Genomic DNA, 56,226 nt, shown 5'->3' on the forward strand with positions numbered 1-56,226 from the left:
CCGTCTACGCGCCCGCGAAATGTCAGAATACCGCGGGTCTTGGTGCGAATGACGAGATGCTGATTATCGATGGTGCCTTCCAGTCCTCCTGACTGATTCGGTCCTTTGAAATGACCGGTAATCACATTCCCCTTTTGCCGGAGCTCAAGGAACTTCGAAGAGGTCGACCCATTCGGGTCGTTGCAGTATAGAGTCCACTTGCCCGCGACGCTGGCGGGCTGCTTTTGCGCCGGTGGTTGCTGGGCACTGGCGAGATTGACGGCGAATATCGCCAATGCAAAACAAAAGACGAAGATACTCAAGCCAGATTTCTTCATAGTTCCTCCGGGGCAAATGCGGTGGCACAGCAAAATTACAGGAATTCCCGAACTCTTTCATCCTAAAAAGCAACGAAGACGATGGCGGGGTAGAATTCTCATCGAGTTCCAACAGATTTGCAGATTGAATGATCCATCGAAAGGTCGTGCGCGCCTATGTCGAATTCATCAACTGGAACTCCCTTTCGCCGAACCCTCACCCGACGAACCCTCCTCCAGAATCTGGCTGGCACCGCCGCACTGGCAGCCGTGCCTATTCCCAAAATCTTTGCTCAACGGCAGTACGGTGGTTCGACTGGGCAGCAGCGAGGCGAGATGGGACGGCTCGCCGGACAATTTCGCCGCCAGTTCCGCGTCCCTGCAACCTCCATCGCTATTTCCCGTAATGGCCAGTTCGCCTATGACGAAACCGTCGGTATGGCCGACCCTCAGCACGTACTCCAGGCCCAGCAAAGCTCTCTCTTTCGCATCGCCTCGGCCACCAAGCCAATCACGTCCGTCACTATCTTTTCTCTCATCGAACAGGGCAAGCTCAACCTCACCGACAAAGTCTTCGGACCTTCCGGCATTCTCGACATCAAGTACGGCAAGCCTCCTTACAAGCCGTACATCACCGACATCACCGTCGACCACCTGCTCACCCACACCTCCGGTGGCTGGCCCAACGACAACACCGACCCCATGATGCATAACGACGGCTGGGACCACATCAAACTCATCACCGAGACCATCGCCAACGTTCCGCTCACCTACCCGCCCGGCACCCACTGGGCCTACTCCAACTTCGGCTACTGCATCCTCGGTCGCGTCATCGAGCAGGTTACCGGCCAGCCCTACGAAGGCTACGTTCAGACCAACATTCTCGCGCCCTGCGGCATCACCACCATGCAGATCGCCAAAAATAGTGAACGCGAGCGCGCTCCGAACGAGGTCGTCTACGTCGGCCAGTACTCCGAAGACCCCTATAAGCTCAACGTTACGCGGATGGACTCGCACGGCGGCTGGATCGCCTCTTCCACAGATCTGGTCCAGTTCCTCAACCACGTCGCCGGAGCGCCCGGCATTCCGGCGCTGCTCAAGCCTGCCACCATCAAAATGATGACGACGCCCGCCCCTGCCTATCCGCCGGGCGACGCCCGCTATGCCCGGGGTTGGATGGTCCGCAACAATGGCGCGGGAAACTGGTGGCACAACGGCAGTCTTCCTGGAACCACCTCCATCATGGTCCGCACCCCGACCGGCTTCTGCTGGGCCGCTCTATGTAACACCCGCAGCCAGCCCTCCGATGAAATCGACACGGCTATCGACCAGATGATGTGGAACATGGTGCGTACCGTTCCCTCTTGGAATGCCTGACGAACCGATCCTCCAAGTCTATGTTTCGACACGCGTGCTTACGGGTTCCGTTTCTGATATGAAAACACGAAGTAGACTTCGTCCGGATCACGCAGGTACTGATCTTGTTGGGATAACGTTGCTTCCATATGCGCCCGCGTTGAAGAACATCATCATCTCCGTCCTGATCATGGGCTGTATTTTAGGGCGTGCTGGCGCCGCACCCCAGACAAAGGCCAAAGAGAGCCTCCCGGTTAAAGGGTCCTCATCGAACGACATCCCAGACGGAGCTCTTGATCTCTCCGATCTGTGGCCATCGCCTCTTCAATCGGCCGTTGAAACAGACACTCTCGCTCTTGAGCCCGCGTCGAGTATCACCGGCGGCAATGGTGGCGCCAGCACGCCTTCTTTCACCGGCGATCCCAGCTTTGATGGCGACACCTTCGAGGTCAACGGCCAGGAGGACATCGTCATTCCGTACTTTCAGATGGCAGATCAGATGCGCCTGGACTTCGAGGACGGTCATCAGTTGCAAGGGCCAGCAGAACAACCCACAAAAGCGGCTATCAGGAAGCTTTCCGCACCGAAGGCAGCAGGGAAGGGTGCCCCGACAAATCTGAAATTCGCCCGATTCCACGGAATAGCCTTCTGGAATGGCGGGAACTCGATCTTCAACGCCAGCCCGTTTGTTCTGGCAGGAGATCCGATTGCAAATCCCGCGTATGACAGCAACAACTATGGATTGACCATGGGCCTCGCACCTTTTGTGCCAGGCCATACCAAACCGAGCCGACGCGATTTCATCATGGTGAGCTATGCGGGTCAATCGTCTTCCACAGTAGTGAACAACTATGGCCTGGTTCCGACGGATCTTGAACGCACCGGTAACTTTTCGCAACTCACTTCCTCGGATGGATCGTTGATTCCGATCTACCCTCCGCGGAGCATTACGCCTTACCCCAACAACACTATCAATACGGCTCTCAATCCAGCAGCAGTTGCATTACTCGGGTACCTGCCGCGACCTAATCTGACTGGCACCGGTCTGAACTATCGGCTTCTGACGACGAAGGGCAACCGCGGCAACGCGGTCGGCGCGAGTTATACCCATAACTTTGGCCCGGTCACCGCAACCGGCGAACACGAGGACGGCGGACCGACGCAACAGTTCAAGGTGACCTTCAACTTCGGAGACACGACCAGCGATATTGTTGCGCTTTTTCCCTCTCTCTCAGGCAAGCAAAGAGTGCAGGGCTACTCCCTGAACCTGGGATATACCTTTGGCAGACGCAACTGGCTTGCAACCCTGAACTTCACCTCGAATCGCAACAACGCACAGGTGCGGAATCTGTTCACGGGCGGCCAGGATGTTGCAACGAGCGTCGGCGTTTACAACGATCCATTCCACAATCCGATCAATACGGATCCCCTGAACTATGGTCTGCCAAGCTTGATCTGGAATGGCTTCAGCAGCTTCGTCGAAACGCAGCCCAACTTTCAACTCACACAAACAACCGGCATCTCAGGGGCTGCTGACTGGGTACATGGCGCTCATATCGTTCGTGTTGGAGGAAGTCTTAATAGGATGGAGTTCAATCTCTTTGGTGGAACCGATGCAACGGGAGCCATGGTATTTACAGGTGGCTACACCCAGATTCAGGGCTCATCGACCAATAATCCCGTTTCTACTACCGGATCGTCGTTCGCGGACTTTCTAATCGGACTTCCTCAGCAAACGCGGATCGAGTCGCCGTACCAGAAGGCATATACGCGGCAGACTAACTGGGCGACCTATGTCCGCGACGATTGGAAAATTCTGCCTAATCTCACGCTGCTTGCCGGACTTCGTTATGACTACTATTCGCCTTTTGTCGAGCTGCATAAGCGGCTTTCAACCCTTGACTACAACGCAGACTTCTCCGACATTGCCCCGGTCCAGCCCGGAGACGTAGGACCGATATCCGGCAGGAGCTATCCACGCAGCCTGATCCGGGCCGACCGCAATAACTTTGCACCTCACATCGGTATTGCATGGCAGGCAAAGAAGACGACGGCGATCCGCTCGGGATACAGCATCTACTACACTGTGGCGCAGTACGGAACATTCATCCAAAAACTCGCCTACCAGCCGCCCTTTGCGCATGTCGAAGTGAATGGCAACATTCCGCATGTCTTCACGTTCTTTACCCTGGATGCCCCGTTTGGCAACTCCGCCGACTTCGGCAACTACGCGATCAATCAGAACTACAAATTGCCTTATGTTCAAGTGTGGTATCTGGATGTCCAGCAGACACTACCGCTGGGACTAATCCTCGATGCCGGATATGCGGGAGCAAAGGGAACTAAACTGGATATTCTGAGAGCGCCGGGCCCCATTAATATCCTGCCTTTTGCCAGCGCGTATTTTGACTACGAAGATTCGATCGGGTTCTCGAATTTCAACTCGCTCGTTGCACGTATCCGCCGCGAGATGAGCAACGGGCTTGCTCTCTCTGCGACCTATGCTTATTCGCACTCAATCGACAATGCATCGTCGACCAATGCAGGGCTTCCGGTGGTCGCACAGAATCCGGACGATCTGAAGGCTGAGGAGAGTAACTCCAGCTTCGACATTCGCCACCAGGTCACAGGTAGCTTCCTGTATCAATTGCCATTCGGTCCGCAGAGGGCCTGGCTCAGTGAGCCAAGTTTCGCTTCGCATCTTGTCTCCGGTATTTCAGTAGCGGGATTTTTTACGCTAGCGACTGGAACTCCTCTAACTCCATATGTGGCGGCCTCCGTTGCCGAGGTCGAGCGAGGCACACATGGTTCGGTCCGTCCCGATCGCGTTCCCGGTACGTCGATTCGTACGGACGGAGGCCGTCTCGATCACTGGTTCAATACCAATGCATTCTCTCCAACGTTTGCTCCGGGCCAACTCTACGGCACGGCGTCCCGCTTCTCAATTCCGGGCCCAGGTCTGCAAAACGTCGATCTTTCAATTTCAAAGAGCGTTCTATTAGGCGAAACCAAGACCATGCTGTTACGTGCGAGCGCAAGTAACGCGCTGAATATCGTTCAGTACTCGGATGTTGACACACAGATCGGCTCTGGAACCTTTGGCTATGTTACCGGTGCGCAGCCTATGCGGCAGTTCACTTTTTTGGCGAAGTTCACCTTTTGAATGAACGGGATTATCGATCTGCAACGCCGATGAAAATATTGCGATCAGTCAAGTCTGACGAGATCGTCCAGGCTGTAGCTTCGAGAATTATTTGTAGTAGTGTTTCAGAATTATTTGTCGTATTCGGCTTTAGCCGGGGCCGATGACGAGGCAGTCGCGGACGGCTTCAACGACTGCCGTCGAGATGACATGAAGGTCATTCACGCTGAGAACTCGCTCGATCTGCATCATCGTGATCGTCTCCTTTCTCGTAGCCGACAATGCTCGGCACTCAACACAAGGAAGGGTGATCGGACAATATTTCCATCCGCGACCCTCTGTGCGAAGCTCGATTCTCTCGGCATTGGCGATGGGCTGACTTCTTCTTCCCCAGAATCCCCGCATTTTCTCCTGATCGCTCAGACCCGACTCAGTTAGGAGCGATCGGACAGCTTGAATGAATTGGCTGTGGCTGAAGACGCAGACCCGGGCCCCGGGTGGGTGTATGCGAGAAGTTGCAAAGCAGCATCTGCTCATTTCAGCAACAAGGAGAAGCCTTCGGCTCCCTCTCCGTCGCAGTACGTGGGCCTCGTGCGAATATTGCTCTAGAAGACATCCGTTCGGCGCTCAGGGTGCCATCCAACGGTCCGGTTGTAGCTAGGTAAACTCTCGAATCGGCCAAATCTCGGCCGGCACCTTGGCAAAGCGTTCAATGGTTGGCGCGGCGGTTTGCCGGGTGCGGAGATAGGGCGAGGTCACAATCAAACCGGGCACCTCGGTCCATCTAGCAGCCACTTCTCTTGCCTGCTCCCATCCCAGTTCCGTCAACTCCAGGAGCGCAAGGTCATCGCATGGGCTACCAGCGTTTCCAGTGGTCTGTCCGTGTCGAATAAGTTTTCGAACGGCAGGGTTGTCTTCGACGATTAGGATATTCAATTCTTCCCTAAAAGCGGTACTGGGCAAGCCGGTCTTTACGACCGGCTCGCCGCTAAGCGGATGGTAGCCGGTGTTACTGTTGACTCTGGGCCTGGCTGGAGCTTTCCAGCATCAGGAGGCCCATTCCGTTGCCATCGACTTCAATTGCCAGCACCCGGTTCGCATCGATCGGATAGTAGCCGAATGCCCCCGGCTGCTCGAAGCTGTTCGAGTTGAGCCCAGTCAGATGCAACAGACCGGTGGAGGTATCCTCCAGACCAGTAAGAGGCGTGCTGGCATACGTGTCAAAGGGCGTGGTGAGCCTCTGCAGGTTCGGATCCTGAGACGTATAGTCCGTATACCCGTTGAAGGTACCGTTGCTGATCGTAACTGGCCCCGCCGCGCCATAAGGCTGGATGTATTGCTGCCCGTTCAGGAATCCCTGAACAGCCACCGCGTACGTCCCCTCGTAGTCAGAGAGGCCATTCTGCGCATAAGCAAGCCCGCTGGTCTGTTCTAGGTTGTCGGAGCCCATGATCATCGCATTGCCGTTTCCATCCAGGTACAGGACGAAGGACAAGGCAATGTTCGACAGATTGGAGGGAACGACATTTGTGATGACGACGCGGCCGGAAGGACTGACCTGATAGGACGCATTACTGAAGCTGTTGCCGGTGTTATTGTCCAGATCGTTGAAGGCCAACATACCCGAGGCGGTTCCGTTCGATGCAAAGATGAACGCTCCTCCCATGATCAGGGGTCCATTCGTATCCTGGCCGATGCTGCCGTGGATATAAGTCTGGCCGGATACGCTCTGAGCATTGAACGTTCCGGTTTTTGTTCCCTGAGCGAGCGCTGTTCCGCCCATGTCGGCGTTGAGTCCGTCTCCCACGCTTTCGATCAACTGAATCGTGCTGCCGTTGATGTATCCGCTGAATGCAATGCTGGGTACCTGTCCGGATGCAGACGGCGTGAGGGCGATAGTGACGCGGCCAAAGGAATCCGGAGCGCTGATGGAGCCGGAAGAGAAGCTCTGTCCCAGCAGGGTGGTCCCGCCTCCGTCATTCAGGTCGAAGACGCTGTTCGAGATTGAGAGCTGAGTGCCGGAGAAGTTAAGCACGCCTCCGATTGCCAACTGATTATTATCATTGGTGTCGATCCCGTTTACGGAAAAGGCATAGCCGCCCGAGGGCGCCGCTGCCGAGGTCTGCAGATCGATGGACCCGGTCGCCGCTCCGAAAGAGTCGAACTCCGAGACCAGCAGCCTTGTGCCGGAGACGCGGCTGGCTCGCAGCGTTTCAACGCCGTTCACACCAATCTGGTTGTTTGCAGTCCCGAGAACAATCTGGATGTTCTCTCCAGTAGACGAAATGTTGCTGCTGGAAGGAACCAATGTGTCCGTTGACCCCAGGTTGGCATCGGAAAAGTCCTGCTCTCCGGCGCTGATTTCGCCCTTGGTGACGGTGAAAGCTCCGCTAAGGAAGTACGACTGATTATTGTCCTGCCCCGAAAGATGGAACACGTATGTCCCATCGGAGAGGATCGTGGGAGGCGCGGCGGTAATGGTAATTGTCGCTGAGGCGGACTTCGTGGTGTCGGTAACCGAGGTTGCGGTCACTGTGACCGTCGCCGGTGATGGAACCGCCGCCGGGGCAGTGTAGGTAGCAGGCGAATTGCTCGAAGTGCTGGTTGGGCTGATGCTACCGCACTGAGAGCTGCCACAGGTCACGCTCCATGTGACGCCGGCGTTTTTGGAGTCATTCGTGACAACGGCGGTCAGACTCGTGTTGGTACTGACGACCATTGAAGATGGTAGCTGCGAGGCAAACGATACCGAAACGCCCGTGGACGCGGAGGTGACGGAAATAGTAGCTGAGACTGACTTGGTCGTGTCCGTGACGGAAGCCGCTTTAATGGTCACTGTCGCGGGCGAAGGCACAGCCGAGGGAGCAGTATAGGTGGCGGTTGCACCGCTGCCTGTGGATGACGGGCTGATCGTACCGCATGAGGACCCTCCGCAGGTCACGCTCCACGTGAGGCCGTTGCCAGCGCTGTCATTGCTGACGATAGCGACAAGCCCGACGCTCGCGCCCGTATTCAACGAGGCTGGCGGAGGGTTGAGAAATGTCACGGAAATGGGTCCGTTTGGAGGGTTTGGGCCGGAACTGCCGCTTGAACATGCGACAACCATCAGGGCAACGGCAGAAGCCAATATGAGACCGATAAATTTGCGGAGCGTCATCGCTTTCCTCCATCCTGCAAAGTCTGTGTATAGGCGCGCACCGTGGTGCGCGAGTGAACGAGAAAACCATGAGCATTTCGAATTGTGATCGGCTGGCCGTCCATAATGAGCTGTTTTGCGAACAAAACATTCTGCCCTTTCAGGTTCTGAAATCTTCCCTCTACCTGGATCGAGCGTCCTGGGAGGACCACCTGTTGCAGGGCTTGCGACTGGTAAGGCCCAAACAGAACCTCAACCGATCCTTGCGGCATCGCCATCACCGCGCAAAAGCCGCTTCGACAGGTGGCGGACCCGGTAGTTTCGACTGCCAGGACGGTGCCGGTAACCGTAGTCGCAGGCATCTTTGAAGCCGTTGCATCCCAGCCGATATATCCGGGGGACGTCCTCTGGGATATATCGTTAGTTTGGGCTTGAACGCTGTCGCACGCTATCGCGCAGAGTAAGACTGCGAAAAGCGCCAGAATCAATATCTTTTTCATCTCTCACTTCCTTTCGGCGGGTGCCGTATTCCTTTGGCTTTGTCTGAATTGTGGAGCGTTATGTGCCTTTGCTCTTCCTCTGCGAACCGGGTGCGTTTACCGGCGGTGTCCTCCGCCTCCACCACCGCGGTGAGCCGACATATGCTGCGGATGGTGCTGTACGTTGTTGTGATGTTCCGCTCTGGACGCATGTGACTGCGCTCTTCGATCTTGCTGCCGAGGATGGAAATTGTCCTGGTGCTTATCGCGCTCGACTCCGCCGTTGCCGCCGACCATGCCGTGACTTCCATCCTGCTCTGGGCGTGCGGCCGGGTCGTTGGCGTGGTTGCTGGCCAATTCCTGGTGCTGTACGCTGCCGTTGCCGCCGATGAGTCCGTGATTGCCGTTATTGCCGCCGTTCGGCTGGCCTTTGGGATTGGCGCCGGAGGCGTCATGGTGAAAGTGGCCATTGGGTCCGTAGTAGCCGTTGGGGTGGTAGTCCCCGTTGGGGCCGTAGCGGGTATCGGCTCCGGGGCGATAACCATTCTGCGCAGCGCGGTTGTAGATAGTGGTGTGTCTATTAATGTAAGTGGTGTGGTTGTAGATAACAGTTCCACCACCGCCCCAGTTCATATTCCATGCATGCCATCCAAAGCCTCCACCCCATCCCCCGCCGATCGCCACAGCTCCTACGGAAACTCCGCTTCCGAAGTAGAGACCTACTGAGGCGATGGGCATGGGCGCAGGAACATAAAGGGGAACGGTCAATTGCATTCCATAGACCACCGCAGGATCATACTGTGGCACGTAGACAACCTGCGGATTGGCGGGCTGGATCACGATTGTGGAAGGGCTTTGCTGTACGACGCTGATCTGTGAGTTAGATTGCAGAGTTCCGGCAGCCTGAGCCTTGGCTCGCATGACTTGTACAGCCGCCATCACGTCGGCCTGCTGGTTGGTGAAAGCCTGGCCGAGGGAGGATGTCCAGGAGAGATTACGCGCCAGGTTTTCGAGCACAGAAGGAAATTGCGTGAGGGACTTTACGCTCGGCTCCCACGATTGCTCGTCGACTGCCTGGGAGAGTGCGGTTCCGGTGAGATTGCGGTTCTGCGCCAGCCAGTTGGTCGCTTCGGTGATCTGGTCAAGATCACTGGCGGCGGCGAAGACCTGCGCGACCAGCGCGTCAGGATAGAGAGCGATGGGCGCGACAAGAGCATTCAACTGTTCTGAAGTAAGTAGCGCGGGCGCAGGGCTTGCTGGCGCAGCTGCGTTCTGGACCGCCGGAGCAGGAGCGGCAGATACGGTGACTGCCTCTTCGGGCTGGGGGCTCAGAATCGGCTGAGGGGAGACCGATGAGGATGGAGCCTGCTGCGGGTACAGCGGAGGATTGCGCTGCGCCTGCCATGGCGCGTGCCGGCCGTGCACTCCATAGGTGCCGGTCATATTGTCTCCGAACACCTGTCCATGAAAGTTGAAGACATTTCTGGTAACCGTGCTGAAGCGGATGTGATGGCCGTTGACCTCTCCCTGAATCGGCCCTGCCTGGCTGATACCCTCGTAATAGCCGGTGAGCATGTTTCCATCCTGCGCGATCTGGGCGTGTACGACGTTCACCTGGCCGGAAGCGACGCCGGTGGAATAGATGGTCCAATTGCCTGAAACATTATCGGGCAGGTTCTGGCCGAGAGTCGGTCTGCACGGGACCAGTAGCAGCGCGACAGTCAGAGGCAATATTGCGGTAAGTTTTCTCATGACATTCTCCAATTCATTCGCGGCCGTTTCCCGGTCGCCGTTGCCTCATAGCAATGCACCTGCCGTGCCAAAGCTAAATCGCTGATTCTTATTGAGTTCTGGAAGTATGAGGCTCACGGTTCGCCGGGAATTCACGAAGATTCGCAAAGGGTCGCGTGCCAGAGGGCAAGCCGAAGGCGGATGGATTGAGGTAAAATCGCGCGAATATCGAGCGACTCTCGGGAAGTGAATGGCAAAAAGAGGTCCGGGGCGCTGCCTAAGGACGGAGTGCGCGATGCCAACCGGCGCCGAGGAATACAAACACAAGGAAGCCACGCTGACGACCCGCGAACGCGAGTTCCACCAGATTGTGGACTCGGTGCCATTGCACATCGTTCTTCTGGATCCGGATTTCCAGCAGTCCTATGGAAACACTGCGTCGCGATCGTATTTCGGGCTGAAGAACAGGCTGAGTCCTGAGAAGTTTGTGCAAACCACGACGCATCCCGAAGATTGTGAGAAATACCTAGCGTGGGCGGTCGAACGCAACCAGCAAAGAGATGGTGGCGAGATTGAGGTGCGCCTTCGCAGGCACGATGGAGAGTATCGCTGGTTTCTTCATCAGCTTTCGCCGATTGCGGACGACGAGGGCGCGATCGTGCGCTGGTGCCTGACCCGCGTGGACATTGACGAACGAAAGAGGCAGGAAGACCGCGCCATGATGGAGACTCTGTCGCTGCGAGAGGAAATCGACAAGATTTCGATGTTTGAAGAGATCGTGGGAACTTCCGTGCCTCTCCAGGCGGTGCTGGCGCGGATTGCGAAGGTAGCCCCGACAGACTCGACGGTCTTGATTACCGGCGAAACGGGCACGGGCAAGGAGCTGATTGCGCGGGCCATCCATAAACGATCGCGTCGTTCGAAACGCGCCTTTGTGGCGGTCAATTGCGCGGCAGTGCCGAAAGACCTGATCGCTTCTGAACTTTTTGGACATGAGAAAGGAGCGTTTACCGGGGCGCTGCAGCGGCACATGGGCCGGTTTGAGCTTGCGGACGGCGGGACTATTTTTCTGGATGAGATTGGCGAGCTTCCGGCGGAGACGCAGGTGGCGCTGCTGCGGGTGCTCCAGGAGAGGGAGTTTACACGCGTGGGGGGCACGCAGTCCATTGCCGCGGATGTGCGGGTCATTGCGGCGACGCATCGCGATTTGCCGAAGGCCATTGAGGCGGGAAGTTTTCGCAGCGACCTCTATTACAGGATCCATGTTTTTCCCATCGCGGTTCCCTCGCTACGCGAGCGGAAAGAAGATCTGCGACTGCTCGTGCAATATTTTATTGATCGATTTTCAAACAAAATGGGAAAGACGTTTCGTCGCATCGACCCGAAGAGCCTGGACCGGCTCTCTTCCTATCCATGGCCTGGAAATATCAGAGAGCTGCAGAACGTTATTGAACGGTCGGTGATTGTGTGCGACGCGGACATTTTTTCTTTGGATGAAAGCTGGCTGATCCATGCTAGCACCATTCAGAAGCCGCTTTCGGTGGAGATGCTGAATCAGGAAAAGGAATTGATCGAGGCGGCGCTTGCGCAAAGCAGGGGCCGGGTTTCAGGCGCTTCAGGTGCCGCGGTGATGCTGAAGATGCCGCCCTCCACGCTGGATTCGAAGATTAGAGTCCTGAAAATCGACAAGAGAAGCTTCCAGTTGTAAGGTTCATTTTCTGATGCGGCATTTCTCCATCGTTTTCACGAAAGTTCGGAAATCCACCGCGAAAGTTCTTTGCCTTTCCCGCGCATCTCGTTCTTGGATCTGATCTTAGTTTTGGCCATGCTCTTGCATTGTTCCTGCTGTGTGATTCATTGACAGGAGCAATATGTGGAGATTGGCAAAGGCGGACGGCGAAGGGCGGATCATTCTGATTCTTTCAGGCCGCATTGGTACGGAGCAACTGGCTGAGTTGCGACGAACTGTCGAAATGGAGGCAGCGCGGCAAGAAGTTGCGCTGGATATTGAAAACCTGCGGCTCGTAGACAGGGAAGTGGTCGCGTATCTTGCGCAGTGCGAAATGAGCGGCGTACGCATCCAGAACTGTCCGATGTATATCCGGGAGTGGATCGCCAGCAGCGGGAGAGAATCTTTACCAACTACCTGGGATGATACGTGCCGGGATCAGTGACGTATCCCTTTGAAACGAAAATGGAGACATTATGTACTTTGCCGTTGTCGTCTTGTTGCTGCTGGTTTTTCCGGTGGCATCTGTGAGCATAGAGAATATCCATTCTGGCCATACCCTCAGCATGATGTTGCTGACCGGGCGCTGGCTTGTCTTCTGGGCGGTTGGAGTTCGGTTGTTCATTGCTGGAATGCGGCAGGTGATTCAACCTCAATTTACAGCCGAGAAGATATTCGGCCTTCATGGGACCGCTTCGTTTCCAATCATCCGGGAATTGGGGTTTGCAAACCTGTCTATGGGTCTTGTAGGAATCTGGAGCCTATTCCAAATAGGTTGGCTTATTCCTGCGGCAATCGTTGGAGGTCTATATTACGGGCTCGCCGGGTTAGGCCATATTCCCCGGAAAAGCAAGAATGCGAAAGAGTACACGGCGATGGTCTCCGATTGCTTCGTCTTTCTGGTTCTTCTTTCATTCGTCATAAACAGGTTGTTTTAAGAGCATTTTCACCGGATCATCGTGAACGGTAGTCTATATCTTGGCAAATTATGTGGCGTAGATATTTGCAAGTTATTTGGCGTGGGGGTGGCTTTGGAGATCATCCCTGACCGATCACCAAACTGTTACGCGCTGCCTCGACGACTTCAGTCGAGACAGTGTGAAGTTGGTTTACGTCGAGTACGCGTTCGATTGGGGTGAGGATTCGGATCAGGAGGCGGAAGCAATGCCAATCATCCAGCCATTAACTGCACGCCCAACACTCTCACCGCAATTGCCCCAAGCGGCTTCTTGTTCAGCACCGCAAGTCTCTTACGACACGCTGGGTTCGCACAGAGCCGCGGCGCAGGGGGACCATCGACAGCAACAGAGATGAATTGTGGATCTGTTGCGATATCGAGACCAGACGCTGGTTCGTCATCGACCTGCTCATCGAGGGTGGTGACGTGCGTGATGCGTACATTGCGGTCGATCGACTTGATGGCCTGCTGGCGAGGCGGAGCTGGCGCCGAGTCGCCTGAGTAACGGGCTTCGAAGTCGCCGAAGGTCCATGGGCGCTGGACGCAGGAGAGATAGTTAATGTTCCTGGTCTGCTCCTTGCGGTGTAGCTTTGCGAATTATTTGGCGTAATCCTTTGCGCGCTATCTGGCACACTTCCGCCCCACAATCGATTTTGTGAGATGACCCATCGGGCCTGCGGATGGTGTCCCAAGCTATAGATCGGCTGTCAGACTTGCAAGTTGCGCCAATGATGGAACTTAACGCTTGTTCTATCTCCGATTAGTGTTCACCGGGAACGTAGAGGCGTCTAGAGGGTCAACCTCGTACCCCAAATAACTTGCACAGATTTACGCCAAATAATTAGCAAAACGACAGCCTGAGATGTCCTTATGCAAGCATCTTTTTGCACATTTCATACTGCTTCTTGACCTCTTCTACGGGCTCGGAAGTACCGGCGTACTCGTACTCGACAAAGGCTGGAACGTTGTAATGCTTTCGCTGCAGAAGTTTTAGAACGGCTTTGATGGGCGTGTCGCCCTGGCCCCACGGAACGTTGTTGCCGGTCTCTTCGTTGACGCCCGGCTTGTTGCGCTGGCGATCCTTGATGTGAAGGTTGGAGATTCGCGCGTGGTGCTTTTCAATGAAAGCGACAGGATCTCCACCGGACGCGGCGTAGTGTCCAATGTCGAGATTGGCGCCCACGATAGGCGAGAGCGCGAACGCCCGTTCGAAGCTGGCTTCGTTGGAAAACTCCTCCGGGTCCCACGTCTTGCTGTGCCCATGCACCGCGAGCATGATTCCATGTTTCTCCGCTGCCGGGACGAAACGTTTGAGAACGCTGAGCCGCGGAGCCATATTGACGGCCTTCACCCGAAGCGCCTTCGCCCCGAGGAACAATCGGTCGACCTCCAGATCGGTGATGTCTTCGACAAATGCCTCGGAGAGGATCGGGTTGAAGGCATGGATGTTGATGCCGGCTGCATCAAACTTGGCGCGGTATCGTTCAAAGTAGGACATCGGAACGGTCTCCCAGAAATGCGTCTGGCGTGCGCGCGCGGTCTTGAGGTCTTCGTCAATTTTGCGAGCGAAGACCCAAGCCCAAGGATTGCGCATGCTTCCGCCCTTGCCGGGTGCGCAGCCGAGGAGAGGTTTCGGGCAAAGAGCCGGATCGGGCCGGGCTCCGCTGTAAATGCCCGGGGTCACAGGGCCGCCGAAGAGTTCGCAGTCATAGATGCCGCAGGCGAGCAGGTCGCGAATAATCTCCTCGGCATGTCCAGCGCCATCGTTAGGAATCTCATGGAAGCTGTAAGTCTGCACACCGAGTTGCACGCCTTTGAAAAACGATTTGTTGTGCTGGGTCGGCTGTGCCGCGGTCCATAGAGTTTGCGTGAGCACAGGAAGCGCGGCGGCTGCAAGCTTAGTGAAGGATCGACGGGACTGATTCATGAATATCTCCCTTAAGGGTGAAGATGAGCTAGCGAGTTACACATGCTAGTGCACTAATCTTGGAGTTGCTCGTGCGAGCCATCATAATCCCTGGATGAAATCAAGCCGTTGATCGGCATCATAGTTCCCGGCTGTGAATCACCGGGCTGAACGCTAAAACGAGCGAGCAGTACTTTCGGCCTCCGGCGCCGACGCGGGTGTGGCTAGGCTCACATGAAATAATTGCTCAAGTCATGCAGGACTTATTGCAAGATTGCCGGGGTCGACGACATCACCATAGGCCGCCGCCACGGCCGCCTTCGCTTTTGTATCGACGAGGTGAAAGAGGAGTAGAGCGGTCCTATGTCATTAGGGGACAGACCGCCAGGAGTGCTCTCTCTAAACTACTTCCCATGGAGGTGCCATGGAAGATGAATTTAAAGTGGTAGAGGTTACCCGTCTTAGCGACACGATCCTTGTCACGTTCGCCGACGGGAAGGTCGCCGTACTCGAAAACGCTAAAGTTCGCTCTCTGGCTGTTGATCCAGAGAAGATAATCTCACTATCAAACGAAGACTGAATAAGCCAGCTCGGAAATTTCGCAGCTTACAAATGGGGGGCGTTCCCGGCGAGCACCTTTGCTCTCGAGCATATGCACTACACTCCGAATCCTTCGTCGGACTCGGCGTAATTGGCCAAATGGTCGCGGACCACTCGGTAGCACTCGCAAGCAAGCGCTTCGAGTCCCGCTAGATCGATAAGGTGAATCTTGCCTCGGCTGTACTGGATGAGTTTCCGCTCTTGGAAATGCCCAGCCGTAATCGACACGCTGGATCTCGCGACCCCGAGCATATCAGCCATGTACTCATGCGAAAGAGCGAGGACGTGATTACCGTTCCGATCGGCGCAGAGCAGGAGCCATCTTGCCAGGCGCTGCTCGATGGAGTGACGGGCATTGCAACCGGCTGTCTGGGCCGATTGAATGAACTGAGCCTGAAGATAACGCAAGGTGAGGTCATGAAATCTCTCAGCTCGCTTGAATTCGTTGGTCGCAAGGGCAGTTTGAGAGGAGTAGCCATGCCCGGCCACTTGCATATAGACGCGATTGAGACTGCGCTTAGTTCCCATCATGGAGGACGCGCCTAGAACAGACTCCGATCCAGCCAAGGCAACTTCGACCTGAAATCCATCCTTGAACGTCGTCGTCATCGAGGCAATGCCCTCCTCAATGAAAAACAGATGATCGATGTGGTTGCCGGGGTACTCGATCTCGCGGCCAGCGGGTAGCTCGACGGGACGAAGGTCGAGGCGCTCAATAATAGCGGGCTCTAGCCTTCGCAAAACTTCGTTTTTGTAGAGAATTCTATCCACTATGAATCCGATCCCCGAACAGCGAGAAATATACGCGACCCGAGGCATAAGCAGGAAATCACGCGAAAACTGCCTGACGATTGAATCCACAGCTAGGATCGCGGTTTAGGCTGGAAGAGAAATCTTGAAGATGGTGCCGCTTCTGCCGGGGCGCACACTGCTGCGTATGCGTATCGTGCCTCGATGGTGTTCAATGATCTTTTTGGAGAGGGCCAGGCCGAGCCCGTTGCCCCGCTCTTGCTTGGTGGTGAAAAACGGTTGGAAGATCTGATCGACATGTTCCGGTGGGATGCCATGGCCATTGTCGGCGATGACGAAGTGAACTTTATCCGAGCTCCGTCTTAGCCGAAGACATAGCGTACCGTTCACTGGCAACGCATCCAAAGCGTTGACGATTAAGTTGGAAATAACTTGGAGCATCTCGCTGGTGTACACCTGGGCGACTACATTCTCGGACAGATTCTTAACAAGATGCACCTTCTTAGCCTCGATCGCCCGCTGATGAACGCGAAGAGCGGCTTCCGCAAGACCAACAAGATCAATCGGCCTGGGAGTTTGAGACGACCTCGCAAAGCCGAGAGTCTGGCTGGTGATCTGGGTCAGAGTAGTCATTTGCTCTTCCGCCAGACGCATGTATTTCTGGACCTTTTCGATATCGTCAGCTTCATTCAATGTGAGATAGGTCAGGTGTCCCAAGGCTTCGAGAGGGTTTTTGATCTCATGCATCAGCTCTAAAGCGAGTTGACCTGCAACTGCTCGTTCCTCGGATCGGCGCAATGCTTCGATTGCCGTCGCCAACTTTGCTTCAAGGCCCGAATCGGAGATGCCATCCATTAGATCAAATCTCTCCCATATCTGAAGCTCTGGAGAGAACGTTCATTTCGGACGTTTGAGCTGGAGGAGGCTCCTCCGCGGACCAGGTAGCAAACAAACCTACCAGATATGATGCAAAAAAAAGCGCTTATGTCATTCATTGACAGACGAAGGCGTTTGAGGATCACGTTATGGCGTTATTCAGCGCCCTAAGCTAGCTTCTGGGAAAACGCCGAAACGCCTGCCAGCGTTTGAGCTGCGGCGATAAGCACTTTAGGGGTTGCGAAGGAGCTGAGGAGGGTGTCGCGCGGGTCCAGCTGGGACTCAAAAATGTCTTCAACCAGGACAAGATTCCTCATCTCCGGTCGAAGCGCATGTGCTGTTGCCAACGCGCTCCCCTGATCCTCCGCAGCAAGCGTGTGGCACAGGATGAAAAGGTCTATGTGCTGCGCGACCATGGTTTGATACACCTCAGTTGGTTTCGCAGTGGTACTGACCTCGAATCCTGCTGTCTCCAACACCCAGCGTCGGGTTTCAAGCAATCTCTCATCACGTCCGTAAATCAGAATGGATGTGGACAACGGTTCTCCTCGTCTAGCAAATCCTTCGATTAAGTAATAGCTGATCCTCTACGCAGCCTTCCGCCTCATATCGGACATAAAGTCAAGGAACCGGAAAAGCTTTCACAGCACAAGTTGCCTAAACCGTAAATTGCCAATACAAACCAATAACCATAGGGGAAGGCGACGTTGCCGTCCGTCCGTCATAAGACATTGCTATGTAGTGCGTCGGACACAGGAATATTAAATAAACGTGTAGCTTTGAGCTATCCGGCGGTTCATTTGTTGTCGGTTTCTGATCAGAGACGTGATGCGCCGTTCACCCGGCCACCTTTGCGGACTGAAAGCAAAGGAAGATCATGCCCCCTCAGTCTGCCAATCTCTTCATAAACTCGCTATCCTCCAACAGTCGCGAATCTCTCCTGAAGCGCTGTGTAGAAGTCGATCTTCCGCTCAGGAAATCCTTGTATGAAGCCGAGACAACACCGAATTACGCTTACTTCATAACTTCTGGCATAGCATCGGTGGTCACGGCAATGCAAGACGGTGGAACGGCGGAGGTAGGACTCATCGGGCGAGAGGGAATCGTTGGAAGCTTCCACCTCCTCGGTCCCGCGAAGGTTTCGACGACTTGCTTTATTCAACTGACTGCGACCGCCCTGAGAATGCCATTTACAGATCTGCTGCAGTCTTTTAGATCAAATGAAGAAATCAGAGATCGTATATTGGAATTTGTGCAGGAGCAAGCCGTGAGTCTTAGTCAGCTTGCCGGATGCCATCGGCTTCACGAGGCGGAAGAACGGCTCTCCCGTTGGCTCTTGATGGCTCAGGATCGAACTCAATCGGACATTCTCGAATTTACGCAGGAATTCCTCGCGATGATGCTTGGAGCAAAACGCACCACTGTCACCGTTGTCGCTGGCGCTCTCCAGAGGAGGGGACTCATCGAGTATCAGCGGGGCCGGGTACGGATCATAAACCGCGAGAACCTTGAGGCGGCAGCCTGCGATTGCTACAAAATTACAAAGAATCTCTACGCGAACCTCTACCAGACTCCCAAAAATGCCTGGTAACAATAACCAATCATCGGGCGATTAATTAGGTTCGTGACTATGAGAGCGATGCGCAATCCACTAAACCTTGAGAAAATGCGTGATCTGATCAGATCTTCGAGAGCCAAGTACTTAGCTGTCACGGCTCCGGTTTGCCCCTTCGGAGCTGGAGTGGAATTTAACATTTGGCCCGAAGGCTGTCCGCGCTAAGAATTGAAACGCGCCGCGTCTCGCCAGCAACCGTTGCTAATGGCTCTTCTTGGTTTTCGATTTAGGTGCCCGCTCTGGCAGTTCTAGACCCTTACTAGACTGCTCCCACTCCTTCACATCAACACCCTGCTTCTGTAGCTTGTCCTTGTTTGCTTCAAAGTAACGACGCTGCGCTTCGCTTTTGAATGGCATAGAAACTCCTCCTATCAGTGCTTGCCCAGGGCTTTCCGAACATCCGCGGCCATCACACCATGTTTGGCCACCAGTTCCCTCAGCCGATCGGAGCTAACGCCCAGTTCCTTCGTCCAATAGGCGACTTCGTAGTCCTCATTGACATTGATACGGGCGCGATCAGCAGGTCCACGATTCGATTTGTCATCTGACATGTGCAAGTCTCCCTGCGCTCATTTGAGCGTCAAAGGATGAGAGCACACAAAGACGGGTTAGGGTTGTCATTGGCACCTAAGGCGGATCATGGCAAAAGCATCGAAATCGGTGGGTTTCATAGAGACGATGGATTGTTTGGCGGTTCCAGCGGTCCCTGAAGGCCCGGAGTGGACTTATGAAATCAAGCTGGACGGCTTTCGTGTCGAAGCCGTTAAGGAGGATGGAAAAGTAATTCTTTACTCTCGACGCGGGAATATCCTGAACGCGAAATTTCCGTACATTGCCACCGCTCTGAAAGAGCTGCCAGCTGACACAATTCTCGATGGGGAACTGGTAGCTCTCGATGGGAAGGGACGTTCCGTCTTCAATCTGTTGCAGAACTTTCGTTCCGCCGAAGCCCAGATCCACTATTACGCCTTCGACATCCTTACGTTGAAAGGCAAAGATCTGACTCAACTTCCGCTTGCGGAGCGGCGACAAATTCTCAGCAAAACTATCGCGGTGAACGATCATGTGAGCCTGTCTGCCGTTTCGCCCGGCCCCGCGCCCGATATTCTCAGCTTTGTAATGACACATGGTCTTGAGGGTGTTGTCGCAAAACGGGCCGATAGTGTTTATGAGCCAGGGAAACGTACAGGTTTATGGAGCAAGCATCGCATCAACCTCGGTCAGGAGTTTGTGATCGGCGGATATACACCGGGCACTCACGGCATCGACGCCTTAATCATTGGCTTTTATCGCGGTAAAGACCTCATCTATGTCGCTCGCGTTCGTGCCGGTTTCGTTCCAGCGACTCGTCGCGAGACTTTCGCAAAAATCAAACATCTCAAGACATCGACCTGTCCCTTTGCCAACCTGCCCGAGACAACCGCGGGAAGATGGGGGCAAGGTCTAACGGCGGCGAAGATGAAGGATTGTGTCTGGCTACATCCAGAGGCCGTTGCAAGAGTTGATTTCCTTGAATGGACGGGAGCGGACCATTTGCGGCACACCAAATTCGTCGCCCTTCGCGATGACAAAGATCCCCGGAAGGTCGTTAAGGAGACCTAATTATGCGCCTGAACCGAGAAAAACTCCTCAATCTTTGGGACCTTGAAGACATGCCCGCGTGCGATGCGGGTATGCAACTGGTACAAGCCTTTCTCTTGAGCTGCGGCGAAGCTGTAGACCGATTTGGAGAAGAGGGACCGGAGGATCGCCTAGCTCAGATCACGGCGAGCTACATGGCACTGGTTGATCACGGAAACATATGTGATGACTGCAATGAAGCCGAAGTCCCCGCGCCTGTTGAAGCGACCGAAAGAGCAGAAGAGGACAAGCTTCAACCGGTAGACGAGTCGTCCGACGATTACAAGCAGGGGTTTCGGGCGGGTGAAAACCTTGAACCGTTAGATGATTCAAAATCTGCGGTGTGGCAGCGCGGATGGGCCGACGCCGAGGAGTGAGATTCAACAGGAGTTGGAAAGATAAGAGATATCAATTGCCTGCGCCCTCCCTTGCATCTAAACCAGTATGGCTAATCCTATCGATCCAACACGTAAGGTCTGCAGCTTCTGAAGAAGAAACAATCGAACCGACGCGCAGATCATCCCAGAACGGCACCTCGTTGGCGTGATATTCAAGAGCTAAAAAGTTTGGGGTGGCAGCGCAGAAAAACTCGAAGAAATTGGTCAAATCTGTGAAGGCTCCAGGAGCCCGGCTGTTGCTATAAAGAAGTCACGGAGGAAGTCATCGAAATAGCAAGCTGGAACGTTAACTCCATTCGCGCTCGTGCCGAACAGGTCAAGACATGGCTCGAAGCGAAAAAGCCAGATGTCCTTCTGCTTCAGGAGCTGAAAGGAACAGAGTTTCCCTCGGAATTTTTCAGAGAGCTGGGGTACGATTCTGCGTCTGTGACGCAGAAGACCTATAACGGAGTCGCAATCCTCTCCCGCACTCCGATAGAGATTGTCAGCACTACATTGCTTGGCGACGAGGCGGACAGCCACGCACGCTTCCTCGAGGCCGTGATCGAGAATATCCGTATCGTGAACATCTACCTGCCGAATGGAAACCCGATCGGTACAGCAAAATTCAACTACAAACTTTCCTGGATGGACCGTCTTGAACAGCAAATGAAGCTATGGCTCAAAAGCGACGTGCCGACCGTCATTGGCGGCGACTTCAATGTCATTCCGGAGGACATTGATTGTCATAAACCGGCGTCATGGATTCGCGATGCGCTCTTTCAACCTGAGTCGCGCGCTCGCTATCGGAAGATGCTCGAACTTGGTTACACCGACGCATTCCGGTCCCTCCATCCGGGGCAAGGCGGCTTGTTCACGTTTTGGGACTACTTCCGGCAAGCGTTCGAGCACAACCGCGGCATCCGAATCGATCACTTCCTGCTCACTCCCAGCCTGGTCAAGCGACTCGAAAGCTGTGAAATCGACAAAGGTCCTCGGATGTTGGAGAAACCATCTGACCATACTCCGATCGTGCTGCGGTTGAGGTAGCCGAGTTGTTTCCTGCCAATCTCACGCGATAAGCGATCTCAAAGTGTCCAAGAGCGGCACTTGCTCAGCTCGGATGAACCTCCGGCCACGGTCCAACGAAAACCATTCTCCGCGATCCACTTCAGGGATCTCCATGCGCTTTCCCGAACGTGGCGGCCACTCAATCTCACAGGTGTTGCTGATGAGCTCTGTGGGATCGCTGTGGCCTTCAAAGGCCCAAGCGAGAACCAGCTTGCCGCTCTTTTGCCGGATCGAACCTAACTCAAGATAGGGTTCAGAAGCTTTGAATCCGGTCTCTTCCCGAAATTCGCGGATGGCCGCAGCGAGCGCTCCTCGTTGCCCTCGAATTCACCCTTGGGAATTGTCCAGAAGCCTTCGTTCTTCTGTGACCAGTATGGGCCGCCGGGATGGACGAGGAAAACCTCGCCGTGGCCGAGGACTCGGCGATACATGAGAAGGCCGGCACTCTGCTTGGATGATTTACTCATTGGCTATCAAAGAGACTTACTTGCTTGTTCGAAATTGGGGTGGTCTCCACCAATCGCGCTCGCATCTTCTCCGCAGGCAAGATACGCAGCAGGTGCACGGGCGGTCTTTCGGCGGGTGCCAGATATTCTTCATAATCGCGCGGCTCGACGAATGTAGTCATGCGATCATGAATCGGTGCCATCAGTTCATTCGGCTCGCCGGTCAACACAGCGAAGGTTCGCTCCCAGTGCTCGGTCTTCGGGTTTTTCCAAAGCTTCCACACTGCGGCCATTCCAAAAGGCTCTTGGTCGGGGATGACGAACTCGTACTTCGGCTTCCTTTTGCCTTTCTCCGTCTCTTGCCATTCATAGATCGCATCCCCGGGGACGATGCAACGTCCCTTGAGGAAGGCGTCTTTCCAGAACTTTGCATGCTCGATGTCTTCCGACCGCGCGTTGAAAAGCGGCCTTGGCCGATCAGGTAACTTGAAGGCCCATCGCATCATTTCGATCTGCCGCTCGCCATCTTCGTTCAAGTAAATGACTGGCTGCATGGATTGCGGGCTGAAATCGTCGCCGGGATCAAAGAATGTCTCGTCGAGTCCCGCTGCGACGGCGAACGTCTCCGCGATGCGTTGTTTGTCGGAACGTCGTTTGTACCTTCCACACATGGTTAAGTCTCCCTGACGACTGTCTTAAGTTCAGATGCTTCAATTCAAAGGGCATCTGAAGGAGAATAAATGGCCGACGACAACAGCAATCGCGGTCCGGCAGACCGGGCCAGGATCAACATCCACGAAGCATATGAAGACGAGTATTGGAGCAAAGAACTATGGGTCACCCCAGAACGTTTGCGTGAACTGGTCGGCAAGCATGGGGTGATGGCTGCCGACATTCGCAAGACTCTGGGTAAGTGAAAGTGGGCGGTTCTAGTTACCCGCCCAAACTCTTTTCCTCTTTCTTCTCATTCTGTATCAAATACTTAGCGAAGAATGCACAACTCTTAGGGCAAAGGCCAGTTGACGTTGATGGGGTCATTAAGGCGAATATAAGGCGAAGCTATGCCTACCGCCAACGCAGTCCGGGTGCAAATAGAGGCCTCCCTTGCCAGGAGGATACCGTCGGCTTTGTCACCTGTCGCAAAGGTTCTTCGGCCCACAGCTTCCACCGGCATCTCCGCCATTGACGAACTACTCGAGGGCGGGCTTCCGCTCGGGGCGCTGACGGAGATGGTGGGTCCCGAATGCTCCGGAAGAACATCACTCGCACTTTCTTTTTTGGCGCAACTGACGCAGGCTGGCAAAGTCTGCGCATGGATTGACGTTTCGAACAGTCTCCGGCCCGAGTCAGTCGCGGCCGCTGGGGTTGATCTGGGACATCTCCTCTGGGTGCGATGCGGAATCAGTCCAACGAGCAAGGGCATTTCCAAACCAGAAAAGGTCTTCATCCTTCCGGAGAAATACATGATCGCGCCGCCAGCGAAGAGGGGTCTCCACGGTGGCGGGTTTGGTCCGCATCCACGAAATGAGCAAAAGCAACTTTCAAACGCGTTGTGTGGCCTCTTCCCGCCGAACACTCTTATCCCACGAGGCGCCGAGCCACAGAGACGCGTCTCGAAAGAGCCTGAGCGATTCCAGCCTGTCGCTACTCAAGCTGAACCACCGAAACAAGTCATAGCAGCGACTACTGCATGGACGCGATTAGAACAGGCACTCAAGGCAACCGATCTGCTTCTTCATGGTGGGGGGTTCAGCGCCATTGTGCTGGACATGGGGAGCATCGCACCGAGCTTCGCGACCCGTGTGCCGCTTGCCACCTGGTTCCGCTATCGAGCTGCAGCGGAGCGTTCTCAAGCGAGCATCCTTCTTCTTTCGCAACATGCGTGCGCAAAGAGCAGCGCAGAGTTGGTGCTCCAGATGGAATCGGAAGATGCGCGTTGTGACGAACAGACGCTCTTCACGGGTTTGCGTCATCGCGTACAGGTTCAGCGTCAGCGCTTCACCCAATCATCGAACGTCCTGCCGATGAAGAAACCGGCACAACGTGCGGACTGCGCCTCCTGGAACAGTCAGAGCACATGGGCAGGTCGGAGATGACTAAGCTCACCGAACTCTATGCATGCGTTTACGCGAAGGAGTTTCCAGCGCAAGCTCTCCTGCGTCTGCGGCCAGAGCTGCGCAATCAGCCGTGTGTCGTTATGGAAGGCGAGCCGCCTCTCCAATCCGTCTGCTCACTCAATGCCAAGGCGCGCGTGTCAGGAGCCGCACATGGTATGACGCGTGTCGAAGTCGAAACCCTTCCTGCAATGACCATGCTTTCACGGTCGGGCAAGGAAGAGAGTGCAGCGAAGGCAGCTTTGCTGGATACTTGCGGGACATTTTCTCCACGCATCGAGGATCACAGTTCTGAGACTGCATTTGTCTGCGTGGTCGATATTGTGGGAACCCAAAAGCTCTTCGGTACATCCGACCAATTAGGAAGAGAACTTTTCAAGCGCATTCGCGCGGGGGGCATCACTTCCTCTATCGCCGTGAGCGAGAACGTCCATGCTGCGATGTGTCTTGCAAGAGGAATGTCGCTCCGTTCTCCTGTGATGGTTATTCCCTCCGGAGAACAAGGTCCCGCGCTCGCGGCATTGTCTCTCACTGTCCTCGATCTCCCCGAGGATCAATCGGAAACCTTTACGTCCTGGGGCATTCACACACTCGGCACGTTGGCTGCTCTTCCAGAGAAGGAGCTTATTGCCCGCATGGGTCAGCATGGCAAGCGGCTACGTCAGCTTGCCAGCGGTACATTGCCCCATCTTTTTCAGCCGGTCGAGCCGTCATTCACCCTTGAGGAGAAGATGGAACTCGACTCTCCCGTTGAAATTCTTGACTCACTGCTCTTCGTGGCCGGGGTGATGCTCGAACAACTGATCTTGCGCGCTACTTCACGTGTTCTCGCTTTGGCATCTGTGACCATCGCGCTCTCGCTCGAAGGAAATACAGCGCACGTACGGACGGTACGCCCAGCCCTTCCAACCAATGATCGTCAACTCTGGATCAAGCTGATCCACCTGGATCTGGAGACGCACCCGCCTCTGGCCGCCATCCTCTCTTTAAGCCTCCGTGCCGAACCCGGCAGCACGAGTAAGGTACAGCTAGGGTTGTTCTCACCGCAGCTGCCAGAGCCATCGCATCTCGATGTCACCCTCGCACGCATCGCGAAGATCGTTGGCGAGGAAAATGTCGGCAGGGCTGTTCTTCTGGACACGCACAATGAGCAGGAATCATTTCGTATGGAGCGGTTTACTGTCCCAACATCAGAACGAACTAGTAGTGCCCGGGTTCAAGGCTGCTCTGCGATGCGTGAGCTTCATCCCGCAGAGAGCGTCAGAGTGATGGCGGTGGGAGGAAGGTTCGATGCCATTCTGTTTCGTCAGAAGAGGTACACCGTCGAACGGGCGTATGGACCGTGGCGAGTGAGCGGCGAGTGGTGGAATTCGAACCTTTGGGGCTGTGAGCAATGGGATATCGTGGCCCGCGCCGAAGACAGTCCATTATTGTGCTGTTGCCTCGTACGCGACTTGATGCGAAATCAATGGCAAGTAGTTGGCCTCTATGACTGACCGCTATGTGGAACTGCATGCCGCGAGCGCCTTCAGTTTCCTCGAAGGTGCATCTCAGCCGGAAAAACTAGTTGAGCGAGCTGTCGAGCTGGAGATGCCAGCTATGGCATTGCTGGATCGAAACGGCGTTTACGGCTCAGCGCGGTTTCATACTTCCGCGAAGCGAAACAGCGTGCGTGCTCATGTTGGAGCCGAGATTGCGGTTTCGAGCTTCGGTTCGCGGCCTGTACCTCCTGCCTGGTTGCCGCACCGGTATTCACCCGAGCCTGCGCGTGTCTCCCTGCTCTGCGAATCGCGTACTGGCTATCAAAATTTGTGCCAGCTCATTACCAAATTCAAGATGCGGGAACGTGGCAAAACCGAAGGTGCTGCCACCACACTCGATTTCCAGCAATATGCTTCTGGCCTCGTGTGCCTCACCGGTGGAGACGAAGGCCCATTGGCTGCTGCCTTGGTCAATGGTGGCGAAGAGGAGGGGCGCAGGACCGTCGAAAAGCTTGTGCAGATATTCGGACCGCAAAGTGTCTACGTCGAGCTGCAGCGACACCAAGAGCGGGAGGAAGAGTGGCGCAATCAAGCCGCGCTTCGCATCGCGCGCTCCCTCAGCCTACCGGTGCTCGCGACCAATGGCATACGCTATGCCACCAAATATGAACGTGAGGTTTTGGACCTCTTCACCGTTGTACGGCATCACACTGATCTCGATCACGCCGGCCGCTTACTGTCGCTTAATAGCCAGAGACACCTTCGTTCCGCGAAAGAGATGATTGCGCTGTTTAGTGGTGTCGGCCGCGCCGTCGAGAACTCGGTTGAGCTTTCGGCACGGTTGCAGTTCGAACTTGGGGATCTCGGCTATGAGTTTCCGAGGTATCCGGTTCCTGACGGCGAAACGATGGATAGCTTTCTCCGCAAACGCGTGGAAGAAGGTGTAACGAGCAGGTATGGCCCGAAACGTGACCGTGGGCTTTTGGAACGAGCGAAGAAGCAGGTGGAACATGAACTGGCGCTCATTGCTAGGCTTGGCTTCGCTGGATATTTCCTAATCGTCTGGGATATCGTGCAGTTCTGTAAAAAGAACGACATCCTCATCCAGGGGCGGGGAAGTGCAGCAAACTCAGCCGTCTGCTATGCACTGGAAATTACTGCAATCGATCCCGTGGGAATGGAGCTTCTGTTCGAACGCTTCCTCAGTGAAAGCCGTGGAGAGTGGCCCGATATCGATCTTGATCTGCCGTCAGAGGACAAACGAGAGCAAGCCATCCAATACGTCTATCGGCGCTATGGCGAGTTAGGCGCGGCTATCTGTGCCAATGTCATTACCTATCGGGGAAAGTCCGCGGCCCGTGAAGTGGGCAAGGCGATGGGATTCGACAGCGAATCGCTCGAAAGGCTCTCTGGCCTGGTAAGCCACTTTGAGTGGAGAGGGCCAAACGACACGATGGCGCATTCTTTTCAGAATGCCGGCTTCGATCTGAAGCATCCGCGCATCGCGAAGTATCTGGAGCTTTGCATGCGTATCCAGGACTTACCTCGACACCTTGGACAGCACTCTGGTGGCATGGTGATATGCCAGGGGGCTCTCGACCGGGTTGTTCCCTTGGAACGTGCCTCAATGCCGGGTCGTACCGTGGTCCAGTGGGACAAAGAAGACTGCGCCGACCTGGGCATCATCAAGGTTGATCTTCTTGGGTTGGGGATGATGGCCGTCATTAAAGATTGTTTGGAACTGATTCCAGAGCATCACGGAGAACGTGTTGATCTGGCGCAGTTGCCGGAAGACGCTGAGGTCTATCGCACGCTGCAACGCGCGGACACTGTCGGAATGTTCCAGGTGGAGAGTCGCGCCCAGATGGCGTCGTTGCCGCGGAACCATCCAGAGAAGTTCTACGACGTGGTCGTACAGGTAGCCATTATCCGTCCTGGGCCAATCGTCGGCAAGATGATGCATCCCTACATGCGGCGACGACAGAAAAAGGAGGAGATCAGCTATCCTCATCCTTCCCTAGAGTCCGTGCTGAAGCGCACACTCGGCGTGCCGCTCTTTCAAGAGCAGTTGCTTCGTATGGCAATGGTCGTGGCCAACTTTACTGGCGCGGAGGCCGAAGAACTCCGTCGCGCCGTTGGGATGCGCCGCTCCTGGGAGCGTATGAAAAACCTTGAAGGCAAGTTGCGCGAAGGCATGACGGCAAATGGACTAGATACAGCCACCCAGGAAAACATCATCCAAAACATCAGTTCGTTTGCGCTTTATGGTTTCCCGGAGTCACACGCAGCCAGCTTCGCTCTGATTGCATACGCATCTGCGTATTTCAAAGTGAAGTACCTCGCAGCATTCACATGCGCCATCCTTAATAACCAGCCGATGGGCTTCTATTCGCCTGCCGTCTTGGTTAAGGATGCGCAGAGACATGGACTTCGCATCAGGCCAATGGATGTCCAGATATCGAATTGGGCCTGCACGATTGAACACGAACGTGATGGAAGCCTCTCTCTGCGTCTCGGACTTGGTTATGCGAAGGGATTGCGGAAACAATCTGCAGAGGAGATTGTCCACTCGCGCACAGCCGAAGGAGAGTTTCGGTCAGCGGAAGATCTGGTCTCGCGTGTTCCAACCCTGAATCGAAAAGAACTCACGTTGCTCGCCCGTGTTGGCGCTCTCAACAATCTCGAAGGAATCGAGCATCGCCGGGATGCCCTATGGCAGGTGGAACGCGCTGGCAAACTGGAAGGTCCGCTTCTTCGTCAGCGGAGTGAATTGCTGAGAGATGAATCGGAGAGTTCGCCTTTAAAACAGATGAGCACGGAAGAGCGTCTGATTGCGGACTATGCGGGCACCGGTCTCACCGTCGGGAAACATCCGATGGCCTACCGCCGAGACGATCTCCGAAGGCAAAAGATTCTGTCAGCTGGTGAATTGAGAAATGCGGCCGATGGTGAGTACGTCCGAACTGCGGGCTGCGTGATTGCGCGACAGCGTCCCGGCACGGCGATGGGGTTCATCTTCCTGTCCATGGAAGACGAGACTGGAATCGCCAACGTCATTGTGTCGCCTGATTTGTACGAACGGGAGCGGCTCGTGGTAACACGAAGCAAGTTCATTCTTGCAGAAGGTCTGCTACAAAACCAAGATGGTGTGATTCATGTAAAGGCGATGCGCCTGCAGTCTTTGTCCGATCAAGCTTTGGAGGTTCGCTCCCATGACTTCCACTAACGCAGAGAAGCCCATCGGCGGGTATCGACGAGAAGTCGATACCCAGAAGCTTGGCCCTGCTCTCCTGATTGCCTCCAGTCTAGTCCTGGCCATCCGAACTGCTAAATGGAGTCCAACACACAGCAATGGACTGGCCGCAGTGGATTGGGACAAAGAGATAGAACATAGCGCTCGTGTCGCTAAAATCGTACTTTCCCATCTCACTGCGCGCCACCCCGAACTCTTTCAAGCAATGAACGTTCCGTGGTTCGTAACCACGGACGAAGATGTTCCAAAGTGACGAATTGTGTTGGGTTTCCAGCGATTGCATCAATTAAGTATGGCCAGAATGACCGCCCAACTATTCCGCCAGCTTCTGAAATCGCTCGATGACGATATAGAAACCTTGGCATGGAAGAAGTGATGAGCGAAGGTGAGGATGTACCAAACCAGACCGAGTGTGCCGCCATAGCTCGCGTCAAGAAGGCCATGAAAACGACATCTACCCTAATTCGAGAAGAATTGAACGGCCTGAGTAGGCTCTGCCATTCCTTGACAGATAGAATCTTTTCCATGAGTACACCCACCGCCATACTGTTTTTTGAAATCCGCTATGCTGCACATCATAAGCTTGAACGCCTCGAAATTCACGCGGCGGACGAAGGCAACGATGCACCAACCGAAGGCGAATTGGTCGTCATGGAAGAATTCGAAAGCGGATGAATCTGTAAAGCGCGTCGCTGCCGCACTTCCAGGAATGGAAGTCTCGTCCGTTCTATTCCCGAACCCGGTCTTTGGCAGTCCTCGACACTATCTGGTTTCGGCCAGAGGGAAGACGCCGGTTACATCAAAAATGCTCACGCCGACTCTCGTCGATGTCCAGACCGGAGCCCTCACGATGTCGGGCGGGCTTCCCTGGTATCTGCGTGCACTAGAACTGTCGAGGCCGCTCCACTTTGGAGACTACGGAGGGCTTCCCCTCAAGATCATCTGGGGATTGTTCGACCTTGTGCTGATTGTGGTGCTAGTCAGTGGGCTCTATCTCTGGTTATCGAGACGACGAAGTCCCATTGAGCGAGAACTGAATCATAAGGTTGAACGCGAAACTTTGCAACAAACTGAGGCAAGATGATGGAGAAAACTTCTGTGCAGAGCGTGTATCGCATCCCGCTGGCGTTGGATCTCATAACGATCGTAGATTTGCTGTCGGCATTGTTGGGGGATGGCATCTGGGATGCATTCTCCTGGCTTCTACTTGCCATCCCGCCTCTACTATTAGGTTTCCTGGTATGTCGTCGTTCGCCTGCTCGCGGGCAGGCCAGGTCATTCCACTGGCGGTCCTCATAAATCGGCTTAACTGAAGCGATCCGTTCGAAGGCTTCGTGACTGGAGTGCTACGGGTTTCGTAACAGCCTCGTTCCTCCTCCTGCACCTTCCCCATTTTCAAACATCGCGGGCAATCGGATGTCACGACATGTCGGTCGAACGCTTGTTCGCGCCTTTGCGGAGGTTGATTCCGAATTGCAAATAGGCCTTCAGGCAGCAAAGCAAATGGGTCCATCCGGCGTTCTGACCGAGCCCTTGCTTGATCCCATCTGCATCCTCATTGAAGGAACTCTCGGTTATCTTGACCACCGTACTGTCATCTACGTCTGGCTCGAAAAGTACCCCGACATCGTGCTTCGATCCGGAGGCCGCCCAGGAAAAGACAATTAGCTTATTCTCGACTACCTCAAGAATATCGACGCTGAACTTCGCGTTAACATCGTCAAAACTCCATTCGACCCTCTCGCCTTGCCGAATGGGAGCACTAGCCGACGATATGAAGTAATTGCTCATGTGGGTTGGATCGATCCATGCTTCGAATACTGCGGGCAAGGGTCTCAAAATCCTATCGCGAACTTCTACCTTAAAAGCCATTGCTCCTCCATTCAAAAAGATATCGATGTGTTTGTGTTCAAAAAGCAATGAAGGTCCATCGAGTACGAGGTCATTTGGCAGTCGTCCGCGATGGACTCGAACAGAGTGACCCGACGAGTCTAATCACCGATATCTTGCACAGTGAGCTCAAGTGCTGCGATGTCGAACTTTGTCATTGTCATCATGGCGTGCATTACTTTCGGCTTCTGCATCAGTTCGGGAAGGTGGGCTGGCACAATTTGCCATGAGATACCAAACTTATCTTTTAGCCAACCACACCGACCTTCCTTGCCTCCGTCGGAAAGAGTCGTCCAGTAGTGGTCTACCTCTTGCTGTGAGTCGCACCGCACCACAAAGGAAACTGCTTCTGTGAACTCGAACATTGGGCCGCCATTGATTGCCGTAAATAGCTGTCCGTCCAGTTCAAAGGCGATGGTAAGGATGTCCGCCGGCACCGGGCCGCCTCCGGTATTGTGTATGACTTCCAGACGTCGGGAGTCTTCGAACACAGAAAGATAAAATTCGACCGCGTCCTCAGCATTGTTGTTAAACCAAAGAAACGGGGTGATGCGAGGAAAGTTTTCAAATGCGCTCAAGTCAGTTCTCCTTTATTTAGCTTGACCACCATAACATGTTTAGCCATAATATGGCTATGAAGCTTGATGCACGATCTTCCTCTTTAGGTCTGGTTGTTCTGGGCATGCTCATAGACGAGCCAATGCACGTCTATCGCATGCAGAAACTCCTAAAACTTTGGGGAAAAGACAAGGTCGTCAACATTCGGAGATCGGCAAGTATCTACCAGACAATTGAGCGGCTGATCCGACTCGAATTGGTGGACGTTCGGAAGACAGTTCAGACCGAAAGTCATCCCGATCGGATCGTATATGGAATCACAGCGAAGGGCCGTTCGACGCTGAGGGTTTGGCTTCGCGAAATGCTCAGTGCTGTGGGGGGAGAATTCCCGGATTTTCCTGCAGCTGTATCGATGCTCGCGCTGCTCACACCGGAGGATGCGCTCGGGAGCTTCAAGGTCCGGGCCGAAGCTATCGAGGTTGCACTCAAAGAACTCGAAGAAGAGAAGCGAGCAGCGGGAGATGTTCCACGTTTGTTCCTTCTTGAAGATGCCTATCGGACGGCGCTTCTGGAGGCAGAACTTGTTTGGCTAAGGAGCACGATATCTGACCTTGAAGACGGTTCTCTTTCCTGGAACGAGGAGTGGATACGATCGATCGCTGCTCAGCATAAGCCTGCGCACCAGGACGAAAACGCGGCCAGCGAACTACCTCGCGCTGAGACAAAGGCGCGTAGGGGTGACCAAAAACCAAAGAAGAGCCAAGCAGGCTTCGCGAAAAAGCGGTAAGTAGTGCGATTGCTCTAGCGATCAAGAGAAAGGTTTACCGATGCAAACATTACCACTCAAAGTCATGATTGTCGGGGCGGGCACGGGCGGTTTGGCACTGGCTCACGGCCTTAAACAAGCTGGAGTCGATGTAACAGTCTTCGAGCGAGATAGGACACCGCGTGAGGCGAAGGGAGGCTACCGCGTAGGGATCAGCCCCGCCGGCAGCCAGGCACTGAAGACATGTCTGCCTCCGGAACTCTTCCAATTGTTTCTCGCAACGAGTGCGCGCCCGCCGCGCTACTTCAACATGCTCACGGAGCAATTCTCCAACCTGATTTCTTTGGAGATGAAGGATGAAGATCCCACTCGTGGCGAGCAAAACATAAACAGACTGACCCTACGTCGAGTCCTTCTGACTGGACTGGATGACGTCGTTCGCTTCGATAAGAAGTTCGTTCGTTACGAAGATCAGGCCGATGGCTCCGTGACAGTATTCTTCGAGGACGGCACTCAATCTCGGGGAGACGTTCTCATAGGGGCAGATGGAGCGGGCTCCCGTGTGCGCAAGCAGCGGCTTCCCAATTCGCGCCACGAAGAGACAGGCATTCTTTCCCTCGGAGGAAAGCTCGCCATGACAGCGGAAAGCAAGGCATTGCTGTCAGAAAAGATGTTTTATGGAATGTCCATGATTATGGCGCCGAAGGGCATTGGGGCAATCATTCACTCGCTCGAATTCGCATGGAACCGCGCCGATTGGAAGGGGCAGCTGGAAAAGGATGGGGCGAACATCCTCGTTCAATGGCCCGGATTGTTGAATGAAGACACAGACGATTACATCGGATGGGGATTGTGGGCGTCGCGAAAACAGTTCCCGACGGACCCGATGACGTTGAAAGAATCGGAATTGATTGGCCTCGCGGAACAGATGACAGAAGGTTGGCATCCGAACTTTCGCAAACTTATTCAGATGACCGACCCGGCGTCGATGCACGCTATCAATATCCGAACATCTGTTCCTGTCACTCCGTGGGAAACCTCTAACGTCACCCTTCTTGGCGACGCTATTCATACCATGACACCGGGCAAGGGCGCCGGAGCGAACACAGCGCTTCGCGATGCAGCTCTCCTGCTCAAAAGGCTGGTTGAAGTAAGTCGAGGCGAAAAGTCTCCAGTCCAAGCTTTTCACGAGTACGAGAGTGAAATGTTGCGATACAGCTCGAAGCTCGTCCTCGACTCGCGCAAACAGATGAATGAAAACGATGCGATTCACAAGCCAATTATCGGGGGATTGCAATTGGGCGTGATGAGAACGGCGATGTGTGTGATTGACTCCGTGCCAATGTTGAAACGTCGTGTAACGGACAAGGTAAAACGAAGTCGAGCTGCAGAGAGCGAAGAGTGAGTTCGTCGGCGTTCATAGAGATACATGCTCTCCCGGCCTAGAGAGCAAGCCGTTTGAAGCGGTAATAACCAATGATCGGAGAGATTCAAAATGAACGAACCAAACACAGATATTCAAGTTCAAGTTCGCGATTGCATCTTGAAACCCATTGCAGTGGTCTTCGATGCCGTAATAGATCCAGTAAAAATGTCGAACTACTTCATCTCGGGGTCGAGCGGGCCAATGAAGCCCGGCCCAATGACATGGGAATTCGGAGATCTCGGGGCGAAAGTTGCAATCAACGTTCTGGAAGTCGACTTAAACAAAATGATTGTGTGGGAGTCTACGGCTCTAGGACAACCGACGAAATCGATGATTGAGTTCGCGCCCGATGGCGAAGACGCCACCGTTGTCACGATCACAGAAGGCTCTTACTCCTTTACCCCCGCCGGTGTGAAGCTCGCGCTCGGCCAGAATGCAGGGTGGACTTACACGCTGTGCGCGCTGAAGGCATACGTCCAGTTTGGAATCAACCTTCGGACTGGTCTCAACAAACGGCTGACAGATGTTTCATAGTCGGGGGATAGCTCGAATCAGCAGACGGCCACGTCAGAGCCGGTCGATCAAAATCTTGTGCTCCGCTGTCATTGCGGCCTCGGTTCTCGGATGGATTGCCACCGCTTGGTACTTCAGCAATCAGATCATCAAGCCGGAGCATGAACCCGCGGCGTTCGCTGAGACCGTAAAAAGCATTACGACTTCACCGCGAGGCGATCCCATCGTTTCGCTTGTGCGCTCTCCCGCAACGGCGAAGCCCGGCCGATGGGGGCTCGTGTGGCAAGGCGGCAGCGCGATGCTTGGAAATATCATTGCAGAGACGCCAGACCAAATTGATCGCATGTTGCTCAGCGGGAACATTCCACCCCTGGGTACGCGAGCAAGCATGTCAGGTACTTATAGCCCTGATCCGATGGCTGCGCTCGGATTAAGTTTTTCTGAAGTCGCAATACCAACGGAACTTGGACCGGCACCGGCATGGTTGATTCCTGCTGACCCAAAAGCCGAGGCAGGAATGTCCGCGGGTACTTGGGTTATCACCGTACATGGGAGCAGCGCAGACCGTAAACAGTCGCTCAAATTCGTGCCGGTCCTCCATCGTGCAGGGTTATCAGTTCTGGACATCACCTATCGCAACGATATCGGCGCGCCTCGCTCATCTGACGGCCTGATGCATCTCGGAGAGGCGGAATGGAGGGACCTCGACGCCGCTGTACGCGCAGCATACTCGATGGGCGCAAAGCACATCGTGCTGTACGGCGGTTCGATGGGTGGCGCAATCGTTCTCCAGTTCTTGGCGAATTCGCCCCTCGCAGATCGCGTTTCTGCCGTGCTGTTAGAAGCGCCGATGCTGAGCGTTCCGCGCATGATCGACAATCTGGGCTACGTACATCACATGCCCGCTCCGCTAACGTGGACGGCTCTGCAGTTGACGAATTGGAGACTAGGCTTCGACGTTCATCGAATCGACGCTTTGCGATTCCCGCTCAAGGTGCACCCTCCGACCCTGATGCTGCAAGACATGGCGGATCGGGTCATGCCGCTCTCCGCAGCACGTGAGTTCGTATCTAACAGTGCCCGTCAGGGTTGGCATATTTCATACTCCGAGTTCCCGAATGCGGGGCACGGAGAAACGTGGAATAGGGACCCCGAACGGTGCGAGATGCTGATGAAAGAATTCTTGCAAGCGAGTCTGCATTCTGGGCCAACTGTATTTCCCAAGCAGTGAAAGGACGATCAAAATCACCGAGTCATCGTCGTATCGACATCGATCATCGTGACTTTGATTGTCAGTTGACGGTGACCTGCGTTCAAGAGTTGAGCTATGCGCCGGTTAAACATCAGAATGGACGGGCAGATTGCAGTTCTTGCAGTGGCTGAGAGGGGTTCGTTCAAAGCAGCGGGCGAATATCTCGGCATCGGCAAATCCGCTGTTCGTAAACAGATTGAACACATCGATCGAGAGTTGGGCGCGCATGTATTCCGAGCCTCCGGGAGACGGATGGTGCTGACGGAAGCCGGCGGCATCTACCTTCCCGAAGCTCGCGAATCTGTCAGACATGCGCGGCTGGGCGTGGATCGAGTCCGAGCATTCGTCAAACTACAGAACAACGACCTTCGCATCGGGTACTCCACCTGTCTGAATAGCAAACTGCTGGAAGTCGTGAGGCGCATCCAGCCGGAGGGCAGCGCCTCGATGTCCATCACAAGAGAAAGCCTGCTGACGCATGAAGTCGTCACGGGAGTTATCGAAGGTGAGTTCCATGTAGGATTCGGAATCCTGCCCATCCCGGAACCTGATTTGTACACTCGCTTGCTCATGGAAGAGCCTGTCGTGGCGTGTCTCCCGGTAGGCCACCATCTTGCCACAAAATCTACGATCAACCCGGAAGATCTGGGCAACGTGCCTATGGTGTCGTTGTCGAAAAGAGGACTTCCCGGCAGACATGAAGAGATTGTGACTTATTTCGAGAGCCTCGGAGTTCCGCTCAGATTCGTAGCCGATGCCTATTCCGTTGATGAGGCCCTCTGGCTGGTGACGAAGGGTGCTGGCGTTTCCCTGATGACGAGATTCTCCGCTTCGTCCTATCGCCACGAGGTAGTGATCAGACCGCTCTCGGATCAATTGCTCACCGTAAAGAGTGGGATATTCACTCGGCGCGATCACGATCAGAAACTCTTGAAAGATTTCGTGGATCTTGCCTGGAATGAGACGACGGCTCTGAGGCCGCGGCTACAAGGATCTGGCCGGCGACTGCCCACATAACAGCTCAATCAATCAATCCCCGGAGGACAATACATGCGCAAATTCTATCTCGTTTCTATCGCAGGGCTGCTATTCCTTGCTGCATGCAATGATGCAAAGAAGCCGAGCGAAGCAACTCTCACGAAAGCGATTGACCAATATCTGACAAAACACGGCGAAGCCTGCACGGTGATCGGTCGCCCGTTTCCGATTGATATTCCTGAGTCCGAGCAAAGGCTCCAGTCTGGTACTGGCCTCGAAATGGCGGCTCTTGAGCAGGCTGGATTGTTGCAGTCGAGCAGTACGACCGCGGTCGTTCACGGGATGCTGGATGCGCTACGGGGGTCTACTCCGCCGCAGCCTGTGAAACGCTACGAACTCACCACGGAAGGAAAGAAATACTTCCAACAGGTTCCCGGCACCTTCGGGCAGACGAGCGGGTTGTGTTACGGGCAGAAGACCGTGGATACGATCGTCAAATGGACGGAGCCCGTGACGGCGGGAGCGTCTTCGCAGACCGAGGTCACCTACACGTACAAGATCGTGAACTTGGCAGGCTGGGCAGAGCGTTCGGATGTTCAACACGCTTTTCCCATCATTCAAGCGACCCTAACCGGAGCGTCGAAGTCAACCGAGATTGCAGGATTGCAATTGACCAGCAAGGGCTGGGCGGTTCCTGGGCAGTAAGGTTCGTGCCTCTGTCTAGAGCATAAGGGACTTATTGATTGTGCCCCGTAGTATTGGCAGACTCGGCGGACGTTCGGATTTCTGTAATGTGACGCCATCCGTCCTGGTTCATCACTTGCACTATCACGTCGATGGATCGGCCACACTCCTCCTCGACATCGCGCAAGGGGACACCTCCTGAGCCACGCATGGCGAGTTGCGCCAAGCGGCGGAGAGCATCGCTGGCACTATTGGCATGGATGGTTGTAATCGACCCGCGATGGCCTGTATTCAAAGCATCGAGGAAGACCCGCGCTTCATGGCCGCGAATCTCGCCGACGATGATTCGGTCCGGTCGGTGCCGGAGCGCGGCCTTGAGCAAATCCGCGAATCCAATCTGATTCTTGTGGGTATCAAGCTGGGCCTCGGCGGAGATGACGTGCGGCTTCCTGATATAGATTTCTGCTACCTCTTCGAGGATCAGGATACGATCGCCGTCCGGAATGAAACCTGCGAGCACGTTGGTGAGTGTCGTCTTTCCCGATGAGGTACTCCCAGAAATCAGGAGATTGTCGCCACGCCGGATATGGTTCGTTAGAGTCTCGGCCTGTGCTTCCGTTAGAGTTTTCCGCTCGATCAGGTCACGGATGGTGAAGTTCCGCGAGGTGAACTTGCGGATGGTCATCATCGGGTTTGGATTGACCACGGGCGGGATCAGCGCCGCCATGCGGCTGCCATCCGGCAGGCGCAGGTTCATAATGGGTGAATCGGCATCGAGCTTCTTGCCGAAACGATTTGCGATAACTTCAAGACCTGTCAACAATGCTCCGTCATCAAACCGGATGCCGGGCTGCAATAAGATGTGACCCTTCTCTTCGATCCAGACCGAGCCGTCAGGATTGACCATGATCTCGGAGATGGTCGTATCCATGAGCAGATGTTCAATCGACTTCAGGAAAGGGATGATAATTTCAAAGCTCATGCAGGTATCCTCTCCGGATCGAAGGCGATTCGTTCCTGGTCAAACCACGACATGGTGACGGGCAGGAAGTCAGGCTTGAGATAGCAGTAGGTAGGTCGCAGAGGGCTCACACCATCGAAGGCGACGACCACGGACTGCGCGTTCTTGAGGTCGAAGAACACCTTCTCTTCAAAGAGTGGCTCCGCATGCTTTTGGTACTGCTTGGAAGCGGAGACAGAGCCTTTGCTGGACGACGTGCGGCCACTGAGCCAGCCGACATTGGCATTGGTCGAGGACTCGGAGACGGTATAGCTGATGCGGGTGCGGTCGGCTTTGCCACACAACTCGGAGGCATACCGGGCCGTCTCCGGGTCGGTCGTCGTGAGGAAGACCTTGTTGCGGAGCGCCTGCAGCAATGTTTTGACGCCCTCATTGGGTAGCGCATCCTTAAGGCTGGAGATACTCTGCGTGGCGACAATTGGAATGCACTTTGGTTGCCGAGAGAGAGACAGAAAGCGTTCATCGCCTGTCGGGTTGTCGCCGCCGACCGTGGCGAAGTTCTGGTACTCATCACAGATGAAGACGGTCGGACGAAAGTGTCTCTCGGGGTTTGCGTCCATCCTGGGGATACGGAGTTGCACGGCACGCTGATAGTCGATCTTCATCATGGTGCCGATTGTCTTCGCCAGCGCCGGATTCAGGGCCACGGGAAAGTTCAAGCCGACGACCGCTCCCGATTCGATCAGTTCGTCAAAGGGGGGCAGGACGATACCATGCGGATCAGTAGCGCATGGCTTGCCGTCGTAGAGCTCCTTCGGAGGACAGAAAACACGGCGCACGTCAGGGTCGGTCTCGAAGAGCGAGAGGAAGACGGCGATACCCTGGATGATGGAGGTTTTAACCTCGGAGCGAAAGAACTTCCAGTGCTCCCAGTACCAATACTGGATGCTGTCGAAGCGGTCCCGGTGCTCTGGTCGATAGGGCTTGCGAGTGAAGACGTCGAACGCTGCGGAGGTCTCTTGTGTGAGCAGGTTTTCCAGCGTGTCCGTCCATGCGATCAGGTAAAGGCCAGCATCTTTGTTCCACGCGAAGCCGAGCGGAGATAGCAGATCTTCATGTTCCCGGTACTCGTACTTGCCCATACCGATATAGCTGGTAGTACTGAAACGTGAACCCACCTCGGTCAGCAACTCCTCCAGCCTTCCGGCGCTGATGACGGTACGGAAGAGATCGACCATCGTGAGGTATCCATCACGGATTCGGTGCAGCAGGATCACATACCGCACAAGATCGGTGTACGACTGCTGCCAGAAAGGCTCCTTGCCCCTACCCCATATCGACGTGATGATGGAGGCGATGTTGAACGCCTGGGCGTAAGCATCGAGCGAATTGTTCAGCGGGTTATAGCGTACGTGGCCATCTAGCGAAACCTCTACATAATCCTGTTCGCGCCCGCACCATTTGAGGATGCGCTGAAGCTGACGGCAAAGATCGCCTTTGACCTCGAGCACGATACCCGAGAGTCTGCGCGAGGGATCGTCGGCGCGATACGCGAACAACTGACGCATCGCCGGCAAAATCAGCCCATAGGTTTTGCCCGAGCCGATGGAGCCAAACGATGCGATGCCGGTATAAAGACCGCGCTCCGGGATCGAGAGCCACTGCGGAGCCGGACTGGGCTTCGGGACTAGCTGACGGTGAACCTCTCCAAGGACTAAGGACAAATCTCCTCGCGTGCGCGGATCGGAATACGGAGGAAGGGCACCTACAGGCTGTTCCAAATCGTCCCGATAGAGATGGACATATAGCAATGAGAAGATCATGGAACACGCTATGAACGGAGTCGAATATAGAAAGAGGGTATAGCTCCACGCTACTGCGTGAAAGATGGGAGGCCTCTCCAGCTCCATCAGACACAGGAATGGATTGGCTATATTGAGTGGAAACATGCTATTGAGGACGATGCCACTGGCCACGCTCATCCCAAGCGCGAGCACCATGCGGTTGTCGACCAGTAGCCGGAGGATCTTCTGAAATTGAACTCTGACGCCCATGTGTCGATGCCTTTCTTATGCGCGAGTTGCCGCGTTCGCAACGGGTTCGGATACAGGCTTGATGGGTGTGGGTGATGGTTTTGTAGTACTGGCAGCCCGTGCAGCATTCGCGGCAGAGCTGGCCTTGTATTTTTGGAAATCCTCATCCTGAGTCAGTGCGAAACGCAGTAGCTCGTTGACGATATAGTTGGTTTCGTTGTTCGACCACTCAGCCAGTAGCTCGATGTCATCGGCCACAGTCTGGTCGATGGAGGATTGCAGCTTCGCGCGCCGAATCCTGCTGACGCCGTGTTCTAGTTTTAGTTTGCTCATGGATATCTCCTGTCGATGTAGGTGTGACCTTGTGTCTATCTGTCCTGATTGCGATATGAACCAGCGATTGATGTTGAACTGATCCGGTTCAGCTTCAGCGCAGATCAGTGAAATATCCGCGTCCGATATTTTCTGGATACGTGTTGTGTTCGGGCGGGAGCGACCAGCGGGGCGTCAGCCGTCGCGGAAACCCCGGAGGGCTGGGTCGCTCCCGCCCCCGCCCTTGTTCTTCTCTACTCACCTCCGTCGTTAAGTGCTTGTTGTGCAACGAGTTGCTTGCCAAGCAGAAGCGACTCACTAGACCGCCCGCTAGACCCGAGTTGCGGCTGTGGTTTCCGCTCTCGCCGAAACTGATAGAGCGGATAGGTGTACGGCAGAAGGGCCGTTGTGAACTTTGCCTGCGGTCCCTGCTGCTGAAATCGCTGACGGATGCGCTCGGCATTCGTACTGCCTATCTGCCAGGCCGCACACAATGCCTGATGTTCGAGCGTCGTGTAGATGTGTTCACCCTCGCGCAGGACCGCAAGGTCGCGCAGTGTGACAGGACGTCTCTGGGTGTCGTGACTCTCGCGTGCGCCCAGGTATTCAAGAAAATGATCGACACCGCGAGGCGTCATGGCAGTGACGCCAAGCGCGCGTGTCATTGGATAGAGCACAGCAAAGACCTTGCCGACACGCTCAAAGTTCCGGTCGGAGTCAGCAAGGTACAGCAACTCGAAGCCGGGGAGCGCGGCGAAGACAGCGCGATACCGGCGCAGGAAATTCTCGAAACCGCTGGTGGAAAGAGTGCCTTCGTCGATGAAGCTGAAGCGGACGCTCCGCTCTCCGTATATAAGGATGGGGAATTCTTCGGGAAACAGATGCACGCTTCCCGTTCCAACCGGGAGAAGGTTTTCGCTCAGGCCGAGGGTCTGAGTGAAGAAGTCATGCCTGCTCTCCGAGGAATCGAGGAGCCTATCGCCGAGGTGGTCAAGGACGAAGTCCAAGACCATGAGGCGGCTCTTGATGTGGGAATCACCCTTTAGTCGGCGGTGCTGCGAAGCTGCCAGCCCGACTGCGGCGTACATCTCTCGGGACGTCAGGTGATAGACATAGCGAGCCTGCCCGCAGGCGACGCTTTGGAGATGACCAAGTGCGGTGGCTTTCCGCAGGAGCTGCGCGGCGATAGCTCCGCGCTCCCGGCGAATGAAGCGGTCGTACTGGCGGCGCAGGAAATAGCCGGAGTGCAGGACGACCAGGTACAGGAACGCGGCCTCGCGTTCCGTGTATCCCACAGACTCCAGCACCGGGACGGGATCGTAGCCGAGACTCATAGGTCGAGAACATCCCGCATCATGAAGTGTTCGTTTTCGATCTTCGCGGTAATGGAGGCGCGGTCGGCGCCGGCAGCGTAGGCGCGGAAACCTGCCTGCGCTTTATCACGCAGGTGACCGGCGCTATACGCTGCAGTCAGGACTTCGATGTCTTCGTGGCCAGTGCGAGAACCCTGGTCGATGTCCTCACCGGACTTTGGTTCACGGTCGAACTCAATCCGCGCATCGGGAATCTGGATGCTGCCATCAACGACGGGCAGCTCCTGCTGTTTGGCGACCTTTTCTTTGATCTCCGCCATGTCGCGTTTCGGATCGGCCTTAAGCTCGGCGTAGATGGCTTTCTGAACCTCAGCCTTAATCTCAAAATCGAGTTTCACGCGGAGGTTCGTACCACCCTGGTCCGTGATCTTCTCTGCCTCTTTCCCATAGGCACGGTAGATCAGAGAGTCATGTTCCATCTCACGCGGCTTGACGAAGCCCGCATAAATGGCTTGGCCTGTTGGAACCTCGCCGCTCTTGCGGAGCCATGCGCGACCGTCTTTGGTCAGCGTGGCGACCTCCGCACGGTCGATACTGCGGCGCTTCCCATCGCGGCGGAGATTGATGTGGCGTGTTGTGACCAGGCCTTTGGAGCGGAGGTAATTCAGGTCCTCACGCAGTGTGCGCCGTTTTCCTCCGTAGACCGCATCCGCAAGATCGTCGGTGCGGACGACACGGAAGCGTCCCAACTCCAGCATTGCCCTGCGCTCCTCGGGCCTGAGCTGTACGCCGATGGTTTGGGCAGGCATGCGATGCCGTTGCGGACGTCGGCTGTCCGGCGCTTCACGCGGGTCCGCGGCCCGGTGCTGTTGTGGCGACTCATGCTTTTTGTGCGGCGCAGACTTGGAACGACACGGTGGCTCATGGTTCAGCCTGTGCTCGTCGGCTCGTTCGGACAGCGCCTTCAGTCGGCGCGTAATCGGATGCGACTCCTGTTCTTTGAGAACATTTCGTTCAGCGGACGTTGAAGCGTCAGGCGCGATATTGTGGCGCTGAGGAACATCGTGGGGAATATCGAGCCTCATTCGCCCTCCTCGCCGTCGCCACGCTCCGTGGGAGCGGGCGCAAACTCAATGGAAGCCTGAGAGGTGTGGGACTTCGAGGAGTGCCTCTTTGGGCGATCATTAGTCGGAGTCGGCACGGAGGTTTCACCAGAAGCCGGCGCGGGCGTCGGGCCGTAGCCGACGACACGGCGCACGTCGTAGTCGGCCACTCGCGTGAAGCGGTTCATTTCTTTCTCGGCAGCTTCCCGCATGGCACAGATCTTGCCGACAAGGTCCGGTGTGCGTTCCTGATACTGGTCTTCACCCTGCATCGCTATCGCTCCTCCTCATCTCCGAACTGCGCGAGGATTTCGCCTGAGAGTTCGCTCTGTCCCGTATGGATCTCCTGATCGAGATGCCGGAGCTTGCGGCCAGTGTCGCGCAAGAAGAATTTGCGCTCGATCCAAATAGTGAGGCCGAGGATGTTGGCGAAGAGCAGAGCGCAGTAAAGCGCGATGCTCTGCAGATAGTTTTGCAGAATCAGGCTCCGCCACGGAGTGAGGAAACGTAACTCGTGACTCAGCCAGAAGCCGAGCGCGAGAAAGATCAGGGTGGCAACGAAGACAGCGTTAGCAAACATCGGTATCCCTTTCGCCGCGAAAAATGAGCGGTATGGTCAGGAGAAATGCGGAGAGGTGTCGGCCTCTCCGCAAAAACAAGCAGATGAAATCAGCCATCCTCGCCAAGATCGACGAGCGCCTCAGGACGATCCAGCCTGGTGATCCGGGTTGCGTGAACGGCATAGGAGCCATGCTTCATCGGGAAGCGTTCGCCGGCAACAACGACGGTTCGTTCCTGCTGCTGCTCGCGGAGTTCGCCTTCGACTTCGAGGTAGTCGCCACGCCTCATGCCGCGAACCATGCCGCAGAAGTATGGGCCAGGGCAGATGATGCGATGCCAATCGGTGCGCGGGGTCCACTCGTTGGTGGAGAGGTCCCAAGTGCCGGCGACCGTCGCCAATAGCAGGATTGCGAATGAATCCACCTGGATGTGATCGGATGAGGGAGCCTCGGCATTCTTTCCGAGGAAGCCACTGAGCTTGACGGTGTTATCGAAGAGATTCATGGTTGCACCTCCCGAGGGAGGACGACGCGGCCTAAGCCGCGTCGTCCTCCGTGATCGGCTCGGAATCGAGGTTCTCTGCGCGTGAGCTCTCGGGCTGCGCCAGCTTCTTGACGATGTTGGCGCGTATCTCCCAACCCCGGCGCTTGAGCGTGGTCTTCTTCTTGCCCTCGCCGACCTCGGCATCGAACTCGGTGCTGCGCAGCTCGCCCTCGATCTCGACGTAGTCGCCCTTCTTCAGGTCCTTCGCGTAGTCGGCGGGCTTGCCGAAGGCTACGATGCGGTGCCATTCGGTGTGGTTCACCCACTGCTGCGTCTGCTTTTCCTTGTAGCCCGACTTGGTGGCGAGCGAGAGGACGCTGAAGGTCTTCTGCTGTTTGGTGGCGAAGTTCTCGGCGTCCTTGCCGATGAAACCCTTCAGTTTGATGTTGTTTTCGTAGAGTGCCATGTCATTTCTCCTGTCTGTATTTGCCCGGATTGCCCTCGGGACACTCTTGCGCGAAGCGACGCGAGGTGCCCCGCTCCCAAGTGCCGAAGGCGTGTCTTTCTGCGGAGGCTCCGAAGAAAAAATCTCGCCCCGCAGGGGCCGCAGCCGCAGGGAGATTTTTTGTTTGGAAACCCAGACCCGAAGGGCGCCCGCAAGGGCGAAGCAGAACGCCGAGTGCCGCAGGGCGCGGGATAAGCACTGAAGCGAGTGACCGAGGGTGAGCAGGGAAAATACGGGAGAGATGGTGCTTTATGGAAACACCCTGAAGGATTCGATGGCAGTGAGGATGTCGGTGCAACCTGACAGCAGTGCAACGATACTCCGTTGTCTGCCACTGCTCCGGCTGCGAAAGCAGAGAGTGAGTGGACCATTGTTTTCGATGGCTCGCATCATCCTCGGTGCCCTGCCATGCGGAGGGCCTGGTTTTGGGCGACGGAGTTGAGTGCGAGTTGCACGGCTCCAACTCCAGCGCGGAGGGGGCAAGAAGAAGGCCTGTGCCTCTATGCGGTTGGGACGTGCGTGGCAGTATCGTCCGAGTTTGCGGAAGCTGGTTCACCGGCTCCTCCGGTTGCCGAGATCGTCATGGAGGATGGCATCGACGGCAGCTATGCGTTGCCCAATCCAGTGCATAACCGGGACTGCCATCGAGTTGCCGAGAGCTTTGTAGCGAGGACCATCGGATGCACGCTTGCCACGATACTCGACCAGGGTGTAATTGCCGGGGAATCCTTGCAGGCGCTCGCACTCACGCGGTGTAAGTCGCCGGACGGCCATGTTTGGCCTCATCACTCCATCGACGCGTCCACCCTCGCCGCCGTGCTGAAGAGTGCCCGCGATATCAGTCGATGCAGTGAGTCCTCCAGACCAAGCGACAGGCTGCTCCTGAAGCACAGCAGTCGTCGAGCTGTTCTCGATGCTTCCAGGGGCTCGCGTGCGCAGGCTTCCGGCAATCTCGGTGGACGATGCCGCGTTTACGGTTTCGTCGCTGCCATGAAGCGTAAAAGCAACGGTCGGCGCATTGCGGCTGGTCGCATTTCCATTGGTTCCGAGCGAGTGCATCACATCACTGGCGAGGACATCTCCGTCCTGGTTCTGCGCGAAGGCAATGGCTACTTGTCCACCGCCGTTGGCATGGCTTCCGTTATGTCCCACGCCGCGTAGTGTCGGCGCAACATCGCCGGCATCGATGCCGGAGTCTTTAGAAGAGAAGGCAATGTATGACTGCTGCTTGGCACCCGGCTGTGCAGCCAGCGCCCCGACTGTTTTGCCATCACCGCCGTACAACTGCACTTCGTCGCGCGTGTTCTGGGCGAAGGCTACGGCCTGAGTTCCACCGCCGCTCTCCAGAGTGTGAGCAACATCATCGGAGAAGCCGCTGCCGTTGGACTGCGTGTGCGCGGTACAAATGGCGACAGGCACGACGGGCGTTCCTCGCCCGGTGCCATCCTCGCTCGCGTCGAACCCATCGGCTGAGAGCGAATGCGCGATCAGGGTTTCGGTTTCAAAGTCCTGTCTTCCCATGCCTCCGGCGTTCAGGCAATGGGAGATTTCATCTGTCGAGGAGAGGACGCCGACGCCTAGTTGATTGCGGACGAAGCCGTCTTTGCAGCCTGCGTCGATGGTGGGTGCGGTATCTGTGAGGCGACCGCCAGAAGGGCCGACCTCAACGCCTCCGGCAGGTCCTTGCCGCGCTTCTCGGCGCGGCGCAGGATGCCCCGACAGGCACGACTCGTCAAGTAATACCGCTGCGGGACCTCTCCAATCTCCAAGATGTCCGACAACGAAGACGCGGCGCCGTCGCTGGGGTACTCCGAAATGCTGAGCGTCCAGTACTCGGTAGGCGATCCCATACCCGAGTTCGACCAGCATCCCGAGGAAGGCTCCAAACGTCCGTCCATCGTCGATCGACAGGACACCGGGGACGTTCTCCCACACCAGCCATAGGGGCCTGAGTCTGCCAGCAAGCCGAGCAAACTCGATGGTGAGGTTGCCACGCGGGTCATCCAGTCCCGCTCGCTTACCGGCGACGGAGAAAGACTGGCAAGGTATTCCTCCGGCCAGAAGGTCGGTTGACCCAACATCCTCTCCTCCTATGCGCGTGAAGTCGCCAGCATTGATGACCGCGCCATCTACAGGCAGAGCAACGATGTTGCGAATGGCTGCGGCGCGGCGCTTGGCCTCTTTTCTGTCCGGCGCATCGTGTGGGCTGGGCATGTGCATGGGCCGCGATGCGCGATAGCGCGAGCGCAAGAGCCAGCAACAGAAGGGATCGATTTCCGCGAACATGGCGGGTCTCCAGCCCAGCGGTCCCCATGCGACAGAGACGGCTTCGATGCCAGAACACACGGAGAGGTATTTCACGCGCCACTCCGAGGTCCGCGCTTCCGGGCGCAGAGCACACTGAGAGCGCCGAAGATGTGAGCCATCGAGGTGTTGCGGCCATAGAGCACCATGTCCGCGTAGCGGACGGGTGCAAGATCACCGGCACGGTCTACCAGAAGCACAGGGATGTGCAGATCCGCTGCGAGCAGGCGATGGATCAGCCTGCCTGCGAGGTCACCCTGCCTTGCATGAATCAGGATGCCGCAGCCAAGCTGGCTGGCCATCATGACGGCTGCGGCACTCCGGCTGTCGTCGACGGCGGTGACGTCGTAGAGTTGCAGGCGCAGCGCGAACGCCGTAGCGGAGAGCAGCCCGCGGTCGGCACAGTAAAGGAGAATCGGTGTCTTCGGTCGCATCGTCAGTTCCCGAATGCCTGGTCTTCGTGGACGTAGCTGATGACGACGCCGAGAGGATTGGTGAGCAGCATGGCATTGGGGACTTCGTCGCGGAAGTCGTAGATCACATTCGCGGTCCAGCGTTCGCGGCTCTGTTCCTGCTGGTCGCCAAGCGAATAGAAGACCTTTTCAAACTCCACATGCGCGCGGAATGGCGCCTGCCGTGTGTCGTCGAGGACTACGGCCTTAATCTCGATGTCCACGTTGGGAGCGCTGGGATCGAGCAGGAACGTCTCAAGGGTCTTAGCCTTAGTCACACGCGCAAGCGTGGCACCCTGCAACTCATTCGAGAAGAAGTTCAGCGACTCGCCAAAATCACGCTGCAAGGTGGCATGATTGCTTCCGTAGTACAGTTGCGCCCAACGCGCGAGATAGTATTTGCTGACGCGCTCTACGGGCACTTTAGAGAAATCGGCATAGTTCACCACCTGGCCCCGTCCGATGTCCGAAACCGAGATGACGAGCGGCTTCAGCCGCAAGGCAGCAGTCTGTGCCCGATAGAGGAGCGCCAGCGAAGCGAGCGTGACGACGGAGAGCACAAGGATCGCCACCTTGAGATAGGTGTTGGTGACGACCGGCTCCGCATACAGCTCCAGGAACTTGTGTCCCGCATCGGTAGTTGTAAAGGAATCTCTGTTCGACATGACTAGTTCCCCATTGGGTTGACCCAGGTGCCGGTGCGTCCACTCAGGATCGACGACGTAAGCTCTGGGATTTTGACCAAACCGTAGATGCAGACGAAAAGCGTGATGAGTAGCGCGGGCAAGACAGCTAGTGCGTTCGAGATGCTGATGGTGCCGATGACCTGAAACATCGAGGTGAGCACCTTCGAGAACACAAAGATGAAGGCCGCAGCGACGACCTGATAGAACGAAAACCCGATGAATGCCTTGAGCCAACCCCAGAACAGCCAGTCCATCTTCGGCACGATGAACCAAGGGATGAAGATGGGACCGATCAACACGCAGACGGCGGAAGCCACATAGCCATACGCGATGACGGCGAACGCAACAGCCTCCATCGCCGCGAGGATCAAAGCGATGAGAAGGTAGGTGAGGTCTTCGAGCAGGTTGAAGCTGCCCGGAGGCGCGCCCAGTTGCTGCTCCTCGTTGGTGACGGCATTGACGATCTGCTGCGTCTGGTCGGACTCGATCTGGGCCGAGATACTCAGGCCCTCTTTGGTGATGAGGTCGCTGAAGCTGTAGCCGGTGCCGGGGATCGGCGTCGAGTAATAGGTCAGCATCCCCAGCCCGAAAGCAATCATCAGGATCAGGTCGGCGAACTTGGCGAAGTGGAAGCCGCCTCCGCCCTGCGAGGCGGACAAGGCGGACTTCACACCGAACCAGACGATCAGGATCACCGCAAGGCCACGGAAGATGTCTAATCCCGTGGCCTGGAGTGCCGCACTGTTCGATGAGAGCAGCTGAGTGATGGCCTGCCCGATAAAGGTAAAGGGATTCTGTCCCATCAGTTGCTCCCGTTAATGCTGAGAGAGATGGAGTGCATGGAGGTGCTTACGCCGCTGGTGACGTTCTGCATGGTGGTGGGAAAGTTCTGCTGGAAGTACACGGCGTTATTGAGGGAACGGTTCTGCGCATCGATCTGCTGCTTTTGCGCGAGAAGTTGCTGCTGGATCGAAGCCGCGAGAAGCTGGTTGGTATCCTGCTGCGAGTGAATTTGGAGCAGCGTGGCTGAGTTGATCTTGGCAAGCAGGGCGTTCGAGCTCTGCTGGGCTGGATCGGTCGAGAAGGTATCCGAATCGAGATTGGTCAGCTTGGTTGCAAACGTCTGCTCATTGATGCGGATCGTCCCGAGGGTGGCGAGCGTGTTGGTGGTCGTGGTCTGGGCCAGTTCCGACGTGGCGTACTGGTTAGCGACGGTGGCCTGTGTGCGTGAATCGAGAGAGGAATAGTTGCCGGAGGGATAGCTCTGAGGCTGTACATAGGCGCTGCTGTAACCCTGCTGCGCCTGGGGCAGGCCGCCGAAGTTGAGCGCGTTTACCAGCGGCGACGTGTTGCCGTAGGCGTTGGGCGGGGCGGCAAGGTTCTGCCACTGCGCCCAATCCGCCTTATAACGAGCTTCAAGGTTTTGCGGCATCGTCGCCATTTGGTAGGCGAGGTTGTACATGGTGACGATCTGCGTGCGGGTCTGCTCCGCAGTGGTATAGATTTGCGCCTCTTTCAAGAGGTGCTGCTGCCAGTTGTTGAGTTCGGTCGCCCACTTCTGGAGTTGTGATTCTCCCTGTTGAATTTCCTGAATGGCATGGGCGCTTTGCGTTGGGTCGTAGACGATACCGGAGCCAAACTGCGCGTGCGCCATCGGCGCGAGCGCGAGGACAACAGTGAGAATCGGAAAGAGAGATTTGCTGAGTTTCATACATGCTCCTTTACGGAAGCGCCAAGCGTAAGCAAGGCGCGGTTAGTGTTGCGTGGTGGGAGAGATTCAGAAGTAGCTTGGGATCGTGTGGTTCTCATACGCAGGCACGAGCATGTCCTGCGTGATGTAAACCTTGATCCGGTGGCCCTCTCGAATCGTGATGGTGGGTGGAATATTGATGAAGCGGTCGAGCACATTCGCGCTCGACTGCGAAAGACTGGAAGAGATGCCGGACTTGTATGCCTCAGTGCCGGACTCGTTGTAACCCTGATTGAGATTGGTGGCCTCGGCTGCGCCCGAGATGACTCCAAGGGCAATCGACGCGCCGAATATCTCGACATAATGGTTGTTGATCTTGTCCTTGATTCCAGCGGCTCCGGCCTGATCGAGACCGTGGAACTGGTCGAGATCGACGGAGTAGCCATCAGGCATCAACATGCGATGGAAGGTAACGGCGAGGCGCTTCTGGCCGAGACCGGCGACCTTCTGCACCTCGCCAAGAATGAACGTACCCTCGGGGATGAGAAGATGTTGCCGGTCCTGGCTGTAAATCGGGTTCGTCGCCATGACCTTCAATGGCCCCGCAAACTCCCCATCCAAACGGTTCACCAGCACGGTGTTGATGCTGGTGCCCTCGAAGACGACATAAGGCTGGCCGTGCGCAGAGTTGATGTTCACCTCCGGCGCACGTTTCTTATCTGTCGCAGCAGGAGTGGTTGCAGCCTGCGTAGGAGGAGTCGCCGGCAAGCTCGAAGAGCGAGCCGGAGTATTCTCACCGGATTCGGAAGACTCGGCCAATGGACGCGAAGCGACATCAGTGGCGGAGACGAGGTTTGAGGCAAAGCGGGCTTTGAAGGCCATCGCCTTTTCGGCATCCGCGACGGGATCGCGCGGCGGCTCGGTCGGCGGCTCGGTCGGCGGCAATGGGGCCGCTGGAGCCGTTGGCATCATCGTCCCATTGGGCTGCATCATTGCTGGAGTGCCGTTCGGTGCGACGGTATTGTTGCCCATCGTCTTCTGAGCCGCCGCCTGCTGTTGGCTCTGGCGCTGGTCAGCGCTCAGGTCCTGCTCCAGCTCCTGAATCTTCCGCTGGTTCATGTCGGTGGACACGGCCAGCGGACCGGCTGCATTAGGCCTCGCGGCAGGCTTGGCGTGGTTTTTCGAGAACATGACGGTCATCAGGATGAGCACCGCGAGTCCTGCGACGACATAGCCCTGCGCCTGTTTGGGGACAACGCCTTCGGGCCGAACGCGCTTGTCGCGCAGGCCGGAGACGTTGTCAGGAGATGGAGGCGCATTCTGCGGCTCCGGCAATGTGTTGGTCGGTTTCTCTTCTGGCATCGGCATCACCTACTGAGCCTTCCGTTGAAAATCGAGCTTGTGCTTGCCGATTTCGAGGTAGCCGCGATCGACCACCGTGGGTATGACATAGGTGCCATCCTTCAACTGGAAGGTGATGAGGTCAGGCTTGCCATCTTTCAGTTCATAGATGGAGAACTTCTCCGAAGCCGACGACTTGATGTAGGTGAACTTGTCATCGTGATAGATCGCCGACACCTCAAAGGGCTTTTCGTTGTGGAAGGTGTAATCGAACTTCAATGCCTGCGTGGGATAGTCGGCACGGAACTGCTCGACCACGGCGGCAGCGTGCGATTGCACAGCCTGCACCTGGGCGCGGGCAGCCTCTACTTCGCCAGCCGATACCAGCTTGCCCGCGCCGTTGGCGGCGGCAAGCGAGGATGGGTCGGACGGCTGGATAACGACCTTAAGGTCGGGATCGCCGGACTCGACATCATCCAGCGTGAACGAATACACACTGCCCTTGTCGGTAATCAGGTTGAGGTTGGAGTGGATACCTTCTTTGGCGGGATGCAGAAAGCAGTAATTGCCCACGGTGTCGATGATCCAGAAGTCTTTATCGCCGGTCGCGACTTCCAGAATCTTCTCCGTAGCCGGTAATTCGATAAGCGTGGTGTAACGCATCTTGGCGTGGACACTCACAATGTCGTTGGTGTGGTACTTCACAAGCCGGGCGCTCTGCTGGCCGTGAGCTACGGTGGCAGCGAGGCCAAGCAAAAGCGGGATGATGGGTGTGCGGTTCATGATTCTCCTTTGGGGGTGTCAGTGAGGTTATGAATTGAGCGGGTTGGGGTAGTCCTTGGCCAGGCGCAGCAATCCTTGCTCCGGGCCGAAGCGGGCAAAGTAATCCTGTTTGCGGATGTTGTCGCGGGCATTGTTGGTGGCGACCCAATAGGTCAGCGCATCGACTTCCAACACCAGCTTTTTGGTGCCGCGCGGCTTGATCAGCAGCATTTCGCGCTTCGGCACCAGCGACTCGAACAACTCAAGCTGGGTATCGTTCAACTGGAAGATTTCGGCGTAGAGCTTGCGGTCGATGTTGGGGTTGGCGAGAAATATCTTCGTCGGGCACGACTCGTTGATGATGTTGAGCACGCCCGCGTCGGCCAGTTCCACCACCGACTGTGTCGCCAGAATCATCGCGGCGTTCTTCTTGCGCCATGTCCGCTCCGCGCGCACTACCCAATCGCGGATGATGGCGTTTTTGAGAAAGATGGAGGCTTCGTCTGCCAGAAACACCTTGAATATGGCCATATTTACTGGCTTTTCGATCTCAGACGATGCCCGCTGAAGGACATAAAAGAGTAGTGGTTCCAGGATGTCGGGGTAATCGGACCAGCCATCGAAGTTGAAGGTCTGGAAGCGCGCAAACGTCAGGGTGTCCTCGGCGTTGTCGAAGAGATACCCGAACTGGCCTTTGCCGGTCCACCGTTGCAGACGCTCACCCAGCGGCCCAAGGATGGACGCGACGTTGGTCAGCGTCCGTATCTCGGCGGGAAGTTTGTAGGCCCGCTCGATCGCAGCGAAGAGCGCTTTTTCATCGTCGCCGGTCAGCGTGTACTTGCCTTGGCCTTCGATCAGGACCCGCATGAACAGGTAGAGAAAATTCAGGTTCTCGTGGGTGGGTTCCAACGAAAAGGGATTGATACTGAAGCCCGGCGTCTTCAGTCCGACGTTCAGGTAGGTGCCGCCGAAGACGCGCGTCAGCGTTTCATAGCTGCCGCCGACATCGAAGATAAAAGTGAGCGGCCCATACTTCTGTAACGCCTGAATGATGGAAGCCAGCGTGAAGGATTTCCCGGCCCCTGTAGCGCCGAGCAGCAGGGTGTGCGCCACGTCGCCGGCGTGCAGGTTCATGTAATACGGCGTGCCGTGTATCGATTCGAAAACAGCGGCATACTCGCGTTCTAGATGCGCGTTCCATTGCGAGCCGGTGTCGACGGTGAAGAGGAACGACAGGTCGGCGTAGTTGGAGTTGAGCGCCCACTGTTTGCGGAGATTGAACTGCTTATTGCCGGGGACCGTGGCGAAGAACGCATTGAGCAGGTTGTAGCGTTCCTCATACAAAAGCGCGTCATGCTGTGTAAACAGCTTCTGAAACTCTGCGGCGGAGTATTCCAGCCGGGTGCGGTCCTCGTCGTAGATCACCACCGTGAGCGTGAACTCGCCGAAGTTCTTACCCTCCATCCCCAGCGCAGTGAGCGCACCGCCTAGCTCCGCGACGGCGGCGGCTTTCGAGTCATCGACCAGGTTGTCCTGGTTCCCGGCGTTCTGCTGGTCCTGGAGATTGGAGACGAAGCTGGTCTTGGAGTTGTGGTGATGCCGGCGACGGCTGGCGATCTCTTTCCGGGCTTTCGCGTTATCGACGGGATGCCACTCCGTGACGACGTGAAAGTTGGCCGGAATGTCGAGCAGGCCATTGAGAATCAAGGGTCGCGTCTCGCCGGGAAGCTCTTTCAGGGTGAGGATGCGGAGGTAGTCATCGTCCAGACGGAGATAGCCCCGATGCGCCTCAAGTTCTGAGCCGCACACCTGCCAGTCGAGATGACGCGCATCGCAGAGCGGCGCGTCGTTGATCTTGGAGGGGCGGAGATTGGTGAGACGGCGCAGTATGCGAAACGTCTCCTCCGCCCTTGGCAGCTCGACCGTCATGAGGTCGTTTAGCTGTCCACTCAAACTGTTCACTTTTTGTTGCAGCCGCAGCCGGTCGCGCTCGATCTGCTCGTAGAGTAGGGTGCGCTCTTTGTTACTGGAGAAGAGAGCACGCAAGTCACGAAGAGACGAGCGCGGTTGCTTCGGCAACTGAGACAGAGCGTGCAACAGCCCGGCCTTCTGGTAGCTGCCGTCGATCATCACGATCCAGAAGATTTCTATGCTGTAGAGCCGGTCCGCCTTCGATTCGAGGAACGCGCCGCGTTGTTCTACGGCGGCGCGGACCACAGGGTTCTCATACTCGGCGTGCGGGATCGCAGGGCGATTGCGCTTGGACAGAATTTGATACAGGCGGCACTTGTCATCGAGGGAGCGGAAGGCGGCTTCGAGGCGCTTGACCGCATAGTCGCGTCCGGCATGGTCCAGGCTCTCGTAGTCGATTCCGCCGATCCGCAGAACAGCGCCAAGGTCGCCTGATTTCGTCAAAAAGCAGTGCTCGTCCCAGAAGCCGTACAAGTTGATCTGAACAGCGAATGAGCCAGCTTCTTTCCAGTCCTTCGTGATGTGCTCAACCTTGACCATCGCGCCTCACAATGCGTATTTCCATTTCGTCTGCCTTCATCGGATCGTAGCGTCGGCGGAACTTGCCGGAGTTGAAGAGCACCCGCAGAATCTCGACATCGTGCTTTGTGGCAATGCGGGCGATGACGACGCCGATGATGAACAGCCCGATTCCGCCGAACAGCGAATGCAACAGTGAGAAGATGGCGCCGCCGGAAATAAGCGCAACGAAGAACAATCGCCGCTCCGCGCCCATGACGGTCAGTGGGCGATTCATCGCTTTGAAGACCTTGTTATGTCGTGAATCGCCCACTGCCATCTGCTTACCTCCTCTCTGTCAGTCATGTGTTTGGGTTGCGGTTGCAGCCTGCCGCCATCGACTTACGAGGGAAAAAGCCAAGCCATAAAGTTCACAGCCCCGATCGCCATTCCGACCCCAAAGACAATACCGGCGAGCATCTTCTTCGACTGGCCTTCGCCGTAGGCGAACATCAGCCCGCCGACGACGATTGCGACCAGCGACAGCCCGGTCGCAATCGTGCCGGTAAAGGCGGTTTTGAGGACGTTGACCGCGTTGTCCCACGGATCGCTGCCGGTGGATTGCGCATACACGGGCAGCGTTGCCAGAAAGAGCAGCGCGGGGGTAAGCCATCGGATGGAAGGCCGGTTGATGTGCCGGGGTAGAAGGCGGCGAAGGAAACGAGGCGTCTTCACAGGGGTATCTCCTTGTTTGATTTGCCGGTCTGCTCCGGCTTCGTGCTGGATTTGAAGGTAGGGCGGCGGCGGGTAGGCAAGGATGGAAAAGAATTCCACCCTGTGTCCAAACAGGGGCACGCAGACGGCGCGACATGGTGATAAATGGAACGCCGCGATCAGCCGTGCAACGACGACTCAAAGTGAGCTTGTTGGGACCAGTGGACGCCCCGCGCAGACTGCGCGGATGTGCTCATTCCCACCATGTAAGGCAAGAAATCCGCGGGCATGGCGCGGGTCAAGGCTGCTAGGACCACAACTCAGAAGAGTGGTCGCCTTGAGGCGCGCCGGGCGCGCGGTCACACTCACCGCGAGGTGGGAATGAGTTCCAGTGAAGACCGCTTCGCTGCGATCCTCCCTTCGACCCGGGCTAACCGTGCCGACGCCTGGTTGAAATGCTCGGCATCGAGTTCAATGCCGATGTACTTGCGACCGGTCAGCAACGCTGCCGCGCATGAGCTGCCGCTGCCCGTGAACGGATCGAGAACACTTTCACCGGGAAGAGAGAAGCTGCGAACCAGCGGTGCGAGTGCCGCTACGGGCTTCTGCGTCGGATGCAGCTTGTTTCCGCTATAGGGCATATCCATCACGTCCGCCAGCGGCTGCTTCGGTAGCGGCGGCCTGCCCTTAGCCAGCAGGTATGCCTGCTCGTGTTGATAGCGAAGGAACCTGCTCTTGGATGAGTAAGTTTTGCGAAACACCAGATGGCCGACAGGCTGGAATCCCGCAGCCTTCCATGCGTCGAAGAATGCATCGACCTTCGTCCATCCGTAGAACATGATTGCGACCCGGTCCTGCTTCAGCATGCGATATGCTTCCGCCATCGCAGGCTTGAGCCAGTTCTCATCGGCATCATTCTGAATGGTGCGTCCATCGCGGTCGCGGTAGTTCACGAGATATGGCGGATCGGTGAGGATGAAATCGACGCTGTTTGCGGGCATCTGACGCATGACCTGGATGCAGTCACCGTGCGTGATGGTATTGAGGAACTGATGCTGAGTTGAGCTTTGTGCTTGCATGACTTGGATCTCCTTTGTGGTCCCGGAGTGGTCTCTCAGGACACCCTACCGCAAGGGCGCGAGAGAGGGCTGTTCCCAAGGTCAAGCGTCGCTTTTTCGGAAGGTTCGGAAAATGTTTTTGCGTTCTTTGCAAAAAGATTTTTTGAAAGCCGTAAAAGCAGAGACGCGTCGTGCCGATGGGCGCAGCCTGTCTTTCTCTCGCGGTGTCTGAGAGAACACGCAGGACATACAGGGGATCTATCGCGTCACAAGCACGGAAACGCTTTCAGGCTTCGGTGGAGATACCGTACATCGCTGGGTTGGAACGGCAGGAGTGATAGGCGTAACACTGCATAATGGTAGCATTATGAATCCAGGAGTTCGGTGACCTGTTGTATAGGCGCTTACTTGCCGGCAATGATCCGTTCTGCGCGCTCGAGAGCGGCAAGGGCGACAAAGCTGCTGAGACTGCGGCG

General features: G+C 56.0%; 60 protein-coding genes (2 of these 60 only partly in view). 23 read left to right on the forward strand and 37 right to left on the reverse strand.

All coding sequences use genetic code 11. The features are described from left to right. On the reverse strand, positions 1-317 hold the 5' portion of the coding sequence (locus GSQ81_RS18290; RefSeq protein WP_158912044.1) for a hypothetical protein. The gene continues 97 nt to the left of window position 1, outside the view; only the first 317 of its 414 coding nucleotides appear in the window; the start codon lies at positions 315-317; its stop codon lies off the left edge, out of view. A gap of 156 nt (positions 318-473) precedes the next feature. Between GSQ81_RS18290 and GSQ81_RS18295 the strand changes: the two genes are divergently transcribed. Next, positions 474-1,673, forward strand: coding sequence for a serine hydrolase (locus tag GSQ81_RS18295; protein WP_158912045.1), 1,200 nt, complete (start codon positions 474-476; stop codon positions 1,671-1,673). Between the two features lie 118 nt (positions 1,674-1,791). Beyond that, positions 1,792-4,815: a TonB-dependent receptor gene (locus tag GSQ81_RS18300; protein WP_158912046.1), complete on the forward strand. Its 3,024-nt coding sequence runs from the start codon at positions 1,792-1,794 to the stop codon at positions 4,813-4,815. A 636-nt stretch (positions 4,816-5,451) separates the two neighbouring features. Here GSQ81_RS18300 and GSQ81_RS19895 read toward each other — a convergent pair. The 4 genes from GSQ81_RS19895 to GSQ81_RS18320 form a co-directional block, all read right to left on the reverse strand. Continuing rightward, positions 5,452-5,730, reverse strand: coding sequence for a phosphoglycerate mutase family protein (locus GSQ81_RS19895; RefSeq protein WP_216846480.1), 279 nt, complete (start codon positions 5,728-5,730; stop codon positions 5,452-5,454). A gap of 73 nt (positions 5,731-5,803) precedes the next feature. Continuing rightward, positions 5,804-7,840, reverse strand: a complete 2,037-nt coding sequence (locus GSQ81_RS18310) for a hypothetical protein (protein ID WP_158912047.1) — start codon at positions 7,838-7,840, stop codon at positions 5,804-5,806. Between the two features lie 107 nt (positions 7,841-7,947). Further along, positions 7,948-8,430 carry a hypothetical protein gene (locus GSQ81_RS18315; RefSeq protein WP_158912048.1) on the reverse strand — a complete coding sequence of 161 codons (483 nt, stop codon included), beginning with the start codon at positions 8,428-8,430 and terminating at the stop codon, positions 7,948-7,950. A 96-nt stretch (positions 8,431-8,526) separates the two neighbouring features. Next, complete coding sequence (locus tag GSQ81_RS18320) at positions 8,527-10,161, reverse strand: DUF3300 domain-containing protein (RefSeq protein ID WP_254060286.1); 1,635 nt, start codon at positions 10,159-10,161, stop codon at positions 8,527-8,529. A 274-nt stretch (positions 10,162-10,435) separates the two neighbouring features. Here GSQ81_RS18320 and GSQ81_RS18325 point away from each other — a divergent pair, with 274 nt between their 5' ends. The 3 genes from GSQ81_RS18325 (at position 10,436) to GSQ81_RS18335 (ending at position 12,807) form a co-directional block, all read left to right on the forward strand. Continuing rightward, positions 10,436-11,848, forward strand: a complete 1,413-nt coding sequence (locus GSQ81_RS18325; protein ID WP_158912049.1) for a sigma-54-dependent Fis family transcriptional regulator — start codon at positions 10,436-10,438, stop codon at positions 11,846-11,848. A gap of 163 nt (positions 11,849-12,011) precedes the next feature. Next, positions 12,012-12,314: a hypothetical protein gene (locus GSQ81_RS18330; RefSeq protein WP_158912050.1), complete on the forward strand. Its 303-nt coding sequence runs from the start codon at positions 12,012-12,014 to the stop codon at positions 12,312-12,314. 31 nt (positions 12,315-12,345) lie between these two features. Beyond that, positions 12,346-12,807 carry a DUF6790 family protein gene (locus GSQ81_RS18335; protein ID WP_158912051.1) on the forward strand — a complete coding sequence of 154 codons (462 nt, stop codon included), beginning with the start codon at positions 12,346-12,348 and terminating at the stop codon, positions 12,805-12,807. An 888-nt stretch (positions 12,808-13,695) separates the two neighbouring features. Here the strand turns inward: GSQ81_RS18335 and GSQ81_RS18340 are convergent. Next, on the reverse strand, positions 13,696-14,754 hold the full coding sequence (locus GSQ81_RS18340) for a sugar phosphate isomerase/epimerase (RefSeq protein WP_158912052.1): 1,059 nt from the start codon (positions 14,752-14,754) through the stop codon (positions 13,696-13,698). A gap of 403 nt (positions 14,755-15,157) precedes the next feature. On the opposite strand from GSQ81_RS18340, the gene GSQ81_RS18345 reads away from it, so the two are divergent. Next, positions 15,158-15,313: a hypothetical protein gene (locus tag GSQ81_RS18345; RefSeq protein ID WP_158912053.1), complete on the forward strand. Its 156-nt coding sequence runs from the start codon at positions 15,158-15,160 to the stop codon at positions 15,311-15,313. Positions 15,314-15,390: 77 nt separating this feature from the next. On the opposite strand, the gene GSQ81_RS18350 is transcribed toward GSQ81_RS18345, so the two are convergent. The 3 genes from GSQ81_RS18350 to GSQ81_RS18360 all read right to left on the reverse strand — a co-directional run bounded on the left by GSQ81_RS18350 (position 15,391) and on the right by GSQ81_RS18360 (position 17,498). Beyond that, a complete protein-coding gene (locus tag GSQ81_RS18350) occupies positions 15,391-16,104 on the reverse strand; it encodes a Crp/Fnr family transcriptional regulator (RefSeq protein WP_158912054.1) in 714 nt (237 codons plus the stop codon). Positions 16,105-16,209: 105 nt separating this feature from the next. Continuing rightward, positions 16,210-16,938: a sensor histidine kinase gene (locus GSQ81_RS18355; RefSeq protein WP_158912055.1), complete on the reverse strand. Its 729-nt coding sequence runs from the start codon at positions 16,936-16,938 to the stop codon at positions 16,210-16,212. Between the two features lie 188 nt (positions 16,939-17,126). Continuing rightward, positions 17,127-17,498 (reverse strand): hypothetical protein, encoded by a 372-nt coding sequence (locus GSQ81_RS18360; RefSeq protein WP_158912056.1) that lies wholly within the window; start codon positions 17,496-17,498, stop codon positions 17,127-17,129. A gap of 338 nt (positions 17,499-17,836) precedes the next feature. Here GSQ81_RS18360 and GSQ81_RS18365 point away from each other — a divergent pair, with 338 nt between their 5' ends. Further along, positions 17,837-18,550: a Crp/Fnr family transcriptional regulator gene (locus GSQ81_RS18365; protein WP_158912057.1), complete on the forward strand. Its 714-nt coding sequence runs from the start codon at positions 17,837-17,839 to the stop codon at positions 18,548-18,550. A gap of 225 nt (positions 18,551-18,775) precedes the next feature. Here the strand turns inward: GSQ81_RS18365 and GSQ81_RS18370 are convergent, their stop codons facing one another. Together GSQ81_RS18370 and GSQ81_RS18375 are read right to left on the reverse strand one after the other, a co-directional pair. After that, positions 18,776-18,931: a hypothetical protein gene (locus GSQ81_RS18370; RefSeq protein WP_158912058.1), complete on the reverse strand. Its 156-nt coding sequence runs from the start codon at positions 18,929-18,931 to the stop codon at positions 18,776-18,778. Between the two features lie 14 nt (positions 18,932-18,945). Continuing rightward, complete coding sequence (locus GSQ81_RS18375; protein ID WP_158912059.1) at positions 18,946-19,125, reverse strand: DUF3606 domain-containing protein; 180 nt, start codon at positions 19,123-19,125, stop codon at positions 18,946-18,948. An 88-nt stretch (positions 19,126-19,213) separates the two neighbouring features. Between GSQ81_RS18375 and ligD the strand changes: the two genes are divergently transcribed. Continuing rightward, entirely contained in the window at positions 19,214-20,176 is a 963-nt protein-coding gene (gene ligD, locus GSQ81_RS18380; protein ID WP_158912060.1) for a non-homologous end-joining DNA ligase, read from the forward strand. 2 nt (positions 20,177-20,178) lie between these two features. Beyond that, a complete protein-coding gene (locus GSQ81_RS18385; RefSeq protein ID WP_158912061.1) occupies positions 20,179-20,571 on the forward strand; it encodes a hypothetical protein in 393 nt (130 codons plus the stop codon). Positions 20,572-20,602: 31 nt separating this feature from the next. Here GSQ81_RS18385 and GSQ81_RS18390 read toward each other — a convergent pair whose 3' ends face one another. Next, positions 20,603-20,800, reverse strand: coding sequence for a hypothetical protein (locus GSQ81_RS18390; RefSeq protein ID WP_158912062.1), 198 nt, complete (start codon positions 20,798-20,800; stop codon positions 20,603-20,605). 62 nt (positions 20,801-20,862) lie between these two features. On the opposite strand from GSQ81_RS18390, the gene xth reads away from it, so the two are divergent. Next, positions 20,863-21,621, forward strand: a complete 759-nt coding sequence (gene xth, locus GSQ81_RS18395) for an exodeoxyribonuclease III (RefSeq protein ID WP_256369696.1) — start codon at positions 20,863-20,865, stop codon at positions 21,619-21,621. A 257-nt stretch (positions 21,622-21,878) separates the two neighbouring features. Here xth and GSQ81_RS20170 read toward each other — a convergent pair whose 3' ends face one another. Both GSQ81_RS20170 and GSQ81_RS18405 read right to left on the reverse strand, forming a co-directional pair. Further along, positions 21,879-22,109, reverse strand: a complete 231-nt coding sequence (locus tag GSQ81_RS20170) for a hypothetical protein (protein ID WP_254060287.1) — start codon at positions 22,107-22,109, stop codon at positions 21,879-21,881. Next, a complete protein-coding gene (locus GSQ81_RS18405; protein WP_158912063.1) occupies positions 22,106-22,759 on the reverse strand; it encodes an SOS response-associated peptidase in 654 nt (217 codons plus the stop codon). Before GSQ81_RS18405 ends, GSQ81_RS20170 begins: the two co-directional genes overlap by 4 nt. Positions 22,760-22,828: 69 nt before the next feature. On the opposite strand from GSQ81_RS18405, the gene GSQ81_RS18410 reads away from it, so the two are divergent. The 7 genes from GSQ81_RS18410 to GSQ81_RS20400 all read left to right on the forward strand — a co-directional run bounded on the left by GSQ81_RS18410 (position 22,829) and on the right by GSQ81_RS20400 (position 30,020). Further along, positions 22,829-23,005 carry a DUF3606 domain-containing protein gene (locus GSQ81_RS18410; RefSeq protein WP_158912064.1) on the forward strand — a complete coding sequence of 59 codons (177 nt, stop codon included), beginning with the start codon at positions 22,829-22,831 and terminating at the stop codon, positions 23,003-23,005. A 210-nt stretch (positions 23,006-23,215) separates the two neighbouring features. Next, positions 23,216-24,184, forward strand: a complete 969-nt coding sequence (locus tag GSQ81_RS18415) for a DNA recombination/repair protein RecA (RefSeq protein ID WP_254060288.1) — start codon at positions 23,216-23,218, stop codon at positions 24,182-24,184. Beyond that, on the forward strand, positions 24,181-25,698 hold the full coding sequence (locus GSQ81_RS18420; protein WP_158912066.1) for a DNA polymerase Y family protein: 1,518 nt from the start codon (positions 24,181-24,183) through the stop codon (positions 25,696-25,698). Before GSQ81_RS18415 ends, GSQ81_RS18420 begins: the two co-directional genes overlap by 4 nt. Beyond that, entirely contained in the window at positions 25,691-28,909 is a 3,219-nt protein-coding gene (locus GSQ81_RS18425) for a DNA polymerase III subunit alpha (protein WP_158912067.1), read from the forward strand. Before GSQ81_RS18420 ends, GSQ81_RS18425 begins: the two co-directional genes overlap by 8 nt. Then, positions 28,896-29,189: a hypothetical protein gene (locus tag GSQ81_RS18430; protein WP_158912068.1), complete on the forward strand. Its 294-nt coding sequence runs from the start codon at positions 28,896-28,898 to the stop codon at positions 29,187-29,189. The genes GSQ81_RS18425 and GSQ81_RS18430 overlap by 14 nt, the downstream gene beginning before the upstream one ends. A gap of 110 nt (positions 29,190-29,299) precedes the next feature. Beyond that, entirely contained in the window at positions 29,300-29,611 is a 312-nt protein-coding gene (locus GSQ81_RS18435; protein ID WP_158912069.1) for a hypothetical protein, read from the forward strand. 34 nt (positions 29,612-29,645) lie between these two features. Then, positions 29,646-30,020: a PepSY domain-containing protein gene (locus tag GSQ81_RS20400; RefSeq protein ID WP_371715352.1), complete on the forward strand. Its 375-nt coding sequence runs from the start codon at positions 29,646-29,648 to the stop codon at positions 30,018-30,020. A gap of 335 nt (positions 30,021-30,355) precedes the next feature. On the opposite strand, the gene GSQ81_RS18445 is transcribed toward GSQ81_RS20400, so the two are convergent. Then, positions 30,356-30,808: an SRPBCC domain-containing protein gene (locus GSQ81_RS18445; RefSeq protein ID WP_158912071.1), complete on the reverse strand. Its 453-nt coding sequence runs from the start codon at positions 30,806-30,808 to the stop codon at positions 30,356-30,358. 119 nt (positions 30,809-30,927) lie between these two features. Further along, on the reverse strand, positions 30,928-31,404 hold the full coding sequence (locus tag GSQ81_RS18450) for a VOC family protein (RefSeq protein ID WP_158912072.1): 477 nt from the start codon (positions 31,402-31,404) through the stop codon (positions 30,928-30,930). Between the two features lie 56 nt (positions 31,405-31,460). Here GSQ81_RS18450 and GSQ81_RS18455 point away from each other — a divergent pair, with 56 nt between their 5' ends. The 6 genes from GSQ81_RS18455 to GSQ81_RS18480 all read left to right on the forward strand — a co-directional run bounded on the left by GSQ81_RS18455 (position 31,461) and on the right by GSQ81_RS18480 (position 37,024). Continuing rightward, the gene (locus GSQ81_RS18455) at positions 31,461-32,171 is read left to right on the forward strand and encodes a PadR family transcriptional regulator (RefSeq protein ID WP_158912073.1); all 711 of its coding nucleotides are present in this window, start codon (positions 31,461-31,463) and stop codon (positions 32,169-32,171) included. 64 nt (positions 32,172-32,235) lie between these two features. Continuing rightward, the gene (locus GSQ81_RS18460) at positions 32,236-33,555 is read left to right on the forward strand and encodes an NAD(P)/FAD-dependent oxidoreductase (protein WP_158912074.1); all 1,320 of its coding nucleotides are present in this window, start codon (positions 32,236-32,238) and stop codon (positions 33,553-33,555) included. A 90-nt stretch (positions 33,556-33,645) separates the two neighbouring features. Then, positions 33,646-34,110, forward strand: coding sequence for an SRPBCC domain-containing protein (locus GSQ81_RS18465; protein WP_158912075.1), 465 nt, complete (start codon positions 33,646-33,648; stop codon positions 34,108-34,110). Positions 34,111-34,387: 277 nt separating this feature from the next. Next, positions 34,388-35,320: a S9 family peptidase gene (locus GSQ81_RS18470; protein ID WP_158912076.1), complete on the forward strand. Its 933-nt coding sequence runs from the start codon at positions 34,388-34,390 to the stop codon at positions 35,318-35,320. Between the two features lie 96 nt (positions 35,321-35,416). After that, complete coding sequence (locus tag GSQ81_RS18475) at positions 35,417-36,358, forward strand: LysR family transcriptional regulator (protein WP_158912077.1); 942 nt, start codon at positions 35,417-35,419, stop codon at positions 36,356-36,358. A gap of 33 nt (positions 36,359-36,391) precedes the next feature. Beyond that, the gene (locus tag GSQ81_RS18480; RefSeq protein ID WP_158912078.1) at positions 36,392-37,024 is read left to right on the forward strand and encodes a hypothetical protein; all 633 of its coding nucleotides are present in this window, start codon (positions 36,392-36,394) and stop codon (positions 37,022-37,024) included. A 31-nt stretch (positions 37,025-37,055) separates the two neighbouring features. Here the strand turns inward: GSQ81_RS18480 and GSQ81_RS18485 are convergent, their stop codons facing one another. The 21 genes from GSQ81_RS18485 to GSQ81_RS18595 form a co-directional block, all read right to left on the reverse strand. Continuing rightward, positions 37,056-37,985 (reverse strand): CpaF family protein, encoded by a 930-nt coding sequence (locus GSQ81_RS18485; RefSeq protein WP_158912079.1) that lies wholly within the window; start codon positions 37,983-37,985, stop codon positions 37,056-37,058. Next, complete coding sequence (locus GSQ81_RS18490; protein WP_158912080.1) at positions 37,982-40,018, reverse strand: type IV secretory system conjugative DNA transfer family protein; 2,037 nt, start codon at positions 40,016-40,018, stop codon at positions 37,982-37,984. Before GSQ81_RS18490 ends, GSQ81_RS18485 begins: the two co-directional genes overlap by 4 nt. A 15-nt stretch (positions 40,019-40,033) precedes the next feature. Continuing rightward, positions 40,034-40,330, reverse strand: a complete 297-nt coding sequence (locus GSQ81_RS18495; protein ID WP_158912081.1) for a hypothetical protein — start codon at positions 40,328-40,330, stop codon at positions 40,034-40,036. 233 nt (positions 40,331-40,563) lie between these two features. Continuing rightward, positions 40,564-41,643, reverse strand: coding sequence for a hypothetical protein (locus GSQ81_RS18500; RefSeq protein WP_158912082.1), 1,080 nt, complete (start codon positions 41,641-41,643; stop codon positions 40,564-40,566). Then, complete coding sequence (locus GSQ81_RS18505; RefSeq protein ID WP_158912083.1) at positions 41,640-42,707, reverse strand: hypothetical protein; 1,068 nt, start codon at positions 42,705-42,707, stop codon at positions 41,640-41,642. Before GSQ81_RS18505 ends, GSQ81_RS18500 begins: the two co-directional genes overlap by 4 nt. Next, positions 42,704-42,997, reverse strand: a complete 294-nt coding sequence (locus GSQ81_RS18510; RefSeq protein ID WP_158912084.1) for a hypothetical protein — start codon at positions 42,995-42,997, stop codon at positions 42,704-42,706. Before GSQ81_RS18510 ends, GSQ81_RS18505 begins: the two co-directional genes overlap by 4 nt. A gap of 2 nt (positions 42,998-42,999) precedes the next feature. Then, positions 43,000-43,305, reverse strand: coding sequence for a hypothetical protein (locus GSQ81_RS18515; RefSeq protein WP_158912085.1), 306 nt, complete (start codon positions 43,303-43,305; stop codon positions 43,000-43,002). 89 nt (positions 43,306-43,394) lie between these two features. Further along, on the reverse strand, positions 43,395-43,790 hold the full coding sequence (locus tag GSQ81_RS18520) for a hypothetical protein (RefSeq protein ID WP_158912086.1): 396 nt from the start codon (positions 43,788-43,790) through the stop codon (positions 43,395-43,397). 31 nt (positions 43,791-43,821) lie between these two features. After that, complete coding sequence (locus GSQ81_RS18525) at positions 43,822-44,235, reverse strand: single-stranded DNA-binding protein (RefSeq protein WP_158912087.1); 414 nt, start codon at positions 44,233-44,235, stop codon at positions 43,822-43,824. Positions 44,236-44,826: 591 nt separating this feature from the next. Next, positions 44,827-46,635 carry a DNA cytosine methyltransferase gene (gene dcm / locus GSQ81_RS19900; RefSeq protein WP_216846482.1) on the reverse strand — a complete coding sequence of 603 codons (1,809 nt, stop codon included), beginning with the start codon at positions 46,633-46,635 and terminating at the stop codon, positions 44,827-44,829. Then, the gene (locus GSQ81_RS18545) at positions 46,632-47,012 is read right to left on the reverse strand and encodes a hypothetical protein (protein WP_158912088.1); all 381 of its coding nucleotides are present in this window, start codon (positions 47,010-47,012) and stop codon (positions 46,632-46,634) included. The genes dcm and GSQ81_RS18545 overlap by 4 nt, the downstream gene beginning before the upstream one ends. Positions 47,013-47,014: 2 nt before the next feature. Beyond that, entirely contained in the window at positions 47,015-47,695 is a 681-nt protein-coding gene (locus GSQ81_RS18550) for a VirB8/TrbF family protein (RefSeq protein WP_158912089.1), read from the reverse strand. A 2-nt stretch (positions 47,696-47,697) separates the two neighbouring features. Beyond that, positions 47,698-48,519 carry a type IV secretion system protein gene (locus tag GSQ81_RS18555; protein WP_158912090.1) on the reverse strand — a complete coding sequence of 274 codons (822 nt, stop codon included), beginning with the start codon at positions 48,517-48,519 and terminating at the stop codon, positions 47,698-47,700. Beyond that, positions 48,519-49,427, reverse strand: coding sequence for a hypothetical protein (locus GSQ81_RS18560; protein ID WP_158912091.1), 909 nt, complete (start codon positions 49,425-49,427; stop codon positions 48,519-48,521). Before GSQ81_RS18560 ends, GSQ81_RS18555 begins: the two co-directional genes overlap by 1 nt. A 66-nt stretch (positions 49,428-49,493) precedes the next feature. Further along, the gene (locus GSQ81_RS18565; protein ID WP_158912092.1) at positions 49,494-50,768 is read right to left on the reverse strand and encodes a TrbI/VirB10 family protein; all 1,275 of its coding nucleotides are present in this window, start codon (positions 50,766-50,768) and stop codon (positions 49,494-49,496) included. A 9-nt stretch (positions 50,769-50,777) separates the two neighbouring features. Then, positions 50,778-51,530 carry a TrbG/VirB9 family P-type conjugative transfer protein gene (locus GSQ81_RS18570; RefSeq protein WP_158912093.1) on the reverse strand — a complete coding sequence of 251 codons (753 nt, stop codon included), beginning with the start codon at positions 51,528-51,530 and terminating at the stop codon, positions 50,778-50,780. Positions 51,531-51,557: 27 nt separating this feature from the next. Then, on the reverse strand, positions 51,558-54,020 hold the full coding sequence (locus GSQ81_RS18575; protein ID WP_158912094.1) for a VirB4 family type IV secretion system protein: 2,463 nt from the start codon (positions 54,018-54,020) through the stop codon (positions 51,558-51,560). Further along, positions 54,007-54,318, reverse strand: a complete 312-nt coding sequence (locus GSQ81_RS18580; protein WP_158912095.1) for a VirB3 family type IV secretion system protein — start codon at positions 54,316-54,318, stop codon at positions 54,007-54,009. The genes GSQ81_RS18575 and GSQ81_RS18580 overlap by 14 nt, the downstream gene beginning before the upstream one ends. 62 nt (positions 54,319-54,380) lie before the next feature. Further along, a complete protein-coding gene (locus GSQ81_RS18585; protein WP_158912096.1) occupies positions 54,381-54,713 on the reverse strand; it encodes a TrbC/VirB2 family protein in 333 nt (110 codons plus the stop codon). Between the two features lie 344 nt (positions 54,714-55,057). Next, the gene (locus GSQ81_RS18590) at positions 55,058-55,771 is read right to left on the reverse strand and encodes a DNA methyltransferase (RefSeq protein ID WP_158912097.1); all 714 of its coding nucleotides are present in this window, start codon (positions 55,769-55,771) and stop codon (positions 55,058-55,060) included. 383 nt (positions 55,772-56,154) lie between these two features. Further along, positions 56,155-56,226 carry the 3' end of a DUF1778 domain-containing protein gene (locus GSQ81_RS18595; RefSeq protein ID WP_158912098.1) on the reverse strand. The gene runs 120 nt beyond the window's last position, so only the last 72 of its 192 coding nucleotides appear in the window; its start codon lies off the right edge, out of view; the stop codon is at positions 56,155-56,157.

Origin of the sequence: Granulicella sp. L56 (assembly GCF_009765835.1) — a bacterium.
Classification (GTDB): domain Bacteria; phylum Acidobacteriota; class Terriglobia; order Terriglobales; family Acidobacteriaceae; genus Edaphobacter.

Bases quoted from the DNA above. Each gene is read 5' to 3' on its own strand.
- GSQ81_RS18295 (WP_158912045.1), top strand. From the start codon at position 474: ATGTCGAATTCATCAACTGGAACTCCCTTTCGCCGAACCCTCACCCGA.
- GSQ81_RS18315 (WP_158912048.1), bottom strand. From the start codon at position 8,430: ATGAAAAAGATATTGATTCTGGCGCTTTTCGCAGTCTTACTCTGCGCG.
- GSQ81_RS18320 (WP_254060286.1), bottom strand. From the start codon at position 10,161: ATGAGAAAACTTACCGCAATATTGCCTCTGACTGTCGCGCTGCTACTG.
- GSQ81_RS18325 (WP_158912049.1), top strand. From the start codon at position 10,436: ATGCCAACCGGCGCCGAGGAATACAAACACAAGGAAGCCACGCTGACG.
- GSQ81_RS18330 (WP_158912050.1), top strand. From the start codon at position 12,012: ATGTGGAGATTGGCAAAGGCGGACGGCGAAGGGCGGATCATTCTGATT.
- GSQ81_RS18335 (WP_158912051.1), top strand. From the start codon at position 12,346: ATGTACTTTGCCGTTGTCGTCTTGTTGCTGCTGGTTTTTCCGGTGGCA.
- GSQ81_RS18340 (WP_158912052.1), bottom strand. From the start codon at position 14,754: ATGAATCAGTCCCGTCGATCCTTCACTAAGCTTGCAGCCGCCGCGCTT.
- GSQ81_RS18345 (WP_158912053.1), top strand. From the start codon at position 15,158: ATGGAAGATGAATTTAAAGTGGTAGAGGTTACCCGTCTTAGCGACACG.
- GSQ81_RS18355 (WP_158912055.1), bottom strand. From the start codon at position 16,938: ATGGATGGCATCTCCGATTCGGGCCTTGAAGCAAAGTTGGCGACGGCA.
- GSQ81_RS18365 (WP_158912057.1), top strand. From the start codon at position 17,837: ATGCCCCCTCAGTCTGCCAATCTCTTCATAAACTCGCTATCCTCCAAC.
- GSQ81_RS18370 (WP_158912058.1), bottom strand. From the start codon at position 18,931: ATGCCATTCAAAAGCGAAGCGCAGCGTCGTTACTTTGAAGCAAACAAG.
- GSQ81_RS18375 (WP_158912059.1), bottom strand. From the start codon at position 19,125: ATGTCAGATGACAAATCGAATCGTGGACCTGCTGATCGCGCCCGTATC.
- ligD (WP_158912060.1), top strand. From the start codon at position 19,214: ATGGCAAAAGCATCGAAATCGGTGGGTTTCATAGAGACGATGGATTGT.
- GSQ81_RS18385 (WP_158912061.1), top strand. From the start codon at position 20,179: ATGCGCCTGAACCGAGAAAAACTCCTCAATCTTTGGGACCTTGAAGAC.
- GSQ81_RS20170 (WP_254060287.1), bottom strand. From the start codon at position 22,109: ATGAGTAAATCATCCAAGCAGAGTGCCGGCCTTCTCATGTATCGCCGA.
- GSQ81_RS18405 (WP_158912063.1), bottom strand. From the start codon at position 22,759: ATGTGTGGAAGGTACAAACGACGTTCCGACAAACAACGCATCGCGGAG.
- GSQ81_RS18410 (WP_158912064.1), top strand. From the start codon at position 22,829: ATGGCCGACGACAACAGCAATCGCGGTCCGGCAGACCGGGCCAGGATC.
- GSQ81_RS18420 (WP_158912066.1), top strand. From the start codon at position 24,181: ATGACTAAGCTCACCGAACTCTATGCATGCGTTTACGCGAAGGAGTTT.
- GSQ81_RS18425 (WP_158912067.1), top strand. From the start codon at position 25,691: ATGACTGACCGCTATGTGGAACTGCATGCCGCGAGCGCCTTCAGTTTC.
- GSQ81_RS18430 (WP_158912068.1), top strand. From the start codon at position 28,896: ATGACTTCCACTAACGCAGAGAAGCCCATCGGCGGGTATCGACGAGAA.
- GSQ81_RS18435 (WP_158912069.1), top strand. From the start codon at position 29,300: ATGGAAGAAGTGATGAGCGAAGGTGAGGATGTACCAAACCAGACCGAG.
- GSQ81_RS20400 (WP_371715352.1), top strand. From the start codon at position 29,646: ATGGAAGTCTCGTCCGTTCTATTCCCGAACCCGGTCTTTGGCAGTCCT.
- GSQ81_RS18445 (WP_158912071.1), bottom strand. From the start codon at position 30,808: ATGGCTTTTAAGGTAGAAGTTCGCGATAGGATTTTGAGACCCTTGCCC.
- GSQ81_RS18455 (WP_158912073.1), top strand. From the start codon at position 31,461: ATGAAGCTTGATGCACGATCTTCCTCTTTAGGTCTGGTTGTTCTGGGC.
- GSQ81_RS18460 (WP_158912074.1), top strand. From the start codon at position 32,236: ATGATTGTCGGGGCGGGCACGGGCGGTTTGGCACTGGCTCACGGCCTT.
- GSQ81_RS18465 (WP_158912075.1), top strand. From the start codon at position 33,646: ATGAACGAACCAAACACAGATATTCAAGTTCAAGTTCGCGATTGCATC.
- GSQ81_RS18470 (WP_158912076.1), top strand. From the start codon at position 34,388: ATGCTTGGAAATATCATTGCAGAGACGCCAGACCAAATTGATCGCATG.
- GSQ81_RS18475 (WP_158912077.1), top strand. From the start codon at position 35,417: ATGCGCCGGTTAAACATCAGAATGGACGGGCAGATTGCAGTTCTTGCA.
- GSQ81_RS18480 (WP_158912078.1), top strand. From the start codon at position 36,392: ATGCGCAAATTCTATCTCGTTTCTATCGCAGGGCTGCTATTCCTTGCT.
- GSQ81_RS18485 (WP_158912079.1), bottom strand. From the start codon at position 37,985: ATGAGCTTTGAAATTATCATCCCTTTCCTGAAGTCGATTGAACATCTG.
- GSQ81_RS18490 (WP_158912080.1), bottom strand. From the start codon at position 40,018: ATGGGCGTCAGAGTTCAATTTCAGAAGATCCTCCGGCTACTGGTCGAC.
- GSQ81_RS18495 (WP_158912081.1), bottom strand. From the start codon at position 40,330: ATGAGCAAACTAAAACTAGAACACGGCGTCAGCAGGATTCGGCGCGCG.
- GSQ81_RS18500 (WP_158912082.1), bottom strand. From the start codon at position 41,643: ATGAGTCTCGGCTACGATCCCGTCCCGGTGCTGGAGTCTGTGGGATAC.
- GSQ81_RS18505 (WP_158912083.1), bottom strand. From the start codon at position 42,707: ATGAGGCTCGATATTCCCCACGATGTTCCTCAGCGCCACAATATCGCG.
- GSQ81_RS18510 (WP_158912084.1), bottom strand. From the start codon at position 42,997: ATGCAGGGTGAAGACCAGTATCAGGAACGCACACCGGACCTTGTCGGC.
- GSQ81_RS18515 (WP_158912085.1), bottom strand. From the start codon at position 43,305: ATGTTTGCTAACGCTGTCTTCGTTGCCACCCTGATCTTTCTCGCGCTC.
- GSQ81_RS18520 (WP_158912086.1), bottom strand. From the start codon at position 43,790: ATGAATCTCTTCGATAACACCGTCAAGCTCAGTGGCTTCCTCGGAAAG.
- GSQ81_RS18525 (WP_158912087.1), bottom strand. From the start codon at position 44,235: ATGGCACTCTACGAAAACAACATCAAACTGAAGGGTTTCATCGGCAAG.
- GSQ81_RS18545 (WP_158912088.1), bottom strand. From the start codon at position 47,012: ATGCGACCGAAGACACCGATTCTCCTTTACTGTGCCGACCGCGGGCTG.
- GSQ81_RS18550 (WP_158912089.1), bottom strand. From the start codon at position 47,695: ATGTCGAACAGAGATTCCTTTACAACTACCGATGCGGGACACAAGTTC.
- GSQ81_RS18555 (WP_158912090.1), bottom strand. From the start codon at position 48,519: ATGGGACAGAATCCCTTTACCTTTATCGGGCAGGCCATCACTCAGCTG.
- GSQ81_RS18560 (WP_158912091.1), bottom strand. From the start codon at position 49,427: ATGAAACTCAGCAAATCTCTCTTTCCGATTCTCACTGTTGTCCTCGCG.
- GSQ81_RS18565 (WP_158912092.1), bottom strand. From the start codon at position 50,768: ATGCCAGAAGAGAAACCGACCAACACATTGCCGGAGCCGCAGAATGCG.
- GSQ81_RS18570 (WP_158912093.1), bottom strand. From the start codon at position 51,530: ATGAACCGCACACCCATCATCCCGCTTTTGCTTGGCCTCGCTGCCACC.
- GSQ81_RS18575 (WP_158912094.1), bottom strand. From the start codon at position 54,020: ATGGTCAAGGTTGAGCACATCACGAAGGACTGGAAAGAAGCTGGCTCA.
- GSQ81_RS18580 (WP_158912095.1), bottom strand. From the start codon at position 54,318: ATGGCAGTGGGCGATTCACGACATAACAAGGTCTTCAAAGCGATGAAT.
- GSQ81_RS18590 (WP_158912097.1), bottom strand. From the start codon at position 55,771: ATGCAAGCACAAAGCTCAACTCAGCATCAGTTCCTCAATACCATCACG.